Consider the following 56,662-nt stretch of genomic DNA (forward strand, 5'->3'; position numbering starts at 1 on the left):
ACCCCACAGTGAACAGCTACAAGCGTCTGGTTCCTGGTTATGAAGCTCCAGTCTACATCAGCTGGGGCTACAGGAACAGGAGCGCACTGGTAAGGGTTCCGGCCTTCTGGGGTAACGGTGCAAGGATTGAATACCGCTGCCCGGACCCGAGCGCAAACCCATACTTCGCGTTTGCAGCGATATTGATGGCGGGACTTGATGGCATTAAGCGGAAGATCGAGCCTGATGCATACGTTGAAGAGAACGTCTACAAGATGAGTGAAAGCAGAAGAGAAGAACTCGGCATCGATACACTACCCGGAAGCCTGGGTGAAGCCCTCGAAGAGCTCAGGAGGGACAAGGTTGTCAAAGAGGCTCTTGGAAAAGCCTACGAAAACTTCATATCCTACAAAGAGCTCGAGTGGGAACGCTACGTTGAATACCTCGAATCAAAGGAGCTGCCACTGGAGACGAAAAAGGTAACAGAGTGGGAACTGGAGAGGTACTTCCACGTCTAATGCACTTCCTCAAGGACAACTTCTTCAGGTTTTTCTTCCTCTTTCATGTGAATGAGCACCGAGCCGCCTATGATAAGGGCTGCCCCAGCGAGCTGTTTTATGGTGAGGATTTCCCCAAATAGCAGAAAGGCCAGAATTATGGCAACGACGGGCTCTATCGTAGCAACTATTGAGGCCCTGCTGACCTCAATCTCCTTTAGAGCATGGTTGTATAGTATGTATCCTAGGAAAGTCGGGAAGAACGCGAGCGCGAAGAGATAGGGAACCGCTCCCGCTGGAACGCTGAAGTCCGCAAACGGCAAGAGGTAAATCATACCAAAAAGCAGGGTGTAGAAGAGTGCCTTTTCAGGCTCTTCCTTTCTGAGGGCGAACTTGGCGAGAACACCATAGAGTGCGTAGGTGAAGCCTGTGAGAAGGCCGAAAATAAGAGCCTTCGTGGAGAACTGGACATCACCCCAGTTGACGAGGAGAACACCAGCCATTACCATTGTCAGCGCGATGACCTTCTCTCTCTTGAGAGGCTCTCTGAAAATCAGTCTGCCCAAGATTATCGAATAGACTGGCGCAGTATAGAGGAGCAGAACTGCAAAAGAAACGGAGGAAATCGTGACCGTATAAAAGTAGAGAGTATAGAACAGGAAGATGCTGAAAAAGCCATAAGCGGCGTAGAACTTTAGGCGAGAACGCTCTATGGAGAAGCTACCTCGAAAGGATAGATAGACCCCCAGGAACATAAGTGCGAAGAGAACGCGGTAAAAAACCATTGTAAACGGGCTGAGCCCAAAGCCATCAAGATACTTGGCAAAGATACCCAGTGTCCCCCACATTGAGGCAGCAAGAAAAACGAAAAGATAGCCTTTCTTCATGGACTCACCTCAGAATTCAGGGCCCAATGGAAGGCGTCTCTTGTGTTCGCTCCTTTTGACGAGTGATTCAACGTATTCAACTTTCTCCAGCGGAATTCCAAGCTCTTCGGCGATCTTATCCTTGGGCATCTTGAGGTCGACGAGACGCCAGAGAATTTCATCGAGCAGTCTGTAGCTTATTCCCAGCTCGTCCTCGTCGGTCTGGCCCTCCCAGAGACCTGCAGTTGGCTTCTTTTGGATGATTCTTTCTGGAACATCCAAACGCTTGGCCAGCTCCCAAACCTCAGTCTTGTAGATGTTTATGAGCGGTGCGTAGTCACTTGCGCCATCACCCCACTTGGTGAAATAACCCGTCAAAAGCTCACTCCTATTGCTGGTTCCAAGGACGAGGTAGTTTCTAGAGTTGGCGTGAGCATAGAGGAGAATCATCCTTGTTCTGGCCATGATGTTCCCCTTGCTTTTAACGTCGAGCTCTCCAACGGCTTTTTCAAACTCATCCACGATGGGCCTTATGTTTATGAGCTTATACTCGATTCCAAGGTTCTCGCAGACGAGTTTTGCATCCTCAACGTCGCCGTTCTCATAGTAGGGCATTATTAAGCCGAGGACCTTCTCCCTGCCAAGAGCTTTAACAGCTAGATAAGCTGTGGTAGCACTATCTATGCCTCCGCTTACTCCTACAACGACACCATTTGCCTTTGCTTCTTCTACTTTCCCTCGGATAAAAGAAACGATTCTCTCAATCACAGCATCGTAGTCCAAACTCCTCATCTCTTACCCTCCTTTACATCCCTTAGGAAGTGAGTGTAACCTATAAAAGCCATAACCGTCCCCACGAGCATGAGCACGAAGGCTATGAGAGAATATATAGCATAGGGATAGTCTTTCGCACTGACGGTGTAGGTATAGTTGACGGTTCCATTAAAAACGTCTATCACTGGCCGGGTCGTGGGTATTATCTTCACGGTCCCATTTAGCTGAGTGTATTTTTCTGTAGCGTTTCCCTGTATTACGGAGAAAGTTGCATTGGACGAAGAGATGATAAGAGTGCGGTTGTAATAGACGTAGCTCTTTTCAAAGTCCTCATCTCCAAGAAAATGCCTGCCCTTACCAAGTGTGCCATTGGATGAGTAGGACTTATCAACCCCATAAAGCCCCATAGCAGAAATTATCAATGCCAAGAGGAGCATTATCAGGCCGGCCCTCAGAAAAGGATACTCAAGCGCCTCTCTCAGTGTTCCCATGGATCTCACCTAAAAGAAAATGTTGAAGAGAAGTCAGTACTTGCCAACGAGGTGGCACTCCGCGAAGTGGTTGTGTTCGTACTCGACGAGTTGCGGATGCTTGACATCACAGAGTCCCTTCTGAGCGTAGATGCACCTCGGGTGGAATCTGCATCCCGGTGGAACCTCGGCGGCGTTTGGAACTTCACCCTTAATTGGAAGCTCCTTGATGACGTTCCTCCTCTCTGGCTTCGGCTCTGGGACCGCAGCGAGGAGTGCCCGAGTGTACGGGTGAAGCGGGTTGTCAATGACTTTCTCAGCGGGACCCATCTCCACGATCCTTCCGAGGTACATGACCGCGATGTAGTCGGCGAAGTATCTGGCCGTTGAGAGATCGTGAGTGATGTAGAGGTAGGTAACGCCCATCTTCTCCTTGAGCTCCTTCATCAGTTCAAGGATCTCTGCCCTGATGGACACGTCAAGCATTGAAACAGGTTCGTCGGCAACTATGAACGTCGGGTTCAATATGAGCGCCCTAGCGATAGCGACACGCTGTCTCTGACCGCCAGAGAGCATGTGTGGGAACCTTCCGACGTAGTCCTCCGGCGGGGTTATCTTGACCATCTCAAGAGCCTTGTAGATGAGCTCCTCACGTTCGGCCTTGGTTTCGCCAATGCCGTGTATGAGGAGCGGCTCCTCGAGGATGTCGAATATCCTGAAACGCGGATTCATCGAGCTGAACGGGTCCTGGAAGATTATCTGAACATGCCTCCTGTAATCCAGGATTTCCTCTTTGGTCTTGATGTTGGTAACATCATTGCCCTCAAGGTATATCTTACCCTCTGTTGGCTCGAGGAGCTTGACTATGAGCTTACCAGTGGTTGACTTACCACAGCCGCTCTCACCAACGAGAGCAAAGACCTCCTGCTTTTCGATCTCGAAGCTTATGCCGTCGACAGCCCTCACGTACCTCTGAGGCTCACCCTTGAGGGCGCTGATGAATCCCCTCTTGATTGGGAAGTGCTTCTTAAGGTTTTCAACTTTGAGTACCGGCTCCGCCATCTCTCACACCTCACAGCAACCAGCATGCGGCGTAGTGATCTTTATCAATCTCCTTTAGCTCAGGCTCCTGCTCCTTACAAACCTGCATCGCGTACGGACACCTCGGGTGGAAGCGGCATCCCTTTGGCGGTGTGATGAGATTGGGTGGCTGTCCCGGAATGAACTCGAGCCTCTCAATGTCTTCGTGGAGCCTCGGTATGGCAGCGAGGAGCTTCTGGGTGTACGGGTGGGCCGGCTCGTAGTAAATCTTCTCGCTGTCGCCTATCTCGATAATCTTACCGGCGTACATTATCGCAACGCGGTCGCTGATCTCAGCGAGAATGCTGAGGTCGTGTGTGATGAATATCATCGACAGCCCGAGCTCCTTCTTGAGCTTCTTCATGAGGTTTATGATCTGCGCCTGCACAACAACGTCGAGTGCCGTTGTCGGCTCGTCGGCTATAACCACATCAGGCTCGAGGAGCAGGGCGGTGGCGATGATGACACGCTGCTTCATACCGCCTGAAAGCTCGTGCGGATAGCGATAGACGATGTCAGGTGGGAGGCCAACGAGCTCAAGATACTTCTGGGCCCTGTCGAGGGCATCGTCCTTGTCCATACCCTTATGGAGTATAAGGGGCTCAGTCATCTGATAACCAACGGTGTAAACTGGGTTGAGGGCGTTCATTGCACCCTGGAATATCATGGATATCTTCTGCCAGCGTATCTCCTTCCTGAGCACGTCCTCCGGAAGACCAACTATCTCCCTCCCGTCTATCTTAATGCTACCGCTGACTATCTTTCCTGGAGAAGTGGGCATTCCCATTAAAGTAAAACCAAGGGAGGACTTGCCGCATCCGCTTTCACCGGCAAGTCCCAGCACTTCACCCTTCTTGAGGTTGAAGGTGATGTTGTCCACTGCCTTGACGACACCTTTGCTGGTGAAGTAATACATCTTGAGATCTTTAACTTCGAGCACGTTCTTAGCCATTTATATCACCTCACAGCCTCCTGAGCCTCGGGTTGAGTATCTTGTCGAGGGCCGTACCTATAAGCACGAAGGTAAGGCCGACCACGGCGATTCCAAGTCCCGGAGGAATGACCCACCACCAGTAACCCTTGGTTGTCGCTGCCTGTGCCTGTGCAGCGTTGAGTATCTGACCCCATGTGACTGCCGTCGGGTCACCGATACCAAGGAAGCTCAGTGAGGCCTCAGCGATAACCGCACCTGGAACGCTAAGAGCTATGACAGCGAACGCATACGGGAGCAGTTGCGGAAGGATGTGCTTGAAGATTATCCTGCCGTTACCGGCACCAAGGGCCTTAGCTGCCTCAATGTAGGTCTGCTCCTTGATCTGAAGCGCCATACTCCTCGAGATTCTCGCTATTCCCATCCATCCAAAGATAACCAACAGCACCACTATGAACCAAAGGGTAATATGTCCGGCAGTGGCACCTATGAGGATAAGTATAGGCAGACTCGGGATGGAGGCGAATATCTCGTTGATACGCATCATGAACTCGTCGGCGTTTCCACCGAGGTATGCACTGGTAACTCCGTAGACGAGACCGATGACCGTGCTGAGGACCGAGACGAGGATACCGATAGTAAGTGAAATCCTGCTACCCCAGATGATACCGGCCCAAAGATCCCTACCGAGGTAGTCGGTTCCCATGGTTCCGTAGGTTCTCCCGAGGAATGTGACCTTTATGTTGTCATACACAACCTTGTTCTGATCGGGAGCGGGATTCTCTATCTTGAGTATGAGCTTATAAGTTCCCGGAAGCGGCTCTGGACTCTCGATGATGTCATCAATGTTCATTCCCGGCTCGACCTTGGCAAAGAGGGGAGCAACCATGTCGCTGATGAGGATTACCTCAAGGGGTACATCAAACATTGTTATCTCTCTACCCTCAGTTACGTTAACAAGCCAGATGTAAACATTAGTTGAGATAGCGCTGTCCCTACCCACGGCAATTGTGGTTGAAGAACTAAGCTGCTTGTTGATGAGGAGCGGAATGGTCTTTCCGTCTGGTCTCTGGAAGTAAACGCTTATCTTTGGAACGGAGACCGGATCATTCAGAGTCACGTTGATGTTCTTAACAATGATACCCTGGGGTCCGAAGTAGTAGTCCTTGGGCAGGACGTATTCAGCTTCGATTACAGTGAGAGTATCACTTGGGTGGCTGATTTTAAGGTCGTTAACGTAGTAAACCTCCTGAGGAACAAGCTTCTGGGAGGTGAACATGTTGTACCATGTTGGCGGGACGTTCTTGGGGTTATCCTCCCAGTACTGGGAGTTCCTCCACTTCTCTGGAAGGTCAGGTATGGTGGTGTACGGTGCAGTGAGTGCAACAATAACAAGGATGATGAGGAGAACCACGCCGGCTATGCCGGTCTTCTCCCTCTTGAATTCATTAAGGAACTCCTTAAATCCCTCTTTAATGTCAACCCATCTCATCGTGAATCACCTCACATCTTAGCGGAAGCACCGACCTTAACACGCGGATCGAGGAATCCATACACCATGTCAGCGAGGACGACTCCCGCTAGGTAGAGCACTGTGAAGAAGTACGTCAGTCCTATGAGGAGGTTGGTCTCATTCTGCTGGAGGGCAACCCAGTAAAGTCTGCCCATTCCAGGGTAGTTGAAGACAAGCTCACTGATTATTGCACCACCGAGCGATCCAAGGAGGGCAAATATAATCATGGTGACTATCGGCGGAGCGGCAGCGCGAAGGGCGTGACCATAAATGATCTTGTGCTCCGGAATACCCTTAGCCCTGGCAGCCATGATGAAGTCCTCCTGGAGGGTACCAATCATGATGTTCCTGGTAGTCCAAGCCCATCCACCGAAGACGACGAAGACGTAGGTGAACACTGGAAGGGCAAGCCTCCAAATAACATCCTTAACATGAGCCCAGCCAGTGAGCTGAGGGTCAAACATCGAGCTCAGTGGGAACCAGCCAAGCTTGTAGGCGAAGATGAGCAGGAACATCATTCCAGTCCACCACATCGGCAGACTGTAGGTAAGCAACGCAAAGACAGACAGAGCCCTGTCGAAAACGCTACCCGCGTGTCTGGCTGCCCTAACTCCGAGGAAGATACCAAGGATGATGACTATTATAGTCGCAGTTGTGAAGAGCAGAACACTCCTCGGGACGGCAACTTTAATGATATCCGAAACGTTGTTTGTACCGAAGATGGGCATACTCGTGGTTCCGAAGTCAAGTTTCAATGTACGAACCGCTTTATTGTATACCTTCTGCCAGTAGGGAATGTTCAGCTCGTACTTTCCTTCAAGGGATGCCTGTTTGACAGCTTTGGCCGCTTCAAAAGCCTCCAAGCCCTGGCTCTGCTTAATTTTAGCACCCTCAGTCCTTTCCCACTGCATTAGTTCTTCATACATTTTTGATCTGTTGCTTTCCTCGGCAACCTTAACGAAGAGCGCCGAGATAATAAATGTCACTATCAAGAGAACGATAATTGCGTTCACGATTCTAAACGCAAGGTACTTGAGATACCCCATCCTTTCACCCCCACGCAGGTTGCTCGTGTTTGATGCATCTTTTTCAGCATTGTAAAACTGGCTTTATATATCTTACTGCATCGATGTACACATTTTCACAGAATGCACAGAAAAGTTGATTCCCTCACCAGAAGGCAGCATCACAAGAACGGTTAAGACGGAATCAACAAAACAGAAACAAAAAAGGGGAAAGAACGAAATCACTTCTTCTTGGTGAAGTACCAGGCTGCGCCGGCAATGAGGATTATCACGAGGCCGACGACGACATAGGTGGTCGTGTTGTCCTTCGGTGGGGCGGTGGTCGTGGTGGTCTCCGGCTGGGTGGTCGTAGTCTCCGGACTGGTGGTCTCTGGGCTGGTGGTCTCCGGTGAGGTGGTGGTCGGAGTCTTGGTAACATCGTCCCAGGTGAGACCAGAGATCTTCAGGATGACGGTAGCGAGGTCGTCGACGTGCTCCTTGGTGAGGAGGTCGAGCCAGAGGACACCCTCTCCAGCGCTGCTGAAGGAGTAGGTCTTGTCAATGCCGTACTCATTGCTCTTGGCGACGAGCTCACCCATGGCCCAGTAGAGCTCCCACGGGAGGCTCGGGTAGAAGATGTAGAATCCTGCAGTCATGTCGTCGGCGAGCGGGTGCTCGTAGGTACCGTAGGCAACGTAACCGTCGTCGGTCCACTGGAAGCCGAGAACGTTCTGGAGTGCAGCGGCGGTTCCACCAAGGCCCTCGTCGTAGTACGGGTCGTCAGCACCGTCCTTGTAAGCCCAGGTATAGAGGAATGCAATGTAGTACTTGATGTCGTCAACGCTGCCCTTCACGCCGTTGTGCCATTCGCCGATGTCACACTTGACAGTGACCTTAACACTGGCAGTGGAGCCAGCGTTGGCAGCAATCCAGCCCTGAGTCTGGTTGTAGATGACCGCGTCCTCAGGAACGGTGAACTCGCCCCTCTCAAGGGTCCAGGTACACCTGTACGGGGTGTAGATACCGTCAAAGTTGGTGGTACCACCAAAGTCCCTAATGAAGTTCCAGACCCTGACGCTGTAAACGTCGCTCAGACCGCCAACTGGGTTGAAAGCGCTCATGAACATAGCACCGGTTGAAGCGAACTGGGCAATCTTAAGGTGCTTGTCCGGAGTCTCAGCGGTCATGATGCTCCAGCGCTGGCCGATACCGGTGCTGGCCTCAGGGATAATCTTAACGACCCTCTGCTTGTTGGCCGGGTAGAACTCCCAGGTCTCAATGAGGAAGACCCTCTCGCTCTCCATGACGCCGATGAGCATGCTTATCTTCTGGAGATCCCAGTACTGGCCGGCAGTGGTTATCGTAATTGGCTCCTCCGGAATGAGGTCCGGGTTAATGTGTGGGGTATCACCAGCACCTGACGTGGTGAAGTATGTCAGCAGGTAGGTAAGCTCCTCCTCAGTCCACTTGAGCATCGGGCCAAGGCTGTCAGCGTTCTTGTAATACTCAGTGCCGAGCTTCTGGAGGCCAGCGTTAACATCGCCGTTGCCGATGTACTTGAGGGCCTCCTCAACGGTCACAGTGTTAACGTGCTTCGGCTCGACGGCACCCGGAACGTAACCGTACCAGGCAGCATAGAACCAGGCAGTGTAGTCGTCAATCCAAACGCTTGGGATACCGCTGGTACCCCATCCACCGGTGTAGATGTTCCACTCGTAGTTGCTGGGCGGCTTGGCGAAGACGACCTGACCGGCCTTCTGCCTGTCCCAGAGGAGCCTGTCAACAGTGAATCCGACCTTCTTCTCGAGGAGGTCGGCAACGTAGAGACCAATCTCCTTCCTCTCATCCTCGATACGAATGATGAACTTGATGGTAATGGGCTCACCGTTGAAGTACCACATTCCATCCTTCTTCTCAAGGGTGTAACCGTACTGGGCAACCTGCTGGGCAGCCTTGTTCAGGGCATCGTCAATCATCTTGAGAGCAAGATCCTCGTTGCCGCTGGTGCTCATTCCAAGGGCCTGATAGACCGGCTCGAAGTACTTGTTGGCCGGGTGGCTGGGCCTGATACAGCCAAGCATTGGAGCACCGCTACCCTGGTAGATGTTCTGGACGATGTAGTCCCTGTCGATGAGCCAGTTCATGGCAAACCTAACTTCCCTGATGGCGAACGGGTTGAAATAAACCTGGTCACCAACGGTGACGATCGGAGCATCCTTGTCTGGGTCGTGATAGGTGTTGAAGGTTAGCTCATTGTAGGAGCTGGCACTCTTGTACAGGTTGAGGTTGGTAAGAACATCGGCACCAAGACCCTGGTACCTACCAGCCGGGAAGGCAAACATACCAAGGTCGTACTCACCCTTGGCGATCTGGAGAATGACATTCTCGGGGTTCTGGACACCCTGGTATTCAATAACATCAGCGTATCCATCCTTCGGAAGGGTATCTGTGTAGATGGTCCTTGCACCATTGAACTTCTCAAGCTTGAGGTAAAGGTTCTCCGGAGAGTACATGACGAGGATGTATGGACCATTGCTAATCACAAAGTGGCCGTACTGGAGGTACCACTGGAGGTCAGCCTTGAACCTCTCGGTAGCAGTGTCAAGCGGTATGTCCTTGGGGGTGTAGTCCACTGCATTCACTGGATTCACAAAAAACAAACTAAACAACATCAGACCCATAACAAACAATCCCAAAGCCTTCTTCATATTCCACTGCCTCCTTCATTTTTTGGCAATGTTGCCACATGTGGTGTATAATGGCATGACAATATACATTGAAAGCCTATTTAAGGGTTACGTTCTTGTAAAAGTATTCCCAATGAAAAAAAGCATTCCTGGCAGAGATCACCAGTTTTAAAGTTTTTGTTGCCTTATTTTGAATTTGCGTCTTCTAGAGACAGTTTTATTAAAAACAAATAGTTAAAACAAGATAAATCACGAAAAAAAGATTTCACAATTATGGGGAAAGCCGAAAAAATCGTTAGCTACCTTTTAGACAGTCAGGGAAATAGGCAAGGGGGCAAAAAACTTAAAATCCTTAGGTCTTCATCCCCGTGCGGGCACTATGTATGACCTAGTTCTAAAAGGAAAGCTTCTGAAAGATGGAAAACTGATAGAAGGAAACATAGGGATTCTCGATGGTAGAATCTCCCGAATTTCCCGCAGTGACTTGAGGGGAGAAGATGTGCTACAGATTGACCGGGGAAGAATTATCCTTCCCGGATTGATAGATGTTCACGTCCATCTCAGGGACTTCAGGCAGAAATCAAAGGAGACCATCAGAACAGGAACAATGGCAGCCCTACACGGCGGGATAACCACAGTTTTTGACATGCCCAACACGGACCCACCGATAACTAACTCGGAGACCTTTGAGTTCCGCGAGGCTACGCTCAGGAGAAAATCCTACGCGGACTATGTCATAAGTTTCATCATCGCCGGGAATTGCGAAGAGGCAAAAAAAGTACAGGCAGGCTTCTACAAAATATTCATGGGCACCTCTACAGGGGGCATATATTCTGAGGACTTTGAGAGTGACTACGCCTGTGCGCCCGGTATAGTCAGCGTTCATGCCGAAGACGCAAGAATAATTCGGGAAAAACCAGAGAGACCACCGGAGGCTGAAGTCAGGGCAATAAAAGAAGCTCTCGAAGCAGCGGAAAGGCTGAAAAAGCCTCTCAATATCTGCCACGTCTCGACAGCCGATGGCATGAAGCTAATCATGAAGAAAAACCTTCCGTGGGTGAGTTTTGAGGTGACACCCCATCACCTCTTTCTCACGAGAAAGGACTACGAGAGGAACCCGCTTCTCAAAGTTTACCCTCCTCTGAGAAGGGAAAGTGACAGAGCGTTCATGTGGAAGAACTTCAGCAAGATCCCAATCATAGCGAGTGACCACGCCCCACACACACTTGAGGACAAGGAAAATGGGGCTGCAGGGATTCCAGGACTTGAAACCGAAGTTGCCTTACTTCTCGATGCTGCGAACAGAAGGATGATCAGTCTTAAGGACATCGTCGAGAAGATGCACACTAATCCTATTAGAATATTTGGAATAAGAAACAAAGGCCTGGAGGTTGGGAAGGACGCGGATTTCGCTATCATTGATATGAAAGAGGAGTGGGTCGTAAAGCCAGAGGAGTTCTACACCAAAGCAAAATGGAGTCCATGGGAGGGTAGAAAGCTTAGAGGAAAGGTCGTAATGACCGTTCTCCGTGGGAGCGTTGTTATGGAGGAAGATGAAATCATAGGAAAGCCGCAGGGGGTTAGGATCAATGCTGGAAAGGGTTAAGCTCAGAGAAGTTTGGAAAGTTGCTAGGGACGTGAAGGCATTTAGATTTGAGAGGGACTTTGATTTCAAAGCGGGCCAGTTCATCATGGCATGGCTTCCTGGGGTTGGGGAAAAGCCCTTCAGCCTAGCGGATAGGGATTTCATAGTCGTCAAGCGCGTTGGGCCGTTTACGAGCAGGCTCTTTGAGCTGGACGAAGGAGATTACATCTGGATCCGCGGCCCATATGGCAACAGCTTCGATCCAAAGGGGAAGAAAATAGCCCTCATCGGCGGCGGCATAGGCCTCCCACCGCTCTACGCATTCGCCAAGCGGAACGCAGAGAAGTTCGAGAAAATCACGCTCATCTACGGTGCCAAAACAAAGGAAGAACTGGCGCTCATGGACATCGAGAGATACGTCGATGAAATCGTGGTAACCACCGACGACGGCTCGGCTGGAAGAAAAGGCTTTCCGACGGATGTTCTCGCAGAGAGGAAAGAAGAATTCGACCAAATCTACGCCTGCGGCCCGGAGCCTATGCTAAAAGCCGTATTACGGATCATGGACTACAGAAACGTCCAAGTTTCCGCGGAGAGGTACATGAAGTGCGGCATAGGAGTATGCGGCAACTGTGCACTGGGACCATATCTCGTTTGTAAAGATGGTCCCGTCTTCGACGGCTCAAAGCTCATGGAACTTCTTTGACCAATCATATTTTTAAACTCCTTTTCTCCTCCACCCTCGGTGAGAACCGTGAAATATTCGTGGGAAGAATTCGCGAGAAAAATGGGCGTTGAGCCTCAGATTCTGGAGAACGAAGAGGCGAGACTGTTAAAGAGGTTCGTTGACGATCTGGTCTATCCGTCCCACTGTCAGTTCTGTCAGGGACTGGATCTGAGCAATCCCAATCCGGTTCATCATCCAAGCTACGAGCTTACTCCAGCGTGCAACCACGACTGCATATTCTGCTATTCAAACGTGGCAGTAAAGCTTGGAAAGGCACCGAAGCCGGGCTATTACGGCTGGGAAAACCCAAAGGCAATAACGGTTTCACAGTACGGGGAGCCACTGTTTTCACCTAGGATAGTGAAAGTCAACAGAATGCTCCGCGAGAGGTTTCCGGAGGCCAGACTTGATCTACAGACCAACGGTTCCCTCTTAACGGAAGAGCTCTGGCAGAAACTGGACTTTGACCTCGTTATGATAAGCCTCGACGCGGCCACCAGGGAGAAGCACCTGGCCATAACCAACGCTGACACCTTCGACAACGTTGTGAACGCCCTTAGAATAGTCGGAGCCGACAAGTCAGTTCGCTCCATCGTTAGGACGATATTCATGCCGGGAATAAACGACGAGGACATACCAAAGATAGCCGAATTAGCAGCTTCACTTGGCGTGGACGAGATGATGCTCCAGCCGCTAACGGTGCACGAGCTGAACGTTGAACGGCTGAGAAAAGCAGGTCTTGACTTTGAGAGGGCAGAAAGTATCCGGGAGTATCTCAAGGCCGCAATGAAGGCGAAGGAATATATAGATGTCCGCATAAGCGGCTGTCAGCTGGCGATATATCGGACAATGGATCCTCTGACGCTTTTCAGCGCGAGAAGGATTGCAAGGGACGTTGCCCCTCTTGTGAAGAGGAAGCGGCTTCTTTAGTTACTACTCGCAAGTTTTAAGTATTTTTATTTTCCAAGACACCCTTCGGTGAGCGCCATGCTCCATGAGATTCTTGCGTGGTTTTTTCTGCTGGGATTTCTCCTGATTAATGTTATGATTATATTTATCAGGCTCTTTGGTAGCATAGCCGGAATGACGTGGAGAAAGCTGCTCAGGCTTGAGATATCCGAAAACGAAAAGAAGGACCTGGAAAAGTTTTATACCATTGTCTGGATAGCAGTTGGGACTTGGGCCTTCTGGCAGCTGAAGAACGCTAGCTGGATTGCAGCGATATTCGGCTTCATTGCCTTCAGGAGCGGGGCAAACATAACGAGAACTCTCGTTTATGGCCTCCACGATACCCGGCTCATAGAGCAGTATACTGATGATAGTAGAGTTCTGGCTCTCGTTGGAAAAGCTACCCAGCTGTCCATTCTCACCGAAACTATTTTTGTGGTAGCTTTCGCTTTGGTGTACAAGACCCTTTCAGTGACGCTCAACTCCAACGGTATGAGTGCCAACAGCTTCATCATACTCCTCTGGCTGGGCGGCTTGGCTTTTGGAGTGCTCTTCGGGCGGCTCATAACTAGAAACAACCAGGGAATACTCCTAAGAAACGCAATGATAACTGTGGGCTTCTTCACGGGCAGAGCAGGAAGGCAAAAAGTCAAAAAGGTTGGGGAAACGGCCCGGTCAAAGCTTCCCGGGAAGGAACTCCTCAAAGAGGGAAGATTCTCCAGAAGGTAATTTTTTAAACTGCCCTTCTTTCTTTCCATCATGCTCAAGTGCTCACTCTGCATTCACGACGAGAGAACGGCAAAGATAGATATCCTCGACGGAAAGCCGATATGTAGGGAGTGTCAGGTCTACATGAGGCACCCCTTCAACAGAGAGGCCATAAGGCAAGAACTCGAGGATTTAATGAAAAAGGTAGATAAAGCCATTCTCGCCTTTTCAGGCGGTAAAGACAGCACAGTGGCTCTCTATCTTGCCAAAGAAGTTTACAAGGTTCCAGAACTTGAGGCTGTCATGATAGATCACGGCCTCATGGCGGAAGAGGCGATAGAAAACGCTAAAAGGATAGCCGAGCACCTCAACGTCCCTTTCAGAATTCTGCGCTACGACTATTCCGACATCTTCAGGGAAGCTCTGTTAAAGGCGGAGTCACCTTGCAGGCGCTGCTCCAAGAGGACTATGGAGAGGCTCAGAAAATACGCCCTCAAAAAGGGCTACCGCTACATAATCACTGGGCACGAGCTTCCCTTTGGACATCATCCCTACAGGCTCATGAGCGGCGGTGTGATGCAGATAAGACTGCTAAGCCTGATGCCAGAGAGCGAGAGGCTTGAGATACTCAAAAATCTCCCATTCAAGCTCCCCGAACTTACAGGTTATACCACCAACTGCCTCGTCTTAGGACCAGCTCTGGAGCGCTACTGGGAGAAGCACGGCCACAGCTTCGAGCACAGAAGGATAGCTGCCCTTGTCCGCTATGGCCTGCTGGATAGGGAGAAAGCCGAGAGGGAAGTGGCGAAGCCCAAAGTGCCTGAGAAGCAGAGGAAGCTCGTGTACTCCAAGCTTGGACTTGATATGTCAATACTAGAGTAATGCTTTAATTCATGTGAAGCTTTTATTTTATCCTCAATTTATGGGGGAACAAATTACTCCTATGGCGCAAACGTTTATAAAGTGTTGCATTGGACTAAAGCCTGGGAAAGTAGCCACAAGTTGTGAAGAAAAAGAGTCGGTAGCATCACTAGAGGGAAGCTTTCAGAATGTTCAGAGCTGTTCTCAGAACGTCCTCTGGTGGGAGTTTAAATCCACCTCCCCTTGCCAGCACCTCGCTCCCACCTCCGCCACCGCCAACCTTGGCGAGGACTTCCTTAAGGAGCTCGTTCATCGATATCCCTTCCACGTCCCTGTTCTTGGCGAAGATTACGTAGTTCTTTCCTACAACGAGAGCGATTGTTCCCGGGTTCTTGTCGACGAGGTAAACCACGAAGGCCTGAGCGTCCTTCATGTCGGCACTCTCAATGTGGGAGACAATCCTCACTCCACCAATCTCCTCGGCCCTATCGAGCAAAGCCTTTGCCTTCCACTCCCACAGTTCTTTCCTTAGATTATCCTTTTCCTCCTCGAGTTTATCGAGCTCCGCTTTGAGATCCTTCACACGCTCAACGAGGGGGCGGTTCTTGTTGGGCATCTCATCGAGACTCTCCCAGTAGTCAGATAGGAGCTTGTTAAGGTATTTGAGGGCCCGGTTTCCAGCCACAAACTCTATGCGCCAGAGTTTCTTGCTCTTTCTGTAGAAGTTCACCACCTTGATTATCCCGACTTCCCGTGTGCTTTTTACATGCATACCACCGCAGGGAATCACATCGACACCTGGAATACTCACTATTCTTATGGGAGGCGTGACCTTGTCAGAGAGCTCCTTCCTGAGCTTACCCTTCAGCTCATCGGGAAGCTCCTCGTGAAACTCAACCCCAATGGGCAGGTCAAACCAGGCTATGGCGTTGGCCTTCTTTTCAACCTTGGAAACAGTTTCCCAGGTGAGCTGGCCGGGATAGTCTATCTCGATCTTGTTGTAGTCTTCAAATATCTGAAAGCCGGTTGTGTTGGCATCACAGAGCTCTTTGAAAACTGCAGAAAGAATGTGCTGGCCAGTGTGCTGGCGCATGTTCTCGTAACGCCACTCAGCGTCGAGGAGGAGCCTCACAGGCTCTCCAACTTCTGGAAGTCTGCCATTGAGCTTGCCCTCGTGCCATATCTCATCCTTGCCGGAAACGTGAGTCACCTCTATCTTAAAGTCCTCACCGAGTATCCAGCCCCGATCAGAGGGCTGACCACCTCCCTCTGGATAGAATATCGTTCTGTCGAGGAGTATCCTGACTTTCTCTCCGTCAGTCTCAACCTTCTGAACTGTAGCTCCAGCCTCCCAGAGATAGGGGTTTTCGTAGAACAGCTTAACTGTCATGCCATCACCGTTAAAAGAAGGGAGGCGAGAAATAAAAGGGTTTTCATGAACCTTCGGCCTGTGCCCTAGCCTCGATGAGGGCCTTAACGCGCTTGAGCCTGAAGAAGTTCTCGCGCTCCATCTCGTCGAGGCGCTGCTTGATGAACTTGACGGTAGCTTCCATCCTTGGAATTATGATGTATTCAAGCGCATTGACACGCCTCTTAGTGACCTCAATCTCTCTGGCGAGCCTCTTGAGGGTCTCCTCGACTTCAGCGAGACGGACGGCTAGATCAAGCACCTCCTCGAACTTCTCCGCGGCCAAGTCAACCCTCGGCGAGCTAGAGACAAAGGCGTACCCTCTCTCGCTGGTGCTCCTTCTGAAGGATTCCGCCTCTATAAGGGGAACTGAAACTCCCATGACGTTCCTCTTTTTAATATCAACTTCCTTGTTGGGCTCAACGCTCAGGCTTATCTCCTTAAGGCGGAGCATTCCGACGTCTATCTCCGCCATCTGGAGGGCCTTGAAGGCCTCCTCCATCTTCCTGCCGAGCTCTTCCCTGAGGCTTAGGGCCTCGTCGTAGATGGTAAAGAACTCCATGATAAGGGCGTCCTGCTTGTCCTTGAGGAGCTTGTGGCCCTTCTTGGCTAACTTAATGCGCCTCTTGAGGTTCAGGAGCTCCATACGGGTCGGCTTGACGTTGAGCAGCTCTGCCATCTCGACCACCTAAAGGTTGAAGGGAGGTCAGCCCTCCCTCTTCCTGTACTTGGGGTGGTACTTGAGGATGTACTCCTTCCTGACACGCTTGAGCTCGCTCTCCGGAAGCTCAGCAAGGAGCTCCCAGCCGAGGTCAAGGGTCTCTTCGATGCTCCTGTCTTCGTCGTAGCGCTGGGCGATAAACTCTCTCTCAAAGCGGTCGGCGAACTTGAGGTACTTCCTGTCGGTCTCGCTAAGGGCTTCCTCACCAACGACTGCGACGAGATCCCTGAGGGACCTACCCTCGGCATAGGCGGCGTAGAGCTGCTGGCTGAGCTGCGGATGGTCGTCCCTGGTCCTGCCCTTACCGATACCGTCCTTCATCAGACGGCTGAGGCTCGGAAGGACATCGATTGGTGGATAGATACCTTTCCTGTAGAGCTCTCTGCTGAGAACTATCTGGCCCTCGGTGATGTAACCGGTGAGGTCTGGAATCGGGTGGGTGATATCGTCGTCGGGCATGGTGAGGATAGGCATCTGGGTAATGCTTCCCTTCTTGCCCCTCACACGACCAGCACGCTCGTAGATGGTGGCTAAGTCGGTGTACATGTAACCTGGATAGCCACGCCTACCCGGAACCTCCTCACGAGCGGCGGAGATCTCACGAAGGGCCTCAGCGTAGTTGGTCATGTCTGTGAGGATAACTAGAACCTGCATGTCGTAGTCGAAGGCGAGGTACTCGGCAACGGTGAGTGCCATACGCGGGGTGATGATACGCTCGATTGCTGGGTCGTCGGCGAGATTGAGGAACAGGACTGCCCTCTCTATTGCTCCGGTCTCTTCAAAGCTCTTCTTGAAGAAGTTGGCCTCCTCGTAGGTAATACCCATCGCAGCGAAGACGACGGCGAACTGCTCCTCTTCGCCGAGAACCTTTGCCTGTCTGGCTATCTGTGCAGCCAGCATGTTGTGGGGAAGACCTGAGCCGCTGAAGATGGGCAGTTTCTGGCCGCGGACGAGCGTGTTCATTCCGTCGATGGCCGAAACACCGGTCTGGATGAAGTCCCTCGGATAGGCACGGGCGACAGGGTTAAGGGGAGCGCCGTGGACGTCACGCCTGTCCTCAGGAATGATTTCAGGGCCGCCATCGATGGGCTTACCAATACCGTTGAACACCCTTCCGAGCATGTCCATGCTGACCGGAACCTTCAGCGTCTCGCCGGTGAATCTTACACGGGTTGTCTTTATGTCGAGGTCTCTAGTTCCCTCGAAGACCTGGACGATAGCCAGGTCCTGCCTTGCCTCGAGAACCTGTCCCTTCCTCTTCTCGCCGCTCTCGGTCTCTATCTCAACGACCTCACCGTAGGCGACTCCCTTAACGCCCTGTACTATCATGAGTGGTCCGTAAATCTTGCTAACGGTTGAGTACTCCATTCCCGGCATGAGCATCACGCCCCGTACTTCTTAAAGAGCTCCTCAAACTGAGCGTTGGTCTCGTCTATCAGTGCGGCAACCTTCTCAATCTCTGGCTCGAACTTCATACGACCTATCTTCTCCCTGACCGGGAGCTTGGCTATCTCGTCGACTGGAACGCCCCTGTCAACGGCCTCCATGGTCCTCTCGTAGAAGTTGAGGATAACCCTCATCATAGTTACCTGCTTCTTGGGCGGGCAGTAGGTGTCGACCTCGTCGAAGGCATCCTGCTGGAGGTAGTCCTCACGGAGCATTCTAGTGACTATGAGTATCGCCTTCTCCCTGTCCGGCAAAGCGTCAGGACCGACTATCCTGACAATCTCCTGGAGCTCGGCCTCCTTCTGGAGGAGCTCCATAGCCTTATCCCTCATTGCCCTCCACTCGGGGTCAACGTTCTTGTGCCACCAGTCCTGGATGGAGTCGACATAGAGTGAGTAGCTTCTCAGCCAGTTGATTGCCGGGAAGTGCCTCCTCCTGGCCAGGTCAGCATCGAGAGCCCAGAAGACCTTGACGACACGGAGGGTGTTCTGAACAACCGGTTCGCTGAAGTCTCCACCCGGCGGCGAGACTGCACCGATGACGGAAACGCTTCCAATCCTCTCGTCGCTTCCGAGGGTTATGACACGACCGGCACGCTCGTAGAATTCGGCGATCTTACTGGCAAGGTAGGCCGGATAACCTTCCTCACCGGGCATCTCCTCGAGACGGCCGGAAATCTCACGGAGTGCCTCAGCCCACCTGCTCGTGGAGTCGGCCATGAGAGCGACGTCGTAGCCCATGTCACGGAAGTACTCGGCGATGGTGATTCCGGTGTAGATGGAAGCCTCACGCGCAGCGACGGGCATGTTCGAGGTGTTGGCTATGAGAACGGTTCTCTCCATGAGAGGCTTTCCGGTCTTCGGATCCTTGAGCTTCGGGAACTCCTCAAGAACGTCGGTCATCTCGTTTCCGCGCTCACCGCAGCCTATGTAAACGACGACCTGGGCGTCACTCCACTTGGCAAGCTGGTGCTGGGTAACGGTCTTTCCTGAACCGAACGGACCGGGAATGGCAGCAGTTCCACCCTTGGCCTGGGAGAAGAAGGTATCTATCGTCCTCTGTCCAGTGATGAGTGGAACCTCCGGCGGAAGCTTCCTCTTGTAGGGCCTCTTGACACGGACCGGCCAGCGGTGGTACATCTTGAGCTCCTCTATCTCACCATTGGGCTTCTTGACCTTGGCTATGACCTCTTCAATGGTGTAGTCGCCCTCTTCGACAATTTCAACTATCTCACCCTCGACCCACGGTGGAACAAGAACCCTGTGCTCAATGATGCTGGTCTCCGGGACGACACCAAGGATGTCGCCACCGACGACCTTGTCGCCGACCTTAACCTTAGGGGTAAAGTGCCACTTCTTGTCCCTCGGGAGGGCCGGAGCTGTGAGACCCCTCGCAATGAAGTCGCCGCTGAGCTCCCTGAGAACCTCAAGCGGCCTCTGAATACCGTCGTACATTGCGGTGAGCAGTCCGGGACCAAGCTCGACACTGAGCGAAGCACCGGTTCCTTCGACCGGCTCGCCCGGCCTTATGCCTGCCGTTTCCTCGTAGACCTGGATGACTGCCTTATCTCCCTCAAGACGAATGATTTCTCCGATGAGTCCCATTTCGCCGACCCTGACGACCTCGTACATCTTAGCGCCCTTCATGTCATCAGCCACGACGAGTGGGCCCGTAACACGAATTATCCTTCCCATTTCCTTCACCTCTTCAGCTCAACACCAATGGCTCTTCTAACTATCTCCTTAATTGCCTCTTCCCCGAACTTGGAGCCGGATTTGTCCGGCACCTGAAGGATGATTGGAAACGTAACGTCGGGAAGCTCAATCTTCTGGACGAATCTCTCGGTTATCAGGATTATCCCGATATCTTCCCTCTCAACAAGTTCGTTGAGCTTGTTCTTCAGCCTCTCCATGTCGAGCGGAGTGTCCTCAAAGGAGTAAACTTCGTGAGCGCCAGCGAGCTTGAAGCCCAAAGCCGTGTCCTTGTCTCCGAGCACTGCTATCTTCATGCGGCATCACCCACGAATTCCTTTATCCTCTCTGGCTCAACTCCGTCATCTATGAGCTTCGCAATAGCCCTGAGCTTCCTGACCTCCCGCTCCTTCTGAAGGATGTAGCTTAGAGATGTCGCCACACTGAGCGGGTAGAAGCGTGTAAGCTCGTTCATCCTCTCCCTTATGTGCCTGTCAAGTGCCCTCTCGAGAACACTTAAGTCCCTCTCGACCTCCTCTCTGACGTCCCTGATTACCGCCCCGTACCTGGTGGAGTCGAGCTCGGCTAAGGCCATGCTTAGGTCATCGACGTGGAGTATGGAGTCGAGCTTAATTGTTCCACCGGGTATTATAAGCGGCTTTATCTCTTCTGCACCCATCTTTGCAGCCTTCGCTCTCAGCACTGTGAGTATGTTGGTTTTGTCGATCTTGAGTCTGACAAACTCCTCTAGGATAACCCTCTCGTCCTCTTTCTTCGAGAGAGCGTAGTTCAAGAGCTTAGCGTAGTGCATCCTGTAGAGCTCAGTTTCAAACTCCTTAAGGGAAATCTCGCCGAGCAGGAGCTTCTGGTATGGCTCCTCGTAGGGTGTGCCCTCCAGTATGACGAGTATCTCCTCCATGGTCTTTGCTTCTGCCATAGCTTTAACCTTGGGAAGCATTGTGCCAATCTCGACGACGTAGTCGCTCGCCGGTTCGTTTACCATCTTCGCCTTGATGACGCTGGTTATGTTCCTGACGTCCCACTCTTCCAGAAGGAGCCTAAAGAATGGGTTAACCCTCTTCGGGAGGATAGTGACCATTAACTCGTAGGTGCCTGCCAAAGCTCTCTCCAAGGCCCTCTCAATCTCCTCAACGGTGTAGTTTGAAACGCTCGCAAGGTAGTCCTTGTAGTCGGTGTCCTCCAGGCTGACCACGAAGTTGTTGAGGGTTCTGCTCTCGGCCAATTCGTTGAACCTCTGCTCGCTGAGGAGCTTCGCTTCCATGGCCTTAATCCTCGCGTTCGGATAGGAGTAGGGGGTATACTTCCAGATTATCCTTGCTGTCTTGTAGCCCACCCAGGTGAACACCACCGCCAGAGTAGTGTTGAGGATTCCAGTTACCGCTCCTGTCTCCATTAGCCTCACCCGAAGAGAGCCTTGGCTATTGCCGCCCTGAGCTCGCCCTCAAACCTCTCTATCCTGGACTCGAAGGTGTTATCTACCCTAACAGTTCTGTCGGGGGTCTCGACGAGGATGCCGCCGATTGTGGTGATCGGTTCACCGAGGGTGACTTCAACGTCCCTCCCGAGCTTTTCAGTGAGAGCCTTCTTGAACTCGTCGAGCCTGCCCTCCAGGAGCTTCAATGTCCTTTCGTTGGATTTCACGACGACGCTGCCGCTTCCAAGCTCTTCGACAGCCTTGCCAGTTAAATCAACGAGCATCGGGAAGTACTCTTCCTCAGGAAGTTCGGCGAGCCTTTCGCGGAGGGCCGTTATGACCTCCTGGATGAGGGCCTCCTGAACTTCGAGCCTCTTCTTTCTTATCTCAAGCTTGGCGTTGGCTATTATGCGCTGCTTTTCTATTTCAGCCTGGGTCTGGGCCTTCCTGAGTATCCACTCAGCTCTGGCCTGGGCCCTCTTTCTCGCTTCCTCCCTAATCTTCTCCGCTTCCTTTTGAGCCTCGCTGAGTATATACTGTATCTTCTGCTCCGCCTCCCTGTTTATCTCCTGAATGATCAGCTCTGCTCCTTCCATCCTCCTTCCTCCTTAGGCTATAAAGAAAGTTTGGGAGTCAGAAGCCGACTCCGGTAACTATCATGATAAGGGCTCCAACGAGACCGAAGATTGCCATGGTCTCGGCCATAGCCGAGAATATGATACCCTGGGTGAAGGTCTTCGGGTTCTTGGCAACCGCGCCGATGCTTGCGCTGGCTATGATACCCTGTGGTATGGCCGAGAGACCGGTAAGGCCGACGGTAAGGCCAGCACCAAGGAGTATGGCGCTCTTAACTATGTTGTCCAAGTTGTTCGGGTCGGTGAACTTAAAGCCGCCACCGAGGATTCCTGAGACCATCAGGATGAGGAACAGCGTAATGAGTCCGTAAATGCTCTGGGTCATTGGCAGACCCTCAAGGATGAGGGCGTTCTTGAAGTTCTTCTCGTCCTCAGCGACCACTCCGGCAGCGGCTGCACCGGCTATTCCGACACCGAACGCCGAGGCTGCACCTGCTATACCAGCGGCGAGTGCCGCACCAAGGGATACGTAAACTATCGGGTCCATTTCTCAAACACCTCCTTAAGCTTCAAACTCTAACTTTGAGATCTCCCTTTTGGCCTTGAAAGGCTCGAAGGGCTTGCCTTCACCTGAGTAGAACGTCCCGAAAAATTCAACGTACTGGAGACGGAGCGAGTGGACGAACGCTCCGAGGGCGTTGATGGCGACCGAAAACAGCTGGCCGCCAACGAAGAGGATGAGACCAATGACTATGCCTATCGGAACTGGACCTATGCTAACACCCCAGACCATCTGGACGAGGATGTTGATGACCATCGCTATTCCAGCGGTAGCTAAGGCCAGTGCCATCAGCCTTGCGTAGCTGAGCCAGCTGCCGACAAAGCCGAAGAAGTCCGAGATGGTCAACAGCACAGCCAATGCACCGTTCCTGAACTCGCCGATTGTGAAGAGCACTAGGCCAGCCCCGAAGAGAGCCTTGCCCGGAAGGGTGAGGGCTTCCTTGCCGGTCATTCCGAGCGCGAGGAAGACAACACCGAGTATTATGAGCATCCATGAGAGCTGGTCGAGGATTGCGTCTTTGACTTCGCCGTTCTTCACCTTGACTATGAAGCCTATTGTATAGCCAGTGAAGAGGTGAGCTAGGCCTATCGCCAGCGCCAGCTGGAGGACTACCAGCGCGTCTGTCATGCTGTCCCACTTGCGCCAAACGTTGAAGCCCGCCAAGTCAAGGGCGTTGCCGAAGTAGCTACCAAAGAGGACACCCATAATCATGGTGAAGGCCGCGCTAATGAGCAGAGTGTAGGCAAACTTGTATGCACCATCGTTGAACTTCCTGTGGCCCTTGACGAGCAGTGCAGCGACTATGGCTATTATAAGGCCGTACATGAAGTCGGTGAGCATGAAACCGAAAAAGAACGAATAGGTGAAGGTTATTATCGGCGTCGGATCAATCTCGTTGTACTTGGGGACACCGTACATCTCGGTAAGCATCTCGAAGGGTCTCGCCCAGCTGGGGTTCTTGAGCTTAATCGGAATCTCGTCGAGCTCCTCCTTGCTCGGTTCCATAATGTTGATGTAGGCCTTACCGTTGGTGACTCTCTTTATGCCCTCCAGAACTTTCGGAACCTCGCTCCTCGGGAGCCAGCCGGTCATGGCAAATGTCATGTTGGTTCTAGCGAGCATTGGAAGAACCGTCGCTTTGTCCCTCTCGTTCTCCATGAGCTCCTGGTAGAACACCACGTCCTCGTAGTACTTCTTCGCAAGCATTTCTGCATCCTTCTTGGCCTTCTCAAGCTCCCTCTCCTTGGCCCTAAGCTTCTCCTCGTAGACCTTTATGAGCTCCCGTGGGGTTCCCTCTCCCTCTGGAACCTCAACCCTCTCGAGGGAGTACTTGGCTAAGACTGGATTGGCCTTCTCGTAGTCCCTCTTGAGGAAGGCAAACACGACCAGAACTTTGTCTTTGAAATCCTTGGAGACAAAGACAACCCTGCCCTCGGCGGCCTTCTTTACCTCCTCAATGAGCGGGTTGAACTTGTTCCTGTCGACGGTTCCGACGACTATTTCGACCATATCTGTGGGCCTGAGATAGGAAACGTCAAGGTTAAGCGCCGAAAGAAGCTCCAGAATCGTTATGTCCGCCTTTATCCTCTCGATCTCAGTCTGAGTCGCGGTGATTTTACCTTCGACGGCCTTTATCTCGGGCTCGACGACGCTTAAAAAGTCCTCAACGTCTTTTATGAGCCTCTCGATTCCTTCATATTTGTAAGTCTTCTTCGCCCTCTCGGGTGGGAAGAAGAACTCCCTTATTCCTCCGCCATTGGCCTTTCTGTAGGTTTTAAGAAAATCAACCAGTCTGGAAATAGTTATGCTGTACGAGGCAGCCTTTCTGTGGTACTCGTTGGGGGAATCCTTCTGGGCAACCTTGACTTCCAGCTCCCTGATTTCCACAACACCCTGCTCATGAAGGTAAGTCAGTAAGGCATCCTTGTAACGGTTGAGCGTGATTACCTCGATTTTGACCATCTCTTCGGGCCTGAACATCTCAGCTCCCTCTTACGAGCTCTATGCCAGCGGAGATGGCCCCCTCAAAGTTTGTGGTGGCCTTTATCTTGAGCTCCTCGACCTCAGCCTCGCCCTCCTCGAGGATTTTCTTGGCCTCTTCCTCACCCTCGAGGCGGGCCTTTTCAATGAGGGCCTTTGCCTTCTCCTCGGCCTCCTCGATTATTTTGCTCTCAATGAGCTTTGCCTCTTCCTTTGCTTTAAGGACTATGGCCTTAGCATCTTCCTTTGCCCTTTCAATCCTCTCCTCGGCCTGCTTTTCAGCGTCAACAATCTGTTTGATGACATCCTCCATGATGAGCCCCCCAATGACCCTGAAAACAGGTGTTCCTCACGCCAACTTTGGCTTCCCTAATTGGTTTAAATAGTTTATGGTAAGTATGGTAGTTTATGGATAATCAAAAGAGTAAAAAGAAAACACAAACTTACTCCAGCTTTTCAGTAGACTTTTTCTTCTCCAGAAGCTCCTTCACATCGTCAAGAACACTGTTCTTGGCAAAGACAATTACCTGGCCTCTCTCTGGCAGCTTCGTATCGCCAGAGGGTATCATCAGGTTGCCTTTTTCATCATAGATGGCTATTATGAGGGCATCCTTGGGTATATTGAGATCCCTGACAAGCTTTCCGGCTATCTCGCTACCCTTTTCTATAGTGAAGCGCACTATTTCTGCTCCCTCCTTGGGGAAGAGCACCCTGTCAAAGCCCGGAGTGACAATGTTTCTGCTTATGTACTCAGCCGCTATCTCCTCTGGGGATATGACGAAGTCGAAGTACCTCTTGAGGTCAGTCACTTCTTCGAAGATGCGCCTGTTCTTGGGGTTTCCTATCCTGAGGGAGGTCTTGATTTTTGGATTAAGGTGCTTCGCCAGTATGCACGCCAGCAGATTTGCATCATCCTTACCTGTTAGAGCCGCGAATGCATCGGCCTGCTTTATGTTGGCCTCTTCAAGCGTTTTCGGATCGGTCGCATCACCCTCGATAACGAGACCGTTAATAAGAAGGGAGAGCTCCTTGGCCCTCTCCTTGTCCATCTCGATTATGGTGACGTCGTGACCCTCTTCCTCGAGCATCTTCGCCACGAGATAACCAACCCTTCCGGCGCCCATTATCACGACGAACATCAGTCCTCACCGAGGATGTATTTGGCTATTTCAGCATATGCCGGCCTCGTGATGAGGATTCCAATGAGCACACCGAGTATCGTCGTGAAGGCAAAACCCTTGAGCGTTCCGACGAAGTAGACCAGCAGGAAGCTCATGGCCGCTATGGTCGTCGCTGCCGAGGCGAATATGACGAAGAACGCCCTACCCATCCTCTTGAGCACGCTGGAACGCCTGGTTATCTTCGTGGTCTTCTCTCCTCCGAGGAGTTCGTCGGTTATGACTATCTGCTGGTCAACACCCGTACCTATTGCGGCGATGATACCGGCTATACTCGGCAGGTCAAGGTTCCACTGGATGAGCGCTGCAAAGCCAAGGATGATTATGGCCTCAAAGAGGCTTGTCGAGGCAACTGGTAGGGCTATCTTCCAGTTCCTGTAGTGGAAGTAGACTATGAGGAGCACCGCTATGAGGGCGCCTATTCCAGCGTAGAGAGCCTGGTTCTTGAAGCCCTCACCAAGCCTTGGGGAAATGAACTCCATGCCAACAACGGTGAGCTTGACCGGGAGCGAACCGCTCTTGAGGACGGTATAGATGGTGCTGGCTTCCTGCTCGGCGGTGAGCCTGTCCGGGGCAGTTCCGGTTATCTGAACGTCCTGCTGAGGAGCGCCGGTTGCAAGACCTTCACCGACCGAATATGGACCATAAAGTCCGAGGACCCTGACGATGAGAGAGTGATCGCTCTCTCCCGGGTTCCTCGGGACGAACCTCACGGTAACATTCACGTTCTCCAGTTCGGCCTGGAGCTCCTGAGGAACGTCCACGAGAACGACCTTCTCCTTACTCTCAGCGAGCTTGGCAATCTCATCAGCGCTCTGATTAGCATATACAACGACGGTTATGTTGAAGGCCTTCGTTATCCTCTCCATGAGGGTCGGAGCTTCCGGAGCCTGAGCGTTGAATTCCGAACTGTTCATGGTTTTGTAAACGCTCTCTGAAACGATAATGAGGGAGTTAACGGGCGGATCAAGGAACATATCAACAGGCCAGCCGGCCTTACCCCTGGCCAGCTCGGCAAACTTTTCAGCGGCGCTCTTAGATATCCTGAAGGGAACGGCCCATGTGTTGTCGGACTTTATCTGGTATATACCCACGTACTCAACGTCCCGGCCGGTTCCGAAGATTACACCTCCAAACTCCATGTAAAAGACACCCTGGCTCTCGATGACGTTCTTGATCTGGTTGGCCTCCTCAGGGGTAGTCACGTTGGCGACTTTGACGAGCACTATCTGGTCTCCCTGAGCCTCCACGGTTATGTCCTTAACACCGAGGGTGTTCAGCCTCTTCTGGAGGGAATCAACAACAAGCTGCATGGTGTCAGCGTCAACGGGATGTTCAGTTTGGGCCACAATGGCCACACCACCGGCGATGTCTATACCGAAGGTGAGCGGCCTAACAGCGAGCGTTGCAATTGAACCAATGAGAACTATGGTGAGGAGGATTATCCTCCAGTTAAGGAAGAGCTTTTTGGTCCTTCTCTTCATTCGTTACCACCCCTGACGGCGTTTCTGTCAAGGTACCACCTCAACACTCCGGCGTTGAGCATCCATGTGTTCATGAAGTCCGCGAGGAGACCGAAGATGAGGACTATCGCTATGTTGTCTATGGTCTGAGATGTTGATATGAGCCAGAGGATAAAGAGTGCACCGAGAGTTGTTGTGCTCATGGTGAATCCAGTGGAGACCGCCGCGAGATATGCATCCTCCATAGTGTCCTCCTTCCTCTTAAGGAGTTTCGTGGTAAGAAGGATGTTGCTATCGACAGTATAACCAATGAGCATGAGCAGTGCAGCTATCGTCGCGGTGGTGAGCTGTATCCCAAAAATCCCCATCATAGCAACCGCTATCGTCATGTCCGAGAGGGCCGAGAAGATTATCGTGAGCGACGGGACGAGGTTCCTGAAGAACAGGAACACAACGACGGCCATTGCAATGAACGCAAAGATAAGGGCCCTTATTCCCTGTTGCTGCGAAATCTTACCAAAGGTCGGCTGAACTTCGCTGTGTGTGTAGTCCGCGTCTGGATATCTGACCTTCATCACATCGATTATCTTGAGGGCGTCTGTTCCAACCGGAGCGTAGACCCTGACACCATTGGTATCAACGCCGGTGAAGCTCTCAACCCTCACATCGACGCCGATCTGGTCGCTTATGTACTTAGCCAGCTCGTCAGGGTTTGCGTCTATTCCATAGGCTGTAACCACCACACCACCCTGGAGGTCTATTCCCAACGTAGGGAAGTTAATTGCAAGAAGAATCAGGGCGACTATAAAGACCACCAGCGGGTAGGTAATCATTTTTTTGTATTCCATTCTTGCGAGGAAGCTCAGCTTCTGCCGCTTTTTAGCGCGAACGGCTTCCCCGGCGGTGGGAATGTCCTTGGTTTTAGACTTCGACATACCTTCACCCCGTTCTGAGTTTTTGTAAAACTTGTCGTTAGTTCGCTTGACGAGTTTTAAAATTAGTGGTTCAAGGCTTAAAGATGGCCACCGTTCACCAAAACGGATAAATGTGCCAAATGAATCGTAGAAAGTTCATTTATGCAGTAACCAACGGGAAACTTCAAAAACGGCAAGTAACTGTCAGTTTGATGCATTCAAAACCCGTTCTGAACAGTTCAACGCTCGAAAGACCCGCCCAGGTCTCTTCGCTTCAGGGCTTAACTTTAAAAAGGGTAGGTTCTACTGGAACAACAGGTGAGAGGCCATGGAGACGATAGGGTTTCACTACGTGGTTGAGGCTGCAGGCTGCGATCCAGAGATCCTCGGTAACGCTGACAAGATAAGACAGATATTCCTCGAGGCTGCCAAAGTAGGCAAAATGGAGGTCAAAGCAAGCTATTTCTTCAAGTTCTCACCGACCGGTGTCAGCGGAGTGGTCATAGTTGCAGAGAGCCACATCTCGATTCACACCTGGCCGGAGAAGGGCTACGCCGCTCTCGACGTCTACACCTGCGGAACCACCGCGGATCCGGAAAAAGCCGTTGACTACATCCTCGACAAGATAAAGGCCCAGTATGCTCACGTTTCAGAGATCAAGAGAGGTATCGAGGAGGACGACGAGACCTTCACCCACATGATTCTTACCTGGGAAGAGAAGCTCGAGAGAAAGAACGGAGATGAGAAGAGCTGAACCTCAGAGTAGACTTTTAATCTCCTCTATCTTCTTCTCCAAGGTGGTTGTTATCTCCCTTACCTTCTTGAGCTTGTTCTTAAGCTCTTCGTTCTCCCTTCTGAGCTCCCCCGCTAATCCTTCAAACTCTCTGAGTTTCTTCTCAAGCTCATCCTTCTCAGCCAGAGCATCCCTCAGTGCCCTCTCAAGTTCACCCACTTTGGCCTCAAGCTTTTCCTTCTCCTTCCTGAGCCTCTCGTACTCCTCAAGGGCAACGAGCTGGCCGCCCTTGGCCAAGACCTCGACGTTCTTCACAAGCTCGTCGAGCTTGCCCTGCTTGATGAGCTCATAAGTCTCCCTGACAAGCTGGCCGGCTTTAGTTTCACCCTTGAGATGCTTTCTAACGGTTGCCTCTGTCCTGCCAAGCTCATCGGCAATTTCCCTCACTGTCATGCCGGCCTTCTCTCTGGCTATCGCCCCGGCCGCAACGGCCAGGCTGTCGACCCAGGTGAGCCTCTCGGCCGGATCTTTGATGAGCTCTATCACTTCGGGCCTGAAGAGGGTTGCAAAGAGCAGTACACTCTCGAGCCTGTGTATCTCCTCCCTTCCAAGCGGGTTCAGCGGCACCTCCATGCTCTCACCCCCTTCAGTTTTCACTCGAGCTCAACAACTGCCTTCCTCTTCAGAACCTTGTCGGGATAGACGACTATTCCCTTGTCGGTTATCTCAAAGGGGTGCCTCCTCATTGAGTGGCTCGTTCCGCGCATCTTCCAGACAATAAGTGAGCGCTTCAGCTCGCCGTCTATCTCGTCAAGGTCAAGGCGGATTATTCCATCAACACCGTGCTCAACACCGGGTCCACCAAAGCCGCGCTCACCGACGCTTATCTGACTGACGAGTATGCTAGTAACCCCTAGGCCAGCCAAAACCCTTTTGAGCTGCATAACTACGCTCCTCGCCACGGCCGGCTTGTTGATGTAGAGAGTCGTAACCGAGTCTATAACGACCCTCTTGGCACCGATGTCCTTGATGGCCGTTCTGAGGACGTCTATAAACTCGCGGATGTCGGTAAGGTCGTGGACGATGTATTTCTCATACTCCTTGCTCTTGCCGATTCCAGCTGTGAAGGCGTCAACCATGGCAAAAAGACCTTCCTCCTCGTACTTCCTGACGTCCCAGCCGAACTGGACCATGTTCTGCCTGACCTGGATGGGGTGCTCTTCCAGAGCCACATATATTCCAGGCTCGCCGTTTTGTAAGCCGTTCCAGAGGAACTGCTGGCTGAAGATAGACTTGCCCGTTCCCGGGCCGCCGCTGAGCAGAACCACATTCCTCCCGGGAATTCCCCCGTGGAGAACCTCATCCATTCCGGGGATGCCCGTCTTCACCCTCCTAATCATCGGGCGTCACCCCCTTTAGTTACCTTTTGTTACCAATTATGCCTACGCAATAGGTCTTAAAAAAGTTACGACAGGTTAGGAAAAGTCAGCGCTTCCTCCTCAAGAACTCGCCCACGTCCGTGACGTTCAGGATGAACTTGTTCCGGCTGTCTGGATTTATCCTTCCTATACCAAGGATTATCCCGTTCTCGTCAAAAACAACCAGCTTTTTAGTCCCCTGCCAGCTATACTTCCTGACACCGCTCCTCGGGACATCTTTACCGGTTGTGAAGAGAAAGCCGGCCTTTGGGCTCAGAACCGCGTAGTTCTTTTGGATGTCGACAAAATAAAAGAACTCGACGTTGGGATAGAACTTCTCAACGAGGTTTTTGTCAACCTTGATAGTGCCGACAAAGGTGCCATAGGCGTAGGGCTTGATCTTAAGGTTCTCTATCTCCCGCCAGACTCTCTCATTTACCGCATAGACGTCCCGGAATTTTCCTTCGACTATCGCGAAGGTGTGGTGCTTAAGTTCACCGTACTTCTCCGCCTCGCGGAGGATCAGGTCGTACTCCCATGCGGAGGCTCGCCTGTAGCGGAGTTCACTCATCGACATCAATCATGGGTTGGGGAAGCCGTTTATAAGGGTTAATCTTCTCAGTCGAGTTCCTCAAGCCGTTTGAGAAAACCCTCAATATCCGTCGTCTCTAATTCATGCTCAAACTCGATGCCGAGCTCAGCTATCTCCTCAGGAGTTATGACCCTCTCAGGCTCCTCAGGGTTTATTCCGGGGCAGTTCTCATCGTAGTAGAGCCAAAACCTTTCGCCTTTGTACTCGAAGGGCTCCTCCCCCTCAACTCCCAGGGGCTTTCTGGAGACCATGAACGGGTATATGCGGCAGATTACGGGATTTCTGTCATGGATTCTGCACTTGCCCGTCTCAGGGTCGTGAAAGACGCAGCCGAGGTCCCATTCACGGTAGGCCATGACGAAGCGAACCTTATCCCCGCCGGGAACCATAAGAACGAAGTCCTGAGGGTCGTAGCCAGCCTCGGCTATTTTCTGTATATCCTTAAGGGTTAGATAAATGAACCTCCCCCTGCAGCAGTCTAAGCAGTAGAGGCACCTGAACTTTACGGGCTCCTTGAAGGGTTTTGGTTTGAAGCGCATGAAAAAAAGTTATGGGGAACCCTTAAAAGGGTTTAGTCCCTGGGATAGGCAGCCTTAAAGGCACCCCAATCGGTTTCTTCGCCGTAGGTCACTGTGAAGTTCACCAGCTCATAGTTTTCCGGAGTTCCTTCGCGTTTGTAGACTATTATGTGGTAGCCGCTCTCCACGTACCAGTAAAAGGCGCTGCTTATCGCGAACAGATATTTGGGTATGACAAGTTCCCGGATACACTCCTCGGTCCTCACGTACTTCTGTCCTTCCCAGATGACGATGTCAAGACACCAGTCAGGATTCTGGAGCTTCAGAGTTACGGAGTCTCCATAGTCCTCGCTGCCCTTGAGGATGAGGTACTTCTGAAGGTCAACGGCGTTTTCCCAGCTGTACTTTCCAATGGTTATGTTCTCAAGCAGAATTATCTGGCCCTTCGGGGCAGCGACACCGTAGGGCACGGGCTTATGGGTAACTATGGGAGCAAGGAGATAGTAAAGGACAACTACTGCAATGATCACAACAGCGGAGAGGATCTTAATGGCCGACTCTGTCTCGTAGGAAATCCTCACAGGATCACCTCCAAACATGGATCAGGATTTACCAAGGGCAACCTTCAGGAAGCCATTTCCTGTCGTCTCCCCGTATGTTACCGTAAAGTTCACCAGCTCGTAGTTCTGCACTGGTCCTGTCTTGTGGAGCACGATTATATAGCCAGACTCAAGGTACCAGTAGAGTATCTCTCTTGCCTCATGGGTCGGGACTCTTCTGAAGGCGTACTGGCTTATCTGGATTTCCCGAGAACAGTTGTACTTCAGCTGCCAGCCGCTGGTGGAGCCCCCCCAGACCCATAGGTCGATGCACCAGTCAGAGGTAACCATCTTCATCGTAAGCGTATCGCCCATGTTATCGTTTCCCTTTAAGACCAGAATGTTGTTCTGGGACGTCATTGCGATGGCGTTTGTGTAGTTCACAGATCCAAACGTGAAGTTTTGAGCAAGGACTATCTGGCCCTTTGGAGCAGCAACGTCAAATGGATTAACCTGATGAGAGATAAGCGGGTAGTACACGATGAAGAATATCGCTATTCCAAACAGCAGGACTAGGAAGAGCACTTTTACCCTGAAAGAGATTTCGTAAGGAATGCGTATCTTCCTGTTCTTCTCCATCCTGAATCCCTCGTCCAAAGTAGGTTATCAATGTTCAAAAGATTTACGGTCTTGAAAAAGTTTGGACAAAGTCTTTAAATGTATTAGAGTAATTTTAAATACCAAATGAAGACGATACGATGGAGCAGGAAGACGTCAAGAGAAACTGAGTATACCGGCGATTGGGCTGATATTTGCAACCCCGGAACGGCTGGCTGTTCATGATGCTCAAAAGAGTATCATAAAAGTCCTGGGGAAGGGAGGCCCCAGCCACATAAGCCTTTTTATCTGTTCCTTTAAGTGTTTAAGTGTGCGTCGAAGCTTTTGCTCTTGCCGAAGTCTGCGTAGCTTTTGTCAAGCCTCTTGGCAACGTACGGACCGTTCTTCCGATAGCCAAACTTACGATAATACTCCCTCACACCTACGCCGCTTATTACGAGCATCTTCTTGACGTCAAACTCCTCGCGGGCAATCCTCTCCGCCTCAGCAAGAAGCTCCCGTCCATAGCCGCGATGCTGCCACTCGTACTTCGGTCTCCCCCCAATCGGCACGAGCGGACCGTAGACATGGAGCTCCCTGACAATGGCTGAAGGACAGCAGTTTATCTCCTTCCGATGGGCTTTTTCACTCGGAATTCTCAGGCGGAGGAAGCCTATGAGGATGTCATTCTTCGTATCCTCAAAGCTGAGGAATATCTCTTTACCGCCAGCTGCATCGTAGTCCTCCCTAAGAAGCTCGATGTGCTCCATCTCAGGCTCCACACCGAACTTCTGCATCATATGGCCAACTTCTCTAAACCTAATCTCCCTCGGGCGAATTCCTCTCTTAATCAGCTCGTTGAAGACGAGCTGCCCAAGGTTGGAGTGCTTGACACCGTCGACGATGAGCTTTGCCGGGATGTCGCGCTGGATTCTCATGACGCGAACCCACTTGGGGAAGAGCTTGTAGGCCTCGACGAGAAGCTCAACGGCTTCCTCCGTGCGGTATGGCCGGTATTTACCTTCCCTCCACCAGCGGTAGAGAGGAGCGTCGGCAGTAATAAGGGTCGGGTATACCTTCAGCATGTCCGGTCTGAAGCGAGCATCCTCGAATATTGCTCTGAAGGTATACAAATCCCTCTCGAAGTTGCTCCCAGGCAGACCTGGCATTATGTGGTAGTTTATCTTCAACCCAGCGTCGCGGAGGAGCTGGGTAGCCTTAACTATCTCCTCGACACAGTGGCCGCGCTTGGTCCTCTCGTGGATGAAGTTGAAAATCGTCTGAACACCGAGCTCAACGCGCGTCGTTCCCAGCTTGAGCATCCTGTCAATCTGCCTTTCGAAGGCCCAGTCCGGGCGGGTCTCTATCGTTAGCCCAACCATTCTCACCTTAGCCTTCTCGTTCTTCCTCTGCTCATCTTCGAGATAATAGTAGGGCTTTCTGTGGGTCTTCTCCCAGGCCTCCTTGAACTTCGGATCCTCATCAAGAACGGACTTATCTCCGTGGACTATCAGGCGGACGAGCTTCTCCTCGAGGTTTTCTATGTCCCTGAAGTGAGGGAAGTCGTTCATGGCCTTGAAGGCGCATTTGATGAACCACTCCTGGTAATCCAGATCAACCGCGGGAAAAGTTCCTCCTTGGATTATGACCTCGACCTTATCCACGTCGTGGCCTATGTCAGTGAGCTGCTTTAGCCTGCGCATCATGATGATATAGGGGTGGTAAGCGCTCTGGACGGCCCTTAGAGCGGAAGGTTCTTTTCCAGTGTAGCTCTGAGGAGAGCCAACGCTCGGACCGCCCGGGCAGTAGATGCAGCGTCCATGGGGGCAGGGGAAGGGCTTGGTCATCATGGCAACGACTGCAACGCCGCTTATCGTTCTGGTCGGCTTCCTCTTGAGCAGATCCCTAAAGCGGTCGCGCTCTTCCTCAGGTATAGCCTTCAAGATGTCCGAGTTGCCGGGAATTTTGGAGAGGTGATACTTCCTAGAGACGATTATCTTGTAGCGGTTAAGCTCGTCCCGCGTTTTAATCTCGCCCGCCAAAACTGCCCTCGCAAGCTCCTCAACCGCTCGTCTGAAGTTGTCACTCTCACTCATACCAACACCTCTCGGAGCGAGTTGGGCAGGCCTTTTAAAAGGTTAGCTGGTCGGAGATGTTGCCCGAGATATTCAGTATAGTGAATACGGAGACGTTAAAAGCTCTCGGGGGGATTAAGTTTGGTGGTCGAAATGGTCGCGCGAGACGAGATAGTCGCATTTCTCAACGAATACCTCAACATTAATGCCTTCCCTGACAAGTCAAAGAACGGTCTCCAGGTAGAGGGAAAGGAGGAAGTTGAGAGGATAGCCTTTGCCGTTGACACGACGCTCAGAACGATAGAGAGAGCCGCCAGGGCCAAAGCCGACATGATGATAGTCCACCACGGCATGATATGGGGTGGCATAGACTACGTGACCGGAGTGACATACCGCAGGCTTAAGGCGCTCTTCGATGCTGGCATGAACCTTTACGTAGCCCACGTGCCTTTAGATGCCCATCCTGAGGTCGGAAACAACGTCCAACTACTCAAACTTCTCGGGCTTGAACCGAAGGAACCCTTCGGCGAGTACGGAGGGATCACGATAGGCTACATCGGGGAGTTTGAGGAGGCAAAGCCGGTAGAGGAAGCCGCACAGGTTCTCGCGGAGAAGCTGGACACGACAGTTAAGACCTACGAGTTCGGGGTGAGGGAGATAAGACGCGTTGGAGCCATAACAGGCGCTGGCGGCTTTGCACTGGAGGAAGCAAAAAGAAAGAACGTTGACCTATTCGTTCTCGGAGAGTTTACACACGCCAACTATTTAACCGCCTTGGATCTTGGGATAAGCGTCGCGGTTGCTGGCCATTACAAGACCGAAACGCTAGGCGTAAAGGCGCTGATGCCGCTCGTTAAAGAGAAGTTCGACGTTGAGGTTTTCTTCATCGACGAGCCAACTGGACTTTGAGCTCGTCTATCCTTTTCAACATCTCCCCGTCGTTCACAAATTCCAATCGAAGGCCAAGTTCCTTAACATACCCCTCAACCCATCCCAGTTTCGGCTTTTTGAAGGGTGTTACTATCCAGAGCTCCCGGAAGCCTGCGCGATGCGCCTTCACGGCGTTGTAGAGAACCCTCTGGCGCATCCACTTAAACGATGCCTCGAGCTCAATTGCGACCAGCTTTTCCTCACCGTTTAGAACCGCTATGTCTATCCTACTGCCATCTTCCGTCTTGTATTCGGGGATTGCCGTTAGTCCGAGCTCTTTACAAAGCTCAACGGCTTCCCTCGTCAGGGTCTTGACCTTGATTTTGACCACCAAGAAAAGTTTGAAAAATCAGCCGAGGCGCTTCTTCACCTCGGCTATAGCCTCCTCGGCCTTCAGTGGGTTCTTTATCCTGCCCTGGGCGAGCTCCTTCCTTCCACCCCCGCCACCGCCGGCGACGCTGGTAATTACCTTCGCAAGCTCGCCAGCCTTAAGGTCGAGGCCATCGCCAACGGCAACGACGAAGTGGCCTTCCCTGCTAATGAGGAGGACAACTCTCTTATCCTTCCTGAGCTTGTTTGCCGCCTCGCGGAGGTCGTCCATGGTTCCCTCAACGACTGCGCCAATGAACTCAACTTCCCCGACCCTCTCGATTTTGTCCTCAAGTTCGTAAACGAGGAGCTTCGCCAGCTCCTTCCTGAGCTTCTCAACTTCCTTCCTTGCCTCCTTCCACTCGTTGAAGAATCTCTCGGCAGTCTCTGGCAGCTTCTCGGGCGGGACGCGGAAGACCTCACTTGTCCTCTTGAGGATTCTCTCAGTTTCTTGCATCCAGTTTACGGCGGCCTCTCCCGCGGCGAAGATTATCCTCTCAACACCGTCCTGTATGCGCTCGGTTCTCAGGATTTTAATCGGGCCTACAAGGCCGGTGTTCGGCAGGTGGGTTCCACCACAGGCCTGAACGTCCCAGTCTTCTATCTTGAGCACCCTGATAATCCTGCCTGGCACAACTCCGCCCTGATAAAGCCTGAAGCCGTACTTCATCTCGGCTTCAGTCCTTGGAAGCCACTCCCAGGTTACCCTTCTGTTCTCCATAACTATCCTGTTGGCGAGCCTCTCTATCTCCCTGAGCTCCTCCTCGGTTATGCGCTTGTAGTGGGATATGTCCAGCCTGGCCCAGTCGGTATGGAGCTGAGAGCCAGCCTGCCAGACGTGCTTTCCGAGAACCCTAACCAGGGCACCCATGAGGACGTGGGTTCCCGTGTGGTGGCGCATGTGCTGGATTCTCCTGTCCCAGTTGATCCTTCCGTGGACGGTCATACCCTCCTTGAACTTCTCGGGCTCCTCGACCCTGTGGAGGATAATCTTTCCGACCTTCTGGACGTTGGTAACTTTAACTCCGTTCAGCTCGCCCGTGTCGTAAGGCTGACCGCCGCCCTCGGGGTAGAATGCAGTCTGGTCAAGAACGACCCAGTCATCAATTACCCTGAGAACCTCCGCGTCGAACTCCTTCATAAACGGGTCCTCGTAGTAGAGTGTCCTCGTGTCAGGCAAACCCTTCACGAGTTCGAAGTCAACGACGTACTGGGCGGCCTCCTTCTTTTCTTCCTTCTCGGCCTCCTTGGCGACGAGGGTGTAGAAGTTGTCGGGTATGTGGACCTTAACACCCTCCTTCTGAGCTATTTCCGCCACTATCTCCGGCGTCAGCCCGTGGCTCTCGTAGAATAGGATGAGCTTTTCAAGCGGAATCTCGTTTTCACCCTTCTTCTTGAGTTTGGCTATCTCGCGCTTCACCAAGTCGCTTCCGCGCCGGAGGGTTTCAGCATAGCGCCTTTCTTCGATGTTAATTATGTCGAGTATGACGTCCTCCATCTCCTTAAACTCAGGGAAGCTCGGCGAAAGCTCCTTGATGTGCATGGCAACGATCTCCGCCAGCGGCATTTCCAGACCAAGCTCGCGGAGGTGCCTTATGCTCTTCCTTATGAGGAGCCTGGCAAGGTAGCCCGCCTTGACGTTGGACGGGATGACTCCATCGGCGAGCATGAAGGTTAGGGCCTTGGTGTGGTCAGCTATCGCATAGATAAGCTCGTAGGGCCTTACCAGCTTCTCCAGCTCCTCAACGCTTATGCCGACGCGTTTGGCAACTTCCTGGCGGAGAACCCTCAAATCTCCCATGTCCTCGATGTCGAACATTCCGGCCAGTTTAGAGTTCTCCATGAGGATTCTCGCGTCTATCTTCTCTATTCCAGCTTCACGCTTGAGGGGCTCTATGACGTAGCCGAGGACGGCATCGTAGGCTGTGGGAGTACCCTGGCTCATCCAGACAAGCCTTTCAAGGCCGTAACCGGTATCAACGACCATCGTTTCCATCGGGACATACTTGTCGCCCTTTATCTCAACGACCTGACTTGGGTCAGCGTTTTCAGGAGCTTTCTTGTACTGCATGAAAACTAGCGTTGCAACCTCAAGACCCCTGTAAAGGACCTCGAAGGCAGGTCCGGCGTTTCCACCGCCAGCCCAAGGGTTCTCCTTGAAGGTTATGTCCTCGGCCTTCATGCCGAGCTCCTTGGTGAAGAACTCGAAGGCGAGCTCAACCGTCTCGTCCATCCAGTATATAGGCTTGCCAGGGTAGTTGAAGGCGTGGTGCGCCATCATCTCAAATATCGTGAAATGCCTGCCGGTTATTCCAACGTTGTCTATGTCGGTAAAGCGAATCGAGGGCTGTGAGATAGTGAGCGGATTGGCTGGAGGATCGGCTTCACCGCTGATTACCCACGGCTGGAAGTCCATGATTGAAGCACCAACGAGGAGAACGTCGTCCCTCCATCTTGGCAGAACGGGATAACGCTTCACCCTTCCGTGGCCATGCTTTTCAAAGAAGCTCAGGAACTTCTCACGCATCTCGTCGAGGGTGTACTTCTTCGGAATGCCGGGCTTACCGATGAATCCATACTCGTCACACGGCGGGTCTCCGCAGGTTTTCCTCTCTGGGTCGAGCGTCCAGAAGAACTTTCCGCACTTGGGGCACTGCTTTCTCATCCACCCTTCCTCTTTAAACATGCGCGTGGTCATGTCCATGCTCATGAGCATCACCTCTTTTTAAGCTGAAGTAAAAAGAGCCGGAGCCTAATTAAGGTTTTTGTTAGTCTTTCAAATCAGCTTCGAGGTCAACGTCCACATCCTCAAATTGCTCCTCATCAACGACAACAAGAGGGACTTTGAGCTTTGCAAGGAGCTCCTTAAGGCGTTTCTCGCGGCGCTCCATCATCTCAACCTTGTGTCTCAGACTGGTGTTCTCTATGGCGAGCCTATTAGCCTCGTCGACCTTCAGGTTGAGCTGCATTCGGAGCTCGACTATCTGCTCCTCCAGTTCAATGATGGAACGCTCCAACCTCTCAATCTCCTTGAGATACTCCCGACAGATCCTCCTCTTTATCATAGCGGTCAGCCCCGCGAAACCTCCTCACCAATCAGGGGGCTCCAGACTCATCATCCCAACGACTTTGGCCGTTCATGGTTTTAACGGTTGTCCTACGTTAAGGTTAAATTCACAAGTTGGATGTACACCATTGGATGGTGGTACGCGTGAAGAAAGCTCTGGCATTTCTGCTTATCATAACTGTTCTATCAGCGGGCTGTCTGGGTGGAACTCAAACCGTGACAACCACCATAACTGAAATCCAGAACCATACACTCACTGTTACCCACACCTTCACTGAAACAGTAACCGAAACCCATACCAAGGTAAAAGTGATAGAGCCTGAAATCAACGTCACCGAGCTAATCGAGAATCTTAGCTTGTGCGTCTCAAAGCTCTCCGAGCTTAACTCTACACTGGAGAAAACGGAAGCGGAGCTTGGCTCTATCAGAGGAAAATACGCGAGCTGTTTGCTCCAACTGGAAACAGGGAACAAGACCGACGTTGAGCTACTCACCGAAAAGGAGTATTACTACGCGGTACTCGATGCTATAAACCACGCCAGCGAAAGTGTTTACGTAATGATGTTCTCCATGAAGTACGACCCCGCGGACAGCTTCGACTGGGCAAACGACCTCATAAGAGCTCTGGCGGAAGCCGAAAAGAGGGGAGTCAGCGTTCATGTCCTCCTCGAGGACTCCTCGGACATCAATCAGGCCGCCTACGATTACCTGAAAGCCAACGGCGTGGATGTTTCTTTTGACTCACCCGAAACGACGCTTCACGCTAAGGTGGTGGTGATAGACGGGAAAATAGTCTTCCTCTGGAGTCACAACTGGAGCGAGAGCGCCCTCTACTGGAACCACGAGGTCAGCATCAAGATAGTCTCTGAAGATCTCGCCCAGAGCCTGATTAACTACTTCTGGAGCATCCGCTAAGGCTTTAAATTCACTCCCCCAACATTTTTCGTGGTGAAGATGATGGAGTCACTGAAGAGGGCCTACTGGAAGTGGCGCTCCCGCTGCCCCTTCGTCAGAAAGCTCGAAGAGTGGAGGATGAAAAGAAAGGCGAATAAATTCGAGATAAAGAGAAGGTGAGGGTTTATCCCCCAAGAAGCTGCGAGAGCTCTTCTGGGGCCCTTTCAATTTTAACGGCTATCTGTTCACCGCTCTCCATGTCCCTTATCGTGACCTTGCCCTCAGCCAGATCCTTCTTGCCGACTAAGATGACGTAGGGCACGCCAAGCCTTCCTGCATAATCTAAGGCCTTCTTGAGTTTTCTGCCCATGAGGTCGTAGTCGGCCGTGATGCCTTTCTTCCTAAGGCTCTGAGCTATTTCAATGGCCTTCGCCCTGAGCTCAAGCTCTTTACCGATTGGAATCACGTAGACGTCTGGCCTGAGCTTCGGCTCTGGAATCAGGCCCCTCCACTCAAGGATCGGGATGAGGCGCTCTATTCCTATGGCAAAGCCCGTCGCTGGAGTTGGCTTTCCGCCGAAGACCTCTATGAGGTTGTCGTAGCGGCCACCTCCACCTATCGAGCCTATCCCAAGGTCGTTTGGCACTATCGCCTCAAAGACGACGCTCGTGTAGTAGTCGAAGCCCCTGGCTATGCCGAGATCTATGAGTATGAAGTCGTAGACGCCGTAAGCCTTGAGGAGATCCACAAGCTCGTAGAGGCGTTTTATTTCCTCCCTTGCCTTCTCACTCGTGAAGAGCTCCTCCGCCTTCGGGAGAACCTCGTCAGGCTTCCCTTTTATCCCTATAAGCGCCAGAACCTTCTCGATGCCCTCGTCGCTTAGACCGAACTCTCTCAGAGATCCTATGAAGTCTTCCCTGCTCATTTTGTCCTTCTTGTCGATGAGCCTCATCAAACCAACGTCATCACTAACGCCGAGCATCCTCGCGAACTCGTCGAGCAGAATGCGGTCGCCGATGTTGACGGTGAACTCCCTGAGGCCTGTCGCGAGGTAGCTCTCGACGAGGAGGGCTATGACCTCAGCGTCGGCCTCGACCTTATCGCTACCGATGAGCTCGACTCCAGCCTGCCAGAACTCTCTATAACGGCCGCTCTGAGGTTCTTCATACCTGAACATGTTGGCAATGTAGTACCACTTCACTGGCTTTGGTGCGTTCTGGAACTGGTTGACGAACAGGCGTGCTACGCTCGACGTCATGTCAGGCCTCAGCGAAAGGTTCCTGCCGCCCTTGTCCTCGAAGGCATAGAGCTGCTCCACAACCTCCTCACCGCTCCTCAGCTGAAAGAGGGCGGTGTATTCGAAAGTCGGTGTGAGTATCTCATGAAAGTTGTAGCGCTCGAAGACGTCCCTTATTCTCTCGAAGACCCATCTCCTCTTCGCCATCTCCTCTGGCAGGAGGTCTCGCGTTCCCTTTACCTTCTCGAGCCTAACATTCATCCTCAACCCTCCGCTCTGGAAAAAGAATATGGGGTTAAAAGGTTAGCCCAAAAAATTTTTCGTTATGGCGAAACTGAAGTCATGAGCAGATAGATGCCAACAACCCCCTGAACCATCATCTGCGCTCCAATGGCCATCGTGAACATACCAATTATCCTGATGAAGACACCGAGCGTTGTTTTGCTGATGTTCTTGATAACGTATAGGGTAAGGAACATCACGAGGGCTGTAAGGAGTATAGCAATGAATATAGCAGCGGTGGCATGATAGATTCCCTTCTCGGCTGTGAGGGTTATTGCCGTTGTTATAGCTGCTGGGCCGGCTATCAACGGGGTAGCCACTGGTACGGCGGCCAGAGCAAGGATGTTTTTCTCCTTTTTGAGGGTTATCATGCCACCGCTTTCGAGGGCCTCAAGGCCTATCTTGAAGAGGACAAATCCACCCGCAACACGGAGGGCGTTGATGTCTATATGGAAAATTTCCTGGAGGATTATCTGACCAGAAACAGCGAACAGGAAGAGAAGAAGAAATCCTATGAGGTTTGCCCTCACGATGAGCGCCCTTATATCCTCTATATGGAAGTCTTCACGCAGCAGGCTAACCAGGAGTATCTTATCGCTTGGGTCTATCATTATGAGCATGAAGAGGGCCGAACTCAGTATCGCCGTGAACTCGCTCATAGCATTTCCTCCGGCAAGGATTTTATAAACCTATGCCCTAAAGTGTGCACGCGATGATGCACTACGCTCTCTTCGAGCAACCGGCACTGACGGAAGGATGAAGAGCACTCGGTTGGCTGATCTAGTCCCTCGTGAAGGCCCACTTGAGGAGAGGCGGCGTCACGAGAGTCGTTGCCATTACCATTGCTATTGCCATTGAAAAGGCTGCTCTATCGAGAACCCCCTCCACCAAACCTATGTTGGCCATGATCAGGCCAACCTCCATGCGTGGAATCATGCCAATCCCAATCTGAAGGGCTTCTTCCGGCTTGAATTTTGAAAGAAGCGCTCCAACACCGCAGCCAAGAACCTTGCCGATGACTGCCAGGAGGGAATAAACGAGAGCGAAGGTTCCCGCAGTGAAAATTACCTTGGCGTTGGTCTCTGCGCCCACCCCTACAAGAAAGATGGGGATAAAGAATGCATAGCCAATGGTGATTATTTTGTCCGTTATCTTACGGGCATCCCCACTCCCGGCAACGAGGATTCCGGCCAAGTATGCCCCGGTTATGGCTGCTATCTGGAAGTATTCTGCCAGGTATGCAAAGAAGAGCATCACGACAAGTGCAACCGTGGTGACAGTCTCAGGGAGGTTTATCCTATGAGAAGTCTTCAAGAGCTTTTTAATGGCCCTCTTACCAAGCAGATAGCTCAAAACAAAAAATGCTGCTATTTCCATGAGGATTATTTCTATATCTTTCGCATAGACTGTGCCCTTCGTATTGATGGCCACAAGGATTGTAAGGATTATTATACCCAAGACATCGTCAACAACGGCAGCTGCAAGGATAGTGGTTCCGACCCTTGTGCGGAGCTTCTTGAGCTCCATCAGGACGTTAACGGTCAGGCTTACGCTGGTTGCAGTCATGACACCACCAAGAAAGAGGGCCTGCATCTGGGGATAGCCCCATTTAAAAGCTATTGCGTAGCCTAGGAGGAATGGAATCGCGACACCCAGAACAGCTATGAGAAATGCGGGCAGTCCCACACGCTTGAACTCCTCGATGTCGGTTTCAAGTCCTGCCAAAAAGAGCAGCATTACCACGCCCAAATCAGCTATCAGCCTAATGCCCTCATCATATGTGACAAAATTGAGAAGTGAAGGGCCAAGAAGTATTCCACCAACTATCTGACCCAATGCAGCTGGAAGTCCGAGACGCGAGCTAATGTATCCGGCGAGCTTTGCCGTTATTAGGATCACTGCCAGCTCTAGGAAGACGTCCATTTCAATCCCCATCGTTCGGCTATAACGAAACTAGGCGGATAAGCCGAATTATGTCCTTGACCTCGAGGATACCATGAACCTTTCCCTCTTCGTCCACAACAGGCAGGTGATGCTTTCCGGTTTCAATCATCAGCCGTATTGCGTGACCAAGATCATCGTTCACGTTGATCGTTATCGGCTTGGTTACCATTATATCCTCAACTTTTGTGGCTCTAGTCATGGAGTACCTCTTCAGCAACCCAAAGCCCACTATTGAGTGTCTCCTTGGCGGGTCGAAGAAGTGAAGTATGTCCTTCATAGTTACGAAGCCAATCAACCTGTCCTCGTCATCTACAACAACCGCAGAGCTCTCCTCCTCGCTCATACTCTCGATAAGGGTTACGAGAGAATCACTAGGACGGAGCTTGAGAAAGTCCTTGTCCATCACTATTCTAACCGGAACCTTCTCTATGTAGCGAATGTTGTGGCTCAGCTCCTCCTTTCTCCGGAGCTGGAGAAGCTTCCTCTTGCTGTGGATTATCTTTATCTTATTTGCCTTGGCTTTATCCGATTTCTCTCCGACCATACTCCCACTGAAAGTTGTACTACTCAATTCTGTTTAAAGGTTTCGGGAAATTATTTAAAATTCAAATGTCAAAAATTTCCCAATAATTTGGCGATATTAACCAAAAACTTGCCAAAAAGTTTTTAAGGGATTAACCTTAAATCCCGACAAGGGAAATATGGTTTCTGGAAAGAGGTACGACGTTGTGATCATCGGAGCCGGTCCCGCAGGTCTTTTCGCAGCCTACGAACTGGTAGAAAAGAGCGATTTTAAGGTTCTAATAATAGACGAGGGCGGAGACATCAATCAGCGCGTCTGTCCCATGTATGAGCTCGGCTACTGCATTGGCTGCCAGCCCTGCCACATAATGAGCGGCGTTGGCGGTGCGGGAGGACTGAGCGACGGCACCATCAATCTCCGCCCGGACATAGGCGGTGATCTAAGAGAGCTCACAAACGACGAGAACTACGCCTGGCAGCTCGTCTGGGAAGTCGACCAGATTTTTCTGAAACACAAGGCCCCAAAAAATCTGTTCAAAGGCAATCCCGAGCAGGTAAAGTATTGGGAGCAGAGAGCCGCTCAGGCCGGCGTCAAGTTCATCCCCATCATCCAGAGGCACATCGGCTCGGACAGAACGCCCGAAGTCATCGATGACATAAAAAAGCACCTCGAGGGCAAAGGCGTTGAGTTCCTTCTCTGGACGAAAGCTCTGGAGTTCGGCCAGGGATGGGTGAAGGTCAGGCGCGGGAAGGACATCTTCATCATAAACACCCGTTATATTATCGTCGCCCCCGGAAGGGGAGGAGCGGACTGGTTCCACGACGTGGCCAAGAAGATAGGCCTCAAAGCAAAGCACGGACCCATCGATGTAGGCGTCCGTGTCGAGGTTCCTGCCATAGTGATGGAGCCCATAACGAGCATAAACCACGACCCCAAGTTTCACATCTATACGGACACCTATGACGACTTCGTGAGAACCTTCTGCACCAACCCAAACGGCTTCGTCGTCGAAGAACGCTACGACGGCTACGTTGGAGTAAACGGCCACTCAATGCACGAGAAGAAGAGCAACAACACCAACTTCGCCTTCCTAAGCAGGATTGAACTCACAGAGCCAGTCGAGGATACCACCGCATACGGAAAGAGCATAGCGCAGTTAGCCACGACCCTCGGCGGAGGAAAGCCCCTCCTCCAGAGGCTCGGCGATCTAAGGCGTGGAAGGAGGAGCACATGGAGCAGAATAAAGAGAAGCGATGTCGAGCCAACACTCAAGCACGTTACTCCAGGAGACATCGCGATGGCCCTACCTCACAGGGTCGTCACCAACATCTTAGAAGGCCTGGAGAAGCTCGACAAGGTTCTGCCCGGGGTTGCCAGTGACCATACTTTGCTCTACGCACCTGAGATCAAGTACTACGCCATGCGCGCCGAGGTTGATGAGAACCTCGAGACAAGTATAGAGAGAATCTTCGCCGCTGGAGATGGTGCGGGCCTCAGCAGGGACATAGTCAATGCCGCCGCGACGGGTCTTCTGGCCGCGAGGGGCATACTCAAGAAGGAGGGCCTTTACACGGAGAAGGACTTCAGGAAGCCAGGTAATTGGAGGACAAAAGTGGAATCTCTTAAGCCTGAGGAGTAAGTTTTTAACCGCCCTTTCGTTTTTCTGTTAAGGTGAAAAGATGGAGCTATTGAGCGAGGTGCGTACAAGAAATCGACCATCTAGGGGAGTTCGCATTCATTTCGCGCCCGAAGAGCGCATCCTAGCAGCGAGCAATTTAGATGAACTCATCAGGCGGGCACCTGCTGGAAGATATGCTACCACAATGGTAAAAGTTTTTCCGCCAGCGCTTGCCTTGCAAGGGCTGCGGAGGTGAGAGAATGCCTATGAGATGCAAGTTCTGCGAGAAACCAGCTTTCATTAAGCTTCACTACCCAAGAATGTACCTCTGTCCTGAGCACTTCACGGAATACTTCGAGAGGAAGGTCAAGCGCACAATAGAGAGATACAAGCTGCTGAAGCCCGACGAGAGAGTTCTAGTCGTTGTGAGCGGGGGGAAAGATTCAGCCGTTACCGCTTACGTCCTCAAGAAGCTTGGCTACGATATAGAGTGCCTCCACATAAACCTCGGCATAGGGGAGTACTCGGAGAAGAGCGAAGAATATTCAAAGAAGCAGTGCGAGGCTTTGGGAGTTCCGCTCCACATAGTCCGCGTTAAGGAGCTCTTGGGCCACGGAATTGGTGAAGTAAAGACGAGAAGACCCACATGCTCCTACTGCGGCTTAACGAAGCGCTATATCTTCAACAAGTTTGCCTATGACAACGGCTTCGATGCAGTCGCCACCGGCCACAACCTCGACGACGAGGCAAGCTTCATATTCTCCAACTTGATGCACTGGAATACGCAGTATCTGGCCAAACAGGGACCGCTAATCCCCGGCGAGGGCAAATTCGTGAAGAAAATTAAGCCCCTCTACGAGCTCACCGAGAGAGAAGTCGTTGCCTATGCACTTGCCAACGGCATAGAGTATCACATCGAGGAGTGCCCGCACGCTCGCGGAGCCACAACGCTTGAATTCAAGGAAGTCCTCAACGAGATGGAGGAGAAGAGACCGGGAACCAAGATAAACTTCGTGAAGGGCTACCTGCGGAAGAAGCACATCTTCGAGGCCGAGCTTGAAGAGGTAGAGCTGAGGGAGTGCAAAGTCTGCGGCATGCCGTCAAACGGCGAGGTATGTTCCTTCTGCCGCTTCTGGTACCTTGAGGAGCCGCTGGACTTCAGGGTAAGAAAAGATTAACGGCAAGGGCCGATGAGGTGAGCCTTTCGGGCCCTGATGGATGATGAGGGCCTCCCTAGCTGAGGCCTCTCATAACTCCCTAAAGCAGAGCCTGAACTTCAGCTCTCCATCAACAGGGAAGAGCACCGTATAGCTGACGCCCTGCTGGATGAAGTCCCAGCCGGCCTCGCTCTGGGAAAGGGTCTTTATCGGGAACTTCCAGACTTTAGCTTTTCTGTCGAGCTTTATCTCCACCTTTCCGATGCCGTATGGGTCGTTCACTTCTATCTCCGTGGCTTCGAATTCATCCGGCTTCTCCATAACGCTGTGAACCGCTAGGTTCAGCTCAACGCCGAAGAGCACCTTAGCCTCACTCTTGACCATGTAGTCCACGATAAAGCCATCATCAGTCAGGCGAAGGGATTTCTCCACGCGCGCCGGTTTTCCTGAAACACTACCGTCCCTCCAGAGAGTTATGCCGCCTTCGAGGACACTGTAGTCATATGCACCGGTCAGAAAGTCACCGAGCTCATCATAACGCGCGAGCCAGTAGTCGTCGAGGCCCGTTTCAAGGGACAGGAAATGGTCCTGGAGGATAGCCCTTGGATGATCATCGTAGGCAAGCTCGCGTCGTATCTCCTCAGGTATTTTCTTTCCAATCTCGTGAATGCTGACAACTCCTTCACCACCCCCTTCCTCGGGGGTTGCTACCTCTGGGACCTCGTGGTAGTGCTCCCATCTTCTCGCCAAAACGTCGTTGTAGTTCACCGCTTTCCTCTTGGAGCTGAGCTCAAAGAGCGCCCCACCGTAGGCGGGCTTGAATACGGCGAAGAAGTTCTCACTCTCAATGAAGACCTCTTCACGACCATCGAAGTCTATATCTCTGACGAAACTTCCAGTGGAAACGTAGCTGTTCGCCTTAATGATGTTCTCCCAGATGGTCCTCCTCAGATGGGGGAGGTAAACACCACCAAAGATGCCGTGCCAGTATGCGTCGTTGCACTGGGCTTTAAGGATGAAGTGCCTCGCCTCAGGGTTGTCCCTAACGAGTCCGCTCACCATCAGCATGCGCTTGTGCATGTAGTTGCTCTCAGGATACTTGAAGAAGAAGTTCTTCCAGATGCCGCCGCGGACGAAGACGCGGTACTTCTCGAACTGGCCGTGCTCTTTCAGCTTCTCAACGAATTCCACGAAGAGCTTTGCCTGCTTAGCTGGCAGTGACCACTCGCTCATTTCGAAGTATGAAGCGATTGGGAGGTAAACAAGACCCTTAGGCCTGAAGAGCTGGAGGTACTCCGAGTAGAGCATGATGTTTATCCTCTCGTCGCTCGAAACCCTATCGAAGAACTCCTTGAGCCAGCCCTTCTTATATACCCAATCGTAGGTTCCAGGCCAAACGCCGAACTTCTCGCCATCATCGTGGAAGACCGCAACCTTGCTCTCATCGCCGTCATCAAGGCTGTGAAGGTACTCCAGCGTTTTCTCCACCGGCCTGAATGGGATGAGGTAGCGAAGCTTCTCGTCTATCGGGAAGACTGCTATAACCTCACCACCGTCCTCAGTGTAGTAAGGCCAGAAAAGTTCTTCCTTTGACAGGCCTGCGCTCATGAAGTGGTAGTCGTCAACTATGACGTAATCTATCCCCGCCTCGCGGAGGCTCTTAACCAGCTCCGGCTGCCAGACACGCTCGGTGAGCCAGACACCCTTGGAATCGTAGCCCAGCTTTTTGGCAAAGTCCTTGAGAAGCCTAATCTGCTCTATCCTGTCCTCCTTCGGGATGGCAGCCAAGACTGGTTCGTAAAAACCTGCCACGACTATCTCAAGCTGACCCTTCCTCACCAGCGAGCGGAGGAGGTCGATGTAGTCAGGCTTGTTCTCATCAAACCACTCCAGCAAAGGCCCGCTTATGTGAACTGCGACCTTCATGTTGGGATATTCCTCCAGAATCTCCATGAAAGGACGGTAAGAACGGTTGTAAGCATCCTCAAACACCCATCCAAAGTTGCCAAGAGGCTGATGGTTGTGTATTCCAAAGATGAAATTGACCATCGATGCACCCCCAAAACTGTTATCACTACCGGTGATATTGGAAAAGGTATATAAATATTTTATGCACAGGTATCATCAATAGTGAACAGATATCACCAGAGGTGAATCCTATGAGGAAAGGTCTCGCAATTTTGATGGTGGTTTTGCTTTTTTTAAGTTTGGTTCCAGCGACTAAAATGGTAAGCGCCATGTACGGAACCAAGATAATCGACGGAGACTTAAGCGACTGGACATCATCGGACCTCATAACCGTCGGATGGGACAATGGGCTAGCAGGTGCAAATTTGAGCAGGATGTACATTGCCTGGGACGATAACTACCTCTACATAGCAATAACAACAGGCAACACCCAGAGCTGGGACGTTGCTTATGGTATAGGTATTGATGTTGATCCCGGAACCGGAAACGGCTACACTGGAACCAGCGATTCCTGGGGGAGGAGCATAAGCTTCGGGAACGGTTATGCCGTTGATTATGAGATTTACTTCTGGTGGGGCTGGGACACTGGAATGGGTACCGACAACTTCAACGCATGGACCGGAAGTGGTTGGACTTACAACAGCATAAGCGGTGTTGGTGGAAGCTTCGCTTACACAGGGGACACATCAACTGGATTACAAACTCTTGAAATCAAGGTGCCTTGGACGGCACTCGGAGGCAGGCCGGACAAGGTAGCAATTATCGCCTGGGTGACTGGAAGCGGCGGTTCGGCAGTTGACAGTCTCCCAGTGGATCCTGCGATAGACTACACCAACATCGGGAACGAATGGGGAGATGCCGATACATTCACCAACCTCGCCGAAATCTACGTCGCCCCCAAGACCATAGACGGCAACCTCAGCGACTGGGGCCCGTCGGACCTCCTGGTCATTGGCCAGGACAACGGCCAAGCCGGAGCCAATCTTGACAGGATGTACGTTTCCTGGGATGACACCTACCTCTACATAGCCATTAAGACCAACAATACTGCAAGCTGGGATATCGCTTACGGTATTGGCATTGACGTTGATCCAGGAACCGGGAACGGATACACTACTGGTGGGGACTCCTGGGGTAGGAGCGTGGAGTTTGGAGCCGGATACGCGATTGATTACGAAATCTACTTCTGGTGGGGCTGGGACACTGGAATGGGTACCGACAACTTCAACGCATGGACCGGAAGTGGTTGGACTTACAACAGCATAAGCGGTGTTGGTGGAAGCTTCGCTTACACAGGGGACACATCAACTGGTCTCCAGACGCTTGAGATAGCAATACCATGGAGCGCCCTCGGAGGAAAGCGCTCAAAGTTCGCAATAATGGCCTGGGTTACTGGAAGTGGTGGAAGCGCGGTTGATTCCCTCCCCGTTGACCCGGCAATAGACTACACCAACATCGGGAGCGAATGGGGCGACACCGACACCTTCACCAACCTGCTCGTCGGCGAATGGTTCCTCATGCCGGACCTGACCGTCAGCATCACCGGATACGGCGTGGTTGGCCTCAACAGGATGGGCAACTACAATGTTACGGTCAAGAACGAGGGCTCCCTGCCCGTGACTGGAGCAACGGTCAAGGTCTACATCGACGGCAACCTCTATACCAACTGGACGGCCGATCTTGGAGCAGGAGAGGAGAAGTTGTTCCTCTTCAACTGGACGCCCAACGCTACCGGAACCTACACCATAAGGGCCGTCGTTGACGAGGAGAACACCATAGCCGAAGCCAACGAGGACAACAACGAGTTCACCATGAGCGTTGACGTTGTGTGGGTCGGCAACATCGACGTTGACGGAAACCCCAACGACTGGTTGGCGGTTACCATTGAACCCAATTCATACACCGTCCAGAACGGATTCTTCATCTGGAGCGACCCCGTCGATGACCAGAGGCATGATAAGGACCCATACCTGCCAGGAGGAAGCTCATCGCACGCCGATCTCACAGAGATTGGCGTAACCAAAGACGACAGGTACGTTTACTTCCTCTTCAAGTTCGCGGATATGAGCAACATCAAGATAGGGGACAACGGCGCGACCTTCATAGCGGTTCCGATAGACTACAAGGACGGCGGCGCATACTGGTTCGCCGGTGAGATGGACACCAACACTGTCATAGCATGGGACATCCAGATGGTGGTGAACCTTGGCGGAAGCGAATACGTTGGCCAGGAGCAGGCCGTGGCTTCAGCCGGCAACAGCGTCACATCACTGCTCTACTTCGTTGACCCCGAAGGAAACGTTATCCCCGTGGACGGGGCTCTCGTTGGAGTTGACCTCGCCAAGAACACCGTCGAAGTGAGAGTTCCCCTGAGCGTCTTTGAGGGTGTGAGGAACTTCAACTACCAAGTTGCCACCGGCTTCAGCTATGGCCCGGCCGTCTGGAACTTCGGAGACCCATTCGCCAACGACGGTAACAGCGATATCGTTGACACCATTACCATTGAGCCAACCACCACCCAGGAGTTGGTGGACAACATCCCGGACTACTACGTCCGCGTAACCATGGACAACATCATCGAGAGCGCTGGCCTTGTTAGTGTCAAGGTGCAGAGGCTCATCCAGTACCAGAACACCTTCGTCATGATCAACAAGTTCTACGGCATAAGAAACTTCGAAAAGGACTACGCCCGCTACCAGGAGCTCGCCAGCGAGCTCAGGAACATGCCGCTAACGGATGACACAAGAAAGAAGCTCGAGCAGTACGATTCCGAGCTGATGGACCTGTTGAAGCTTTACAATGAGGGCAAGTCCACGATAGACCTGCCGAACTACGCCTTCAGTGCCTCGCTCAAAATATACCGCTCTTACACGGGCCTCAAGAAAATGGTGAGGGACCTCGAGGCCATGCTCGAAAAGGCAAAGGGCGGCGAGCTGGAGAAGAAGAGAGAGATGGAAGAGCTCGCCAAGAACCTCACCAAGACCATAGACGGCAACCTCGACGACTGGAGCGTCGAGCCAGTTGCTGAGGACACCACCGGCTTCGGCCAGGATGGTGCAAACCTCAAGGCGCTCTACGTTGACTACGACGACCAGTTCCTCTACATAGCACTCACCACGGAGAACAAGGCTTCATGGAGAGTTGCCTACGGCATCTCGCTGGACTACAAGGACAGCGGCTACACTGCAGATCAAGACTCCTGGGCCAAGAAGATGAGCTTCAGCAGGGGCATAGACGCACAGCTCTACTTCTTCTGGAACGGTGAGTTCTTCGGCGATCCCGGAACAAGCAACATAACCAGCGCCCAGCTCGTCCTCTGGAACGGAAGCTCCTGGATATACAACGATCTCAAGTGGACCGGCTTTTACGCCTATACCGGCGGCGCTGAGAACGGACTACAGACCCTCGAGATAGCCATTCCGTGGAAGGCCCTCGGAGGAAAGCCATCTGAGATATACATCGTCGCCTACGTGACCGGTCAGGGAGCTGGAGACTCAGCAGTTGACAGCCTCCCAGACGACCCGAGCATTCACGACAGAGCGCCGGGAGAGGAGTGGACCGACGCAGATAACTTCACCACCTTCGCAAAGGTTACGATAGAGTGAGCCTCTCCCCTTTTCTGTTCTTCTTTATCTATTTGGGGCTTCAAAGGACGAGAATATCGGCCAAATACAGCACCGTTGCTATCGCCAGCTGGTTCGAGAAGTTGTCATCTGGCGGAAGGTTGTAGAATTCGGCCAGCATACCTGCAAGTGAACCGAGGACTGCTAAGGGAAGCCCCACAAGAGGCCACAGAATCAGCAGGCCTGAAATGAAGTAAGCCAGACTCCCCTCAACACTTTTGCCATTCTTAAAGCGGTGTCTTCCGAACGACTTCCCGATTATGGCCGCGAGGGCATCACTAATGGTAGCAACGGCAATTGCTCCAATGGCTATTTCCCCAGGAAAGAAGTACACCACGATGAATGCGGCCGCTGCGAAGTATATGTGCGCCGCGACGCGGTAGCGCTCGTGCTCGCGGGTTATCTCCTCTATCTGCTTTTCCAGCATCTCCACGCGCTCGATGACGTCGTCGTAAACGTAGAGCCGGAGTTTTTCCTTGATTTTATCCCTCAAAGCCTCGATTATCCTGAAGGGCTCCAGAACCACGAAGATGAAGAAGGCCAACCCGATAAGAGTAAGCGTTACATCTCTCCCGAAGATGAGGTACGAGACTGGAACCGACAATCCCACGATGTGGAGGGACTTACGCTTTAGCTCGCTTTTCATGCTCATTTTTAATCACCTCCAAGGCCTCCAGCAGATCATTGACAGTGTAATCGGCGTGTTTTGGGCGCCTTCCCTTAAAATAACCCCGCTTCACGAGGATGGTTGTAGCCCCAATATCTTTGCCGCCCCTCATATCAGTGTCGTCCCTGTCACCGACCATATAGATCTCCTCTTCGTGGGGAAACATACTCCTTGCTAGGCGGAAGTTGTGGGGGTCAAGCTTGCTGTGGCCGGTCTCGCCGCTGATTATGAGTGCATCGAAGTAGTCCTTTATCCCGAGATACTCAAGCTTCTTCCTCTGCCAGTAGCTCGAGGAGTCCGTTATGAGCACTATCTTTGCCCCCATTTCCTTGAGTCCCTGAAGGAACGGAAGGGCGTCAGGATAGAGCTTAAGGTTCGAGAAGAAGACTCTATCAACGAGGTCCATTATCTCCTCAAACTCCTCAGGGGTTATCTTTGCGTAAACTTTTCCGAGAAGCTTCTCAACGATTTTGTCAAGGTCCATCATGTGAAACTCCCGTGACTGCTCGAGCTCCCTATAGCGGGCAGTGACTATGTAGAAGAAAGACTTGAACTTCCTCCTTCTGAGAAGGAAGGGTATAAGACGGAGAAGCGTGTACTTTCCGGCATCCCAGGTGTTGCAGAGGGTATCGTCGAGATCAACGAGCACAAGCATGTTAGAGGATTTGATGGGAGTGTTTTAACCCTTTGGGTTCCTCTGGGTTAAGGTTTAAAAGAGGAAAAGAAAGCTCCTAATGTATGGACAAAGGAACCCTGCTCATAGCACTCGGCATGGGAATGATATTCCTCGGATTCCTCCTAGTCTTTATTGGGACTCTCTTCTCGGCTATGGGCGGAGAGGCAGAAGTCGAAAGCGGCGGAGTGATAATGATAGGCCCCATCCCGATAGTCTTCGGCACCGGTCGAGGTGCAACGCTGGCGATGGTTCTCGCGATAATTATGATGGCACTCTGGATAATAGGAGCTCTGCTCGCAAGGAGGGGATGACGTGGACTTTCTAGCGGCGCTCGCGATTCTGCTCGTGACTGCCAAGAGCATCGAGTGGCTCTTCGAGAGAGTTGGGATACACCCGATTATTGCCCACGTGCTCACAGGAGTCGTGCTGGGACCCTTTGTTCTTGGAGTCATCGAACCAACCGAGCAGCTCAGCGTTCTAGCCGAGTTTGGGCTCATAATGATGATGCTCTACATGGGACTCACCAGCAACTTTTCAGCCATAGCCCAGAACACGAAAAAAGCCGTGGTCGTTGCCGTCCTCGGAGTGGCTTTCTCGTTCATTCTCGGCTTTACCACGGTAGAGTTCTTCGACAAAGGCACTTCGGCGGCTATCTTCGTCGGCGTTACCCTCGGAAACACCGCCATAGAGGTAACGAGCGGTGTCCTCGTTAAGGAGCGCGTTAAAAGAGAGATTTCATCCATTCTCATAGGAGCTGCATTCGTTGACGACATACTGGCGGTTTACCTGATAGGTATAATCACCGCAATGGCCAAGGGGAGTCTCGACGCGCTTTCCCTGGGAATACTGACCGTCAAGATATTCCTTTTCATAGGAGCTACCTTATTAATCTCGGAGTTCGTCTTCAAGCGCTCCCGCTGGTTCTACTCAATAGTCAAGAACCTAAACGTCTTCTTCACCTTCACGCTAATATTAACTTTCGCCCTGGCGATAATAGCTGAAAAGGTCAGTCTCAACCAGATAATCGGCGCCTACCTTGCGGGACTGACGATAAGTAGACTGCGTGAGAGAAAAGATCCTCTCGTTGTGACCAGAATAAAGCTCAACGAACTCATCGAAGATCTCCAGGTCGTTCTTACGGAGTTCTTCATTCCGCTGTTCTTCATCTACGTCGGGCTGATGTTCAACCCACCGCTGGCTAGAATAAGCCTTGCCCTGATAGGAACCCTCTACCTCGCGGCAGTGCTTGGGAAGCTTCTCGGCTGTGGGCTGGGGAGCAGGCTCTTCGGCCTGAGCTGGAAGGATTCAATCCTCGTTGGCATAGGCATGGGTGGCAGGGGAAGCCTGGAGCTGGCGATACTCACCTTCGGCCTCAACACAGGGCTCATCGATCAGACCATTTTCGCGAGCGTCATAGTCGTCTCCATGATGACAGCCTTAACGACGCCCTTGTTCTTTAAGACCTACATCAAAAGGGCAAAAGCTTAAATTGAAGGGTGTGGAGTAGTGCCAGGCTGGTGAGACCATGTTCCCGAGGAAAGGCGCGAGCGAGGAAGAAGTTTTAGCGGAGCTGGAGGAGAAAACGGCGGAGGATTTAACTTTTGATTCCGGCCGGATTTTAGGCTCAATGTGCACCTACCCTCATCCCTTCGCGAGGAAAGTAATCTCCATCTACATCGACAGAAACCTCGGAGACCCTGGCCTTCATATAGGCAGCCAGAAGATTGAGGAGGAAGCCATTCAGATGATCTCCAACCTTCTCGGCCTTGAGAAGGGCTACGGGAACATAGTCTCCGGAGGAACTGAAGCCAACATCTTGGCCGTTAGGGCCTTCCGCAACCTCGCCGACGTCGAAAAGCCAGAGCTAATCCTCCCAAGAAGCGCCCACTTCTCCTTCCTCAAGGCAAGCGAGATGCTCGGCGTCAAGCTTGTCTGGACCGAGCTTAAAGAGGACTACTCCGTTGATGTCAATGACGTCGAAAGAAAGATAACGGACAACACGATAGGCATCGTTGGTATAGCCGGAACCACTGGTCTAGGAGTAGTTGACGACATTTCTGCCCTGAGTGACCTAGCCATTGACTACGGTCTTCCTCTGCACGTTGATGCAGCTTTTGGAGGCTTCGTCATACCCTTCGCAAAGGAGCTGGGTTATGACCTACCCGACTTCGACTTCAGACTTAAAGGCGTTCAGAGCATAACCATAGACCCCCACAAGATGGGTATGGTGCCCATCCCGGCAGGTGGGATAATATTCAGGAAGAAGAAGTTCCTAGAGGCCATAAGTGTTCCTGCCCCCTACTTGGCGGGAGGCAAAGTATGGCAAGCAACAATAACCGGAACACGGCCTGGAGCAAACGCTCTGGCTGTGTGGGCCATGATAAAGCACCTCGGCTTCGAGGGCTACAAGGAGGTAGTGAAGAGGGCGATGGAGCTGAGCAGATGGTTCGCGGGAGAGCTGAAAAAGATACCCGGCGTTTACCTCATCAGGGAGCCCATGCTCAACATAGTCTCCTTTGGCACAACGAACCTGGAAGAAGTCGAGGAGAAGCTAAAAAGACGCGGCTGGGGAATAAGCGCCCACCGTGGTTACATTAGGATAGTCATGATGCCCCACGTTAGGAGAGAACACCTAGAGGAGTTTCTAAGGGATTTGCAGGAAATCATCACTCGGTGACTCCCTTTATGTCCACATGAACGAAGGCCCTGTCAACGTCCTCTATCTCCTCGATGCGCTCCCTCACTTCTTCGCTGATGTCATGAGCTTCCTTCAGCGTCAGCTCAGGCGGAACCTCTATGTGAAGCTCGACGTGCAGCTTGCTCCCAACGTAGTGGGCTCTTAGGTCATGGACTCCAAGGACGTTGGAAACGCTTAAAGCGCGTCTTTTTATCTCCTCGCAGACCTCAAAAGGTGGTGCCTGACCAGTCAGGTAACCCACGTTCTCTAAGATTATATCGAGTGAGACCTTCACCAGGAAGAGCGTCACTATAAGGCCAGCCAGTGAATCGCCGTACTGGAAGCCGAGTTTTTGAGTCTCGAGGCCAGCAAGAACCGCGACACTGCTGAGAGCATCACTCCTGTGATGGTACGCATCGGCAACGAGAATCTGGCTGTTGAGCTTTCTGCCGACGTGAACGGAATAGCGGAACATGGCCTCCTTCGTGAGGATCGAGAGAATCGTAACCGCTAACATTACGGAATTGACCTCGATGACTTCCCCACGAAGCATTC

The 56,662-nt window shown here is 52.0% G+C and carries 55 protein-coding genes (2 of these 55 cut by a window edge); 16 read left to right on the forward strand and 39 right to left on the reverse strand.

The window, feature by feature from the left end:
- Positions 1–497, forward strand: partial view of a type I glutamate--ammonia ligase gene (gene glnA / locus E3E32_RS07145; RefSeq protein WP_167731155.1) — the 3' end only. Its footprint begins 835 nt before the window's first position; only the last 497 of its 1,332 coding nucleotides appear in the window; the start codon falls outside the window, past its left edge; its stop codon occupies positions 495–497.
- Here glnA and E3E32_RS07150 read toward each other — a convergent pair.
- From E3E32_RS07150 to E3E32_RS07185, 8 genes are all read right to left on the reverse strand, one after another.
- A complete protein-coding gene (locus E3E32_RS07150; RefSeq protein ID WP_167731156.1) occupies positions 494–1,363 on the reverse strand; it encodes an EamA family transporter in 870 nt (289 codons plus the stop codon). The genes glnA and E3E32_RS07150 overlap by 4 nt on opposite strands.
- 9 nt (positions 1,364–1,372) lie before the next feature.
- Entirely contained in the window at positions 1,373–2,134 is a 762-nt protein-coding gene (locus tag E3E32_RS07155; protein WP_167731157.1) for an NAD+ synthase, read from the reverse strand.
- On the reverse strand, positions 2,131–2,607 hold the full coding sequence (locus tag E3E32_RS07160) for a hypothetical protein (RefSeq protein WP_167711430.1): 477 nt from the start codon (positions 2,605–2,607) through the stop codon (positions 2,131–2,133). Before E3E32_RS07160 ends, E3E32_RS07155 begins: the two co-directional genes overlap by 4 nt.
- Positions 2,608–2,640: 33 nt before the next feature.
- A complete protein-coding gene (locus E3E32_RS07165; RefSeq protein WP_167731158.1) occupies positions 2,641–3,648 on the reverse strand; it encodes an ABC transporter ATP-binding protein in 1,008 nt (335 codons plus the stop codon).
- Between the two features lie 10 nt (positions 3,649–3,658).
- Entirely contained in the window at positions 3,659–4,618 is a 960-nt protein-coding gene (locus tag E3E32_RS07170; protein WP_167731159.1) for an ABC transporter ATP-binding protein, read from the reverse strand.
- Between the two features lie 10 nt (positions 4,619–4,628).
- Positions 4,629–6,089 carry an ABC transporter permease gene (locus E3E32_RS07175; protein WP_167731160.1) on the reverse strand — a complete coding sequence of 487 codons (1,461 nt, stop codon included), beginning with the start codon at positions 6,087–6,089 and terminating at the stop codon, positions 4,629–4,631.
- Positions 6,090–6,100: 11 nt separating this feature from the next.
- Entirely contained in the window at positions 6,101–7,156 is a 1,056-nt protein-coding gene (locus E3E32_RS07180; protein WP_167731161.1) for an ABC transporter permease, read from the reverse strand.
- 200 nt (positions 7,157–7,356) lie between these two features.
- A complete protein-coding gene (locus tag E3E32_RS07185; RefSeq protein WP_370456364.1) occupies positions 7,357–9,756 on the reverse strand; it encodes an ABC transporter substrate-binding protein in 2,400 nt (799 codons plus the stop codon).
- A 424-nt stretch (positions 9,757–10,180) separates the two neighbouring features.
- Here E3E32_RS07185 and E3E32_RS07190 point away from each other — a divergent pair, with 424 nt between their 5' ends.
- The 5 genes from E3E32_RS07190 (at position 10,181) to E3E32_RS07210 (ending at position 14,651) form a co-directional block, all read left to right on the forward strand.
- Positions 10,181–11,407, forward strand: a complete 1,227-nt coding sequence (locus E3E32_RS07190) for a dihydroorotase (RefSeq protein ID WP_167731163.1) — start codon at positions 10,181–10,183, stop codon at positions 11,405–11,407.
- Complete coding sequence (locus tag E3E32_RS07195; protein ID WP_167731164.1) at positions 11,391–12,092, forward strand: dihydroorotate dehydrogenase electron transfer subunit; 702 nt, start codon at positions 11,391–11,393, stop codon at positions 12,090–12,092. Before E3E32_RS07190 ends, E3E32_RS07195 begins: the two co-directional genes overlap by 17 nt.
- Before the next feature lie 81 nt (positions 12,093–12,173).
- Positions 12,174–13,043 carry a radical SAM protein gene (locus E3E32_RS07200; RefSeq protein WP_167731577.1) on the forward strand — a complete coding sequence of 290 codons (870 nt, stop codon included), beginning with the start codon at positions 12,174–12,176 and terminating at the stop codon, positions 13,041–13,043.
- A gap of 57 nt (positions 13,044–13,100) precedes the next feature.
- Positions 13,101–13,790 carry a hypothetical protein gene (locus tag E3E32_RS07205; protein ID WP_167731165.1) on the forward strand — a complete coding sequence of 230 codons (690 nt, stop codon included), beginning with the start codon at positions 13,101–13,103 and terminating at the stop codon, positions 13,788–13,790.
- Between the two features lie 30 nt (positions 13,791–13,820).
- Positions 13,821–14,651 (forward strand): 7-cyano-7-deazaguanine synthase, encoded by an 831-nt coding sequence (locus E3E32_RS07210; RefSeq protein WP_167731166.1) that lies wholly within the window; start codon positions 13,821–13,823, stop codon positions 14,649–14,651.
- Positions 14,652–14,799: 148 nt separating this feature from the next.
- On the opposite strand, the gene E3E32_RS07215 is transcribed toward E3E32_RS07210, so the two are convergent.
- The 13 genes from E3E32_RS07215 to E3E32_RS07275 all read right to left on the reverse strand — a co-directional run bounded on the left by E3E32_RS07215 (position 14,800) and on the right by E3E32_RS07275 (position 28,024).
- A complete protein-coding gene (locus E3E32_RS07215) occupies positions 14,800–16,020 on the reverse strand; it encodes a DHHA1 domain-containing protein (protein WP_167731167.1) in 1,221 nt (406 codons plus the stop codon).
- A gap of 43 nt (positions 16,021–16,063) precedes the next feature.
- Positions 16,064–16,717, reverse strand: coding sequence for a V-type ATP synthase subunit D (locus E3E32_RS07220; protein ID WP_167731168.1), 654 nt, complete (start codon positions 16,715–16,717; stop codon positions 16,064–16,066).
- A gap of 27 nt (positions 16,718–16,744) precedes the next feature.
- Positions 16,745–18,136 (reverse strand): ATP synthase subunit B, encoded by a 1,392-nt coding sequence (locus E3E32_RS07225; RefSeq protein ID WP_167731578.1) that lies wholly within the window; start codon positions 18,134–18,136, stop codon positions 16,745–16,747.
- A 5-nt stretch (positions 18,137–18,141) separates the two neighbouring features.
- Positions 18,142–19,899 (reverse strand): ATP synthase subunit A, encoded by a 1,758-nt coding sequence (locus E3E32_RS07230; RefSeq protein ID WP_167731169.1) that lies wholly within the window; start codon positions 19,897–19,899, stop codon positions 18,142–18,144.
- A 5-nt stretch (positions 19,900–19,904) separates the two neighbouring features.
- Positions 19,905–20,213, reverse strand: coding sequence for a V-type ATP synthase subunit F (locus E3E32_RS07235; RefSeq protein ID WP_167731170.1), 309 nt, complete (start codon positions 20,211–20,213; stop codon positions 19,905–19,907).
- Positions 20,210–21,310 (reverse strand): V-type ATP synthase subunit C, encoded by a 1,101-nt coding sequence (locus tag E3E32_RS07240; protein ID WP_167731171.1) that lies wholly within the window; start codon positions 21,308–21,310, stop codon positions 20,210–20,212. The genes E3E32_RS07235 and E3E32_RS07240 overlap by 4 nt, the downstream gene beginning before the upstream one ends.
- 5 nt (positions 21,311–21,315) lie before the next feature.
- Positions 21,316–21,927, reverse strand: coding sequence for a V-type ATP synthase subunit E (locus E3E32_RS07245; protein WP_012572711.1), 612 nt, complete (start codon positions 21,925–21,927; stop codon positions 21,316–21,318).
- A 37-nt stretch (positions 21,928–21,964) separates the two neighbouring features.
- Positions 21,965–22,453, reverse strand: coding sequence for a V-type ATP synthase subunit K (locus E3E32_RS07250; protein ID WP_167731172.1), 489 nt, complete (start codon positions 22,451–22,453; stop codon positions 21,965–21,967).
- A 15-nt stretch (positions 22,454–22,468) separates the two neighbouring features.
- Positions 22,469–24,448, reverse strand: a complete 1,980-nt coding sequence (locus E3E32_RS07255; protein WP_167731173.1) for a V-type ATP synthase subunit I — start codon at positions 24,446–24,448, stop codon at positions 22,469–22,471.
- 1 nt (position 24,449) lies between these two features.
- Entirely contained in the window at positions 24,450–24,761 is a 312-nt protein-coding gene (locus E3E32_RS07260; RefSeq protein ID WP_167731174.1) for a V-type ATP synthase subunit H, read from the reverse strand.
- Between the two features lie 130 nt (positions 24,762–24,891).
- Positions 24,892–25,587 (reverse strand): TrkA family potassium uptake protein, encoded by a 696-nt coding sequence (locus tag E3E32_RS07265; protein ID WP_167731175.1) that lies wholly within the window; start codon positions 25,585–25,587, stop codon positions 24,892–24,894.
- Positions 25,587–27,110 (reverse strand): preprotein translocase subunit SecD, encoded by a 1,524-nt coding sequence (locus tag E3E32_RS07270; protein WP_167731176.1) that lies wholly within the window; start codon positions 27,108–27,110, stop codon positions 25,587–25,589. Before E3E32_RS07270 ends, E3E32_RS07265 begins: the two co-directional genes overlap by 1 nt.
- Positions 27,107–28,024 (reverse strand): protein translocase subunit SecF, encoded by a 918-nt coding sequence (locus E3E32_RS07275; protein WP_167731177.1) that lies wholly within the window; start codon positions 28,022–28,024, stop codon positions 27,107–27,109. The genes E3E32_RS07270 and E3E32_RS07275 overlap by 4 nt, the downstream gene beginning before the upstream one ends.
- A gap of 307 nt (positions 28,025–28,331) precedes the next feature.
- Here E3E32_RS07275 and speD point away from each other — a divergent pair, with 307 nt between their 5' ends.
- Entirely contained in the window at positions 28,332–28,757 is a 426-nt protein-coding gene (speD, locus tag E3E32_RS07280; protein WP_012572704.1) for an adenosylmethionine decarboxylase, read from the forward strand.
- Positions 28,758–28,760: 3 nt separating this feature from the next.
- Here the strand turns inward: speD and E3E32_RS07285 are convergent, their stop codons facing one another.
- From E3E32_RS07285 to E3E32_RS07315, 7 genes are all read right to left on the reverse strand, one after another.
- Positions 28,761–29,369 carry a hypothetical protein gene (locus tag E3E32_RS07285; protein ID WP_167731178.1) on the reverse strand — a complete coding sequence of 203 codons (609 nt, stop codon included), beginning with the start codon at positions 29,367–29,369 and terminating at the stop codon, positions 28,761–28,763.
- 20 nt (positions 29,370–29,389) lie between these two features.
- Complete coding sequence (locus E3E32_RS07290; protein WP_167731179.1) at positions 29,390–30,136, reverse strand: KaiC domain-containing protein; 747 nt, start codon at positions 30,134–30,136, stop codon at positions 29,390–29,392.
- 85 nt (positions 30,137–30,221) lie between these two features.
- Positions 30,222–30,731 carry a PUA domain-containing protein gene (locus tag E3E32_RS07295; RefSeq protein ID WP_370456365.1) on the reverse strand — a complete coding sequence of 170 codons (510 nt, stop codon included), beginning with the start codon at positions 30,729–30,731 and terminating at the stop codon, positions 30,222–30,224.
- A 41-nt stretch (positions 30,732–30,772) separates the two neighbouring features.
- The gene (locus tag E3E32_RS07300; RefSeq protein ID WP_167731180.1) at positions 30,773–31,285 is read right to left on the reverse strand and encodes a YkgJ family cysteine cluster protein; all 513 of its coding nucleotides are present in this window, start codon (positions 31,283–31,285) and stop codon (positions 30,773–30,775) included.
- Between the two features lie 32 nt (positions 31,286–31,317).
- On the reverse strand, positions 31,318–31,845 hold the full coding sequence (locus tag E3E32_RS07305; protein ID WP_167731181.1) for a hypothetical protein: 528 nt from the start codon (positions 31,843–31,845) through the stop codon (positions 31,318–31,320).
- 21 nt (positions 31,846–31,866) lie between these two features.
- The gene (locus tag E3E32_RS07310) at positions 31,867–32,460 is read right to left on the reverse strand and encodes a hypothetical protein (RefSeq protein ID WP_240910603.1); all 594 of its coding nucleotides are present in this window, start codon (positions 32,458–32,460) and stop codon (positions 31,867–31,869) included.
- A gap of 257 nt (positions 32,461–32,717) precedes the next feature.
- Complete coding sequence (locus E3E32_RS07315) at positions 32,718–34,496, reverse strand: tRNA uridine(34) 5-carboxymethylaminomethyl modification radical SAM/GNAT enzyme Elp3 (protein ID WP_167731182.1); 1,779 nt, start codon at positions 34,494–34,496, stop codon at positions 32,718–32,720.
- A gap of 132 nt (positions 34,497–34,628) precedes the next feature.
- Between E3E32_RS07315 and E3E32_RS07320 the strand changes: the two genes are divergently transcribed.
- Positions 34,629–35,384: a Nif3-like dinuclear metal center hexameric protein gene (locus tag E3E32_RS07320; RefSeq protein WP_167731581.1), complete on the forward strand. Its 756-nt coding sequence runs from the start codon at positions 34,629–34,631 to the stop codon at positions 35,382–35,384.
- Here E3E32_RS07320 and E3E32_RS07325 read toward each other — a convergent pair.
- Genes E3E32_RS07325 through E3E32_RS07335 form a run of 3 tightly spaced genes read right to left on the reverse strand, consistent with a single transcriptional unit; the run spans position 35,359 to position 38,839 of the window.
- The gene (locus E3E32_RS07325; protein WP_167731183.1) at positions 35,359–35,736 is read right to left on the reverse strand and encodes a hypothetical protein; all 378 of its coding nucleotides are present in this window, start codon (positions 35,734–35,736) and stop codon (positions 35,359–35,361) included. The genes E3E32_RS07320 and E3E32_RS07325 overlap by 26 nt on opposite strands.
- Positions 35,737–35,754: 18 nt before the next feature.
- Positions 35,755–38,484, reverse strand: coding sequence for an alanine--tRNA ligase (gene alaS / locus E3E32_RS07330; RefSeq protein WP_167731582.1), 2,730 nt, complete (start codon positions 38,482–38,484; stop codon positions 35,755–35,757).
- A 58-nt stretch (positions 38,485–38,542) separates the two neighbouring features.
- Positions 38,543–38,839 carry a hypothetical protein gene (locus tag E3E32_RS07335; protein ID WP_167731184.1) on the reverse strand — a complete coding sequence of 99 codons (297 nt, stop codon included), beginning with the start codon at positions 38,837–38,839 and terminating at the stop codon, positions 38,543–38,545.
- A 134-nt stretch (positions 38,840–38,973) separates the two neighbouring features.
- Here E3E32_RS07335 and E3E32_RS07340 point away from each other — a divergent pair, with 134 nt between their 5' ends.
- The gene (locus E3E32_RS07340) at positions 38,974–39,756 is read left to right on the forward strand and encodes a phospholipase D-like domain-containing protein (RefSeq protein ID WP_167731185.1); all 783 of its coding nucleotides are present in this window, start codon (positions 38,974–38,976) and stop codon (positions 39,754–39,756) included.
- A gap of 33 nt (positions 39,757–39,789) precedes the next feature.
- Positions 39,790–39,915, forward strand: coding sequence for a hypothetical protein (locus tag E3E32_RS10195; protein ID WP_255452926.1), 126 nt, complete (start codon positions 39,790–39,792; stop codon positions 39,913–39,915).
- A gap of 4 nt (positions 39,916–39,919) precedes the next feature.
- On the opposite strand, the gene hisS is transcribed toward E3E32_RS10195, so the two are convergent.
- From hisS to E3E32_RS07360, 4 genes are all read right to left on the reverse strand, one after another.
- A complete protein-coding gene (gene hisS, locus E3E32_RS07345; RefSeq protein ID WP_167731583.1) occupies positions 39,920–41,233 on the reverse strand; it encodes a histidine--tRNA ligase in 1,314 nt (437 codons plus the stop codon).
- Between the two features lie 62 nt (positions 41,234–41,295).
- The gene (locus tag E3E32_RS07350; protein WP_167731186.1) at positions 41,296–41,913 is read right to left on the reverse strand and encodes a MarC family protein; all 618 of its coding nucleotides are present in this window, start codon (positions 41,911–41,913) and stop codon (positions 41,296–41,298) included.
- A 121-nt stretch (positions 41,914–42,034) separates the two neighbouring features.
- Complete coding sequence (locus E3E32_RS07355; protein ID WP_167731187.1) at positions 42,035–43,177, reverse strand: cation:proton antiporter; 1,143 nt, start codon at positions 43,175–43,177, stop codon at positions 42,035–42,037.
- 19 nt (positions 43,178–43,196) lie between these two features.
- Positions 43,197–43,742 carry an HPP family protein gene (locus E3E32_RS07360; protein WP_167731188.1) on the reverse strand — a complete coding sequence of 182 codons (546 nt, stop codon included), beginning with the start codon at positions 43,740–43,742 and terminating at the stop codon, positions 43,197–43,199.
- A gap of 157 nt (positions 43,743–43,899) precedes the next feature.
- Here E3E32_RS07360 and E3E32_RS07365 point away from each other — a divergent pair, with 157 nt between their 5' ends.
- Positions 43,900–45,360, forward strand: a complete 1,461-nt coding sequence (locus tag E3E32_RS07365; RefSeq protein WP_167731189.1) for an NAD(P)/FAD-dependent oxidoreductase — start codon at positions 43,900–43,902, stop codon at positions 45,358–45,360.
- A 245-nt stretch (positions 45,361–45,605) separates the two neighbouring features.
- The gene (locus E3E32_RS07370; protein ID WP_167731584.1) at positions 45,606–46,517 is read left to right on the forward strand and encodes a TIGR00269 family protein; all 912 of its coding nucleotides are present in this window, start codon (positions 45,606–45,608) and stop codon (positions 46,515–46,517) included.
- A gap of 69 nt (positions 46,518–46,586) precedes the next feature.
- Here the strand turns inward: E3E32_RS07370 and E3E32_RS07375 are convergent, their stop codons facing one another.
- The gene (locus E3E32_RS07375; protein ID WP_167731190.1) at positions 46,587–48,545 is read right to left on the reverse strand and encodes an alpha-amylase/4-alpha-glucanotransferase domain-containing protein; all 1,959 of its coding nucleotides are present in this window, start codon (positions 48,543–48,545) and stop codon (positions 46,587–46,589) included.
- A 110-nt stretch (positions 48,546–48,655) separates the two neighbouring features.
- Here E3E32_RS07375 and E3E32_RS07380 point away from each other — a divergent pair, with 110 nt between their 5' ends.
- Positions 48,656–52,069, forward strand: a complete 3,414-nt coding sequence (locus tag E3E32_RS07380) for a CARDB domain-containing protein (protein ID WP_167731191.1) — start codon at positions 48,656–48,658, stop codon at positions 52,067–52,069.
- A 40-nt stretch (positions 52,070–52,109) separates the two neighbouring features.
- Here E3E32_RS07380 and E3E32_RS07385 read toward each other — a convergent pair whose 3' ends face one another.
- Both E3E32_RS07385 and E3E32_RS07390 read right to left on the reverse strand, forming a co-directional pair.
- Positions 52,110–52,739, reverse strand: coding sequence for a diacylglycerol/polyprenol kinase family protein (locus E3E32_RS07385; RefSeq protein ID WP_167731192.1), 630 nt, complete (start codon positions 52,737–52,739; stop codon positions 52,110–52,112).
- Positions 52,711–53,409 (reverse strand): HAD family hydrolase, encoded by a 699-nt coding sequence (locus E3E32_RS07390; RefSeq protein ID WP_167731193.1) that lies wholly within the window; start codon positions 53,407–53,409, stop codon positions 52,711–52,713. Before E3E32_RS07390 ends, E3E32_RS07385 begins: the two co-directional genes overlap by 29 nt.
- A gap of 83 nt (positions 53,410–53,492) precedes the next feature.
- Here E3E32_RS07390 and E3E32_RS07395 point away from each other — a divergent pair, with 83 nt between their 5' ends.
- Genes E3E32_RS07395 through mfnA form a run of 3 tightly spaced genes read left to right on the forward strand, consistent with a single transcriptional unit; the run spans position 53,493 to position 56,107 of the window.
- Positions 53,493–53,741: a DUF131 domain-containing protein gene (locus E3E32_RS07395; RefSeq protein ID WP_167731194.1), complete on the forward strand. Its 249-nt coding sequence runs from the start codon at positions 53,493–53,495 to the stop codon at positions 53,739–53,741.
- A gap of 1 nt (position 53,742) precedes the next feature.
- On the forward strand, positions 53,743–54,918 hold the full coding sequence (locus E3E32_RS07400; protein ID WP_167731195.1) for a cation:proton antiporter: 1,176 nt from the start codon (positions 53,743–53,745) through the stop codon (positions 54,916–54,918).
- 37 nt (positions 54,919–54,955) lie between these two features.
- Complete coding sequence (gene mfnA, locus E3E32_RS07405; RefSeq protein ID WP_167731196.1) at positions 54,956–56,107, forward strand: tyrosine decarboxylase MfnA; 1,152 nt, start codon at positions 54,956–54,958, stop codon at positions 56,105–56,107.
- On the opposite strand, the gene E3E32_RS07410 is transcribed toward mfnA, so the two are convergent.
- Positions 56,097–56,662, reverse strand: partial view of a cation diffusion facilitator family transporter gene (locus E3E32_RS07410; RefSeq protein ID WP_167731197.1) — the 3' portion only. 295 nt of this gene lie beyond the right edge of the window; only the last 566 of its 861 coding nucleotides appear in the window; its start codon lies beyond the right edge, outside the window; the stop codon is at positions 56,097–56,099. The two genes, mfnA and E3E32_RS07410, sit on opposite strands and share 11 nt — an antisense overlap.

The sequence above is a fragment of the Thermococcus sp. GR6 genome (genome assembly GCF_012027415.1).
In the GTDB taxonomy this organism is placed as follows: domain Archaea; phylum Methanobacteriota_B; class Thermococci; order Thermococcales; family Thermococcaceae; genus Thermococcus; species Thermococcus onnurineus.

What these genes read in the sequence shown, in the direction of transcription:
- E3E32_RS07315 (WP_167731182.1), bottom strand. Translation starts at nt 34,496, where the DNA reads ATGAGTGAGAGTGACAACTTCAGACGAGCGGTTGAGGAGCTTGCGAGG.
- hisS (WP_167731583.1), bottom strand. Translation starts at nt 41,233, where the DNA reads ATGAATGTTAGGCTCGAGAAGGTAAAGGGAACGCGAGACCTCCTGCCA.
- E3E32_RS07350 (WP_167731186.1), bottom strand. Translation starts at nt 41,913, where the DNA reads ATGAGCGAGTTCACGGCGATACTGAGTTCGGCCCTCTTCATGCTCATA.
- E3E32_RS07150 (WP_167731156.1), bottom strand. Translation starts at nt 1,363, where the DNA reads ATGAAGAAAGGCTATCTTTTCGTTTTTCTTGCTGCCTCAATGTGGGGG.
- alaS (WP_167731582.1), bottom strand. Translation starts at nt 38,484, where the DNA reads ATGAGCATGGACATGACCACGCGCATGTTTAAAGAGGAAGGGTGGATG.
- E3E32_RS07165 (WP_167731158.1), bottom strand. Translation starts at nt 3,648, where the DNA reads ATGGCGGAGCCGGTACTCAAAGTTGAAAACCTTAAGAAGCACTTCCCA.
- E3E32_RS07255 (WP_167731173.1), bottom strand. Translation starts at nt 24,448, where the DNA reads ATGTTCAGGCCCGAAGAGATGGTCAAAATCGAGGTAATCACGCTCAAC.
- speD (WP_012572704.1), top strand. Translation starts at nt 28,332, where the DNA reads ATGGAGACGATAGGGTTTCACTACGTGGTTGAGGCTGCAGGCTGCGAT.
- E3E32_RS07390 (WP_167731193.1), bottom strand. Translation starts at nt 53,409, where the DNA reads ATGCTTGTGCTCGTTGATCTCGACGATACCCTCTGCAACACCTGGGAT.
- E3E32_RS07240 (WP_167731171.1), bottom strand. Translation starts at nt 21,310, where the DNA reads ATGGAGACAGGAGCGGTAACTGGAATCCTCAACACTACTCTGGCGGTG.
- E3E32_RS07370 (WP_167731584.1), top strand. Translation starts at nt 45,606, where the DNA reads ATGAGATGCAAGTTCTGCGAGAAACCAGCTTTCATTAAGCTTCACTAC.
- E3E32_RS07385 (WP_167731192.1), bottom strand. Translation starts at nt 52,739, where the DNA reads ATGAGCATGAAAAGCGAGCTAAAGCGTAAGTCCCTCCACATCGTGGGA.
- E3E32_RS07365 (WP_167731189.1), top strand. Translation starts at nt 43,900, where the DNA reads ATGGTTTCTGGAAAGAGGTACGACGTTGTGATCATCGGAGCCGGTCCC.
- E3E32_RS07220 (WP_167731168.1), bottom strand. Translation starts at nt 16,717, where the DNA reads ATGGCAGAGCTGCTCAACGTCAAGCCGACCCGTATGGAGCTCCTGAAC.
- E3E32_RS07170 (WP_167731159.1), bottom strand. Translation starts at nt 4,618, where the DNA reads ATGGCTAAGAACGTGCTCGAAGTTAAAGATCTCAAGATGTATTACTTC.
- E3E32_RS07245 (WP_012572711.1), bottom strand. Translation starts at nt 21,927, where the DNA reads ATGGAAGGAGCAGAGCTGATCATTCAGGAGATAAACAGGGAGGCGGAG.
- E3E32_RS07190 (WP_167731163.1), top strand. Translation starts at nt 10,181, where the DNA reads ATGTATGACCTAGTTCTAAAAGGAAAGCTTCTGAAAGATGGAAAACTG.
- E3E32_RS07210 (WP_167731166.1), top strand. Translation starts at nt 13,821, where the DNA reads ATGCTCAAGTGCTCACTCTGCATTCACGACGAGAGAACGGCAAAGATA.
- E3E32_RS07360 (WP_167731188.1), bottom strand. Translation starts at nt 43,742, where the DNA reads ATGGTCGGAGAGAAATCGGATAAAGCCAAGGCAAATAAGATAAAGATA.
- E3E32_RS07160 (WP_167711430.1), bottom strand. Translation starts at nt 2,607, where the DNA reads ATGGGAACACTGAGAGAGGCGCTTGAGTATCCTTTTCTGAGGGCCGGC.
- E3E32_RS07230 (WP_167731169.1), bottom strand. Translation starts at nt 19,899, where the DNA reads ATGGGAAGGATAATTCGTGTTACGGGCCCACTCGTCGTGGCTGATGAC.
- E3E32_RS07320 (WP_167731581.1), top strand. Translation starts at nt 34,629, where the DNA reads ATGGTCGCGCGAGACGAGATAGTCGCATTTCTCAACGAATACCTCAAC.
- E3E32_RS07275 (WP_167731177.1), bottom strand. Translation starts at nt 28,024, where the DNA reads ATGTCGAAGTCTAAAACCAAGGACATTCCCACCGCCGGGGAAGCCGTT.
- E3E32_RS07380 (WP_167731191.1), top strand. Translation starts at nt 48,656, where the DNA reads ATGAGGAAAGGTCTCGCAATTTTGATGGTGGTTTTGCTTTTTTTAAGT.
- E3E32_RS07395 (WP_167731194.1), top strand. Translation starts at nt 53,493, where the DNA reads ATGGACAAAGGAACCCTGCTCATAGCACTCGGCATGGGAATGATATTC.
- E3E32_RS07195 (WP_167731164.1), top strand. Translation starts at nt 11,391, where the DNA reads ATGCTGGAAAGGGTTAAGCTCAGAGAAGTTTGGAAAGTTGCTAGGGAC.
- E3E32_RS07200 (WP_167731577.1), top strand. Translation starts at nt 12,174, where the DNA reads ATGGGCGTTGAGCCTCAGATTCTGGAGAACGAAGAGGCGAGACTGTTA.
- E3E32_RS07265 (WP_167731175.1), bottom strand. Translation starts at nt 25,587, where the DNA reads ATGTTCGTCGTGATAATGGGCGCCGGAAGGGTTGGTTATCTCGTGGCG.
- E3E32_RS07155 (WP_167731157.1), bottom strand. Translation starts at nt 2,134, where the DNA reads ATGAGGAGTTTGGACTACGATGCTGTGATTGAGAGAATCGTTTCTTTT.
- E3E32_RS07250 (WP_167731172.1), bottom strand. Translation starts at nt 22,453, where the DNA reads ATGGACCCGATAGTTTACGTATCCCTTGGTGCGGCACTCGCCGCTGGT.
- E3E32_RS07205 (WP_167731165.1), top strand. Translation starts at nt 13,101, where the DNA reads ATGCTCCATGAGATTCTTGCGTGGTTTTTTCTGCTGGGATTTCTCCTG.
- E3E32_RS07215 (WP_167731167.1), bottom strand. Translation starts at nt 16,020, where the DNA reads ATGACAGTTAAGCTGTTCTACGAAAACCCCTATCTCTGGGAGGCTGGA.
- E3E32_RS07375 (WP_167731190.1), bottom strand. Translation starts at nt 48,545, where the DNA reads ATGGTCAATTTCATCTTTGGAATACACAACCATCAGCCTCTTGGCAAC.
- E3E32_RS07290 (WP_167731179.1), bottom strand. Translation starts at nt 30,136, where the DNA reads ATGATTAGGAGGGTGAAGACGGGCATCCCCGGAATGGATGAGGTTCTC.
- E3E32_RS07180 (WP_167731161.1), bottom strand. Translation starts at nt 7,156, where the DNA reads ATGGGGTATCTCAAGTACCTTGCGTTTAGAATCGTGAACGCAATTATC.
- E3E32_RS07270 (WP_167731176.1), bottom strand. Translation starts at nt 27,110, where the DNA reads ATGAAGAGAAGGACCAAAAAGCTCTTCCTTAACTGGAGGATAATCCTC.
- E3E32_RS07225 (WP_167731578.1), bottom strand. Translation starts at nt 18,136, where the DNA reads ATGCCGGGAATGGAGTACTCAACCGTTAGCAAGATTTACGGACCACTC.
- E3E32_RS07295 (WP_370456365.1), bottom strand. Translation starts at nt 30,731, where the DNA reads ATGTCGATGAGTGAACTCCGCTACAGGCGAGCCTCCGCATGGGAGTAC.
- E3E32_RS07175 (WP_167731160.1), bottom strand. Translation starts at nt 6,089, where the DNA reads ATGAGATGGGTTGACATTAAAGAGGGATTTAAGGAGTTCCTTAATGAA.
- E3E32_RS07355 (WP_167731187.1), bottom strand. Translation starts at nt 43,177, where the DNA reads ATGGACGTCTTCCTAGAGCTGGCAGTGATCCTAATAACGGCAAAGCTC.
- E3E32_RS07260 (WP_167731174.1), bottom strand. Translation starts at nt 24,761, where the DNA reads ATGGAGGATGTCATCAAACAGATTGTTGACGCTGAAAAGCAGGCCGAG.
- mfnA (WP_167731196.1), top strand. Translation starts at nt 54,956, where the DNA reads ATGTTCCCGAGGAAAGGCGCGAGCGAGGAAGAAGTTTTAGCGGAGCTG.
- E3E32_RS07285 (WP_167731178.1), bottom strand. Translation starts at nt 29,369, where the DNA reads ATGGAGGTGCCGCTGAACCCGCTTGGAAGGGAGGAGATACACAGGCTC.
- E3E32_RS07335 (WP_167731184.1), bottom strand. Translation starts at nt 38,839, where the DNA reads ATGATAAAGAGGAGGATCTGTCGGGAGTATCTCAAGGAGATTGAGAGG.
- E3E32_RS07300 (WP_167731180.1), bottom strand. Translation starts at nt 31,285, where the DNA reads ATGCGCTTCAAACCAAAACCCTTCAAGGAGCCCGTAAAGTTCAGGTGC.
- E3E32_RS07235 (WP_167731170.1), bottom strand. Translation starts at nt 20,213, where the DNA reads ATGAAGATAGCAGTGCTCGGAGACAAGGACACGGCTTTGGGCTTCAAG.
- E3E32_RS07340 (WP_167731185.1), top strand. Translation starts at nt 38,974, where the DNA reads ATGGTGGTACGCGTGAAGAAAGCTCTGGCATTTCTGCTTATCATAACT.